Here is a 57,671-nt window from a genome sequence, read left to right as displayed (position 1 = left end):
TCAAAATAAGTCTGAGAGCATCGATTGGATAAAAGATTATTATGAATACAAAGGCTTGGACATTACGGTTGAACAAAAGGATGTAGTGGCCGATGCCTTCGCAATATACGAGATCAGGGAAAAATAAGACTGACAAGAGACTACGGAGACCTGTTATGAAAAAAGAGACACAGGGCTTTGATGTCATCGGGAAAAAGGTGTCCCTAAGAAAGATAACCTTGGATGACACGGAGCTTATTGTAAAGTGGAGAAATAACGAGAGAGTACGTAATAATTTCGTTTATAAGGTTGTATTTACCAAAGAGATTCATGAAAACTGGTTTAAGACCAAGATCATGACAGGCAAGGTTGAGCAGTTCATTATCTGCGAGAACGATAACGATCACAGGCCTGTCGGAAGTGTGTATTTCAGAGATATCGACAGAGAAGAAGGAACCGCCGAATATGGAATATTCATCGGCGAGGACGATGCTGTCGGAAGAGGCTACGGCAGTGAGACCGTGCTTCTTGCTCTTTCCTATGCAAAAGAGATCGGACTTAAAAGAGTCTATCTCAAGGCATTTGCCTATAACGAAATAGCCATAAGAAGCTATTCCAAGGCCGGATTTGTAAAGACCAAGGATCTTTTACAGGTAGAGTGCAGTGATGGTCAAAAAAGTGATATGATACTTATGGAAAAACTCTTATAAACGGCAGTTTGAACATATAATCGTAAAACCCGAACTAAGCGAAAGGTTTTGATAAGAATGCAGAAAAAATCAGTCAGTTTTATAATTCCATGCTACAGATCCGAGAATACTCTCGGAGCTGTTGTAGATGAGATCATAGAGACAATGAAGGATTCCGAAGAGTACATCTATGAGATCGTGCTTATAAATGACGGATCTCCCGACAATACTTGGGGCAAGATCTCAGAAATAGCGGATAAACACTCCGATATTGTCACAGGCATCAATTTTGCCAAGAACTTCGGACAGCATGCGGCTCTCATGGCCGGACTAAACACGGCGCAGGGCGATTATGTGGTGTGTCTTGACGATGACGGACAGACTCCCGCAAACGAAGTATATAAACTTCTGAATGCGCTCAGAGACGGAGCGGACGCCGTATATGCAAGATATGCTCATAAGCAGCACAACGGATTCAGAAACTTCGGAAGCGCCATGAATGAATGGATGGCCCATGTGATGCTCGGAAAACCCAAGGATCTTTTTGTTTCAAGCTACTTCGCAGTCAAGAGATTCGTGGTTGACGAGATGATCAAGTATGAGAGCTCTTATCCGTACGTTATCGGACTTGTTCTCAGAACAACAAGCAATGTTGTCAATGTTGATGTCAATCACAGAAAAAGAGAAGTCGGAGAAAGCGGTTATACCTTCAGCAAGCTCATGAAGCTGTGGATCAACGGCTTTACCGCTTTTAGTATTAAACCGCTTAGGATCGCTACTTTGGCAGGCGGATTATTGTCAGTGGCCGGCTTTTTGTTCGGTGTTTACACCGTTATCCTTAAATTTGTTTATCCGGATGCATCCCGGTTTAAGGGATATTATGCACTTATGTCCGCACTTGTATTTATCGGCGGGATGATACTTCTTATGCTTGGAATGGTGGGAGAATATGTAGGAAGACTCTACATCTCACAGAACAAGAATCCACAGTATGTTATTCGAGAGACGACAAGAGATGACAAAGAGTAGTTTGGGGCCGGAATCACAGAACAACAGCATAAAGCAAACAGTAGTAGCCTGGCTTTTGTCAGGCTTGTTTGGCGTTTTAACGGGGGCTTTTTTATTCATCGGATACAGCCTCGAGAAGTTTGATTCCATTAAATTAGACGGCAACATGCCAATGATCATGTTCTTTATCATGGTAATCCTCACCATCGATACGAGATATGTTTGGAGAAGCTACGAGATGTCGCTGGATGGCCGTAAGCTCTTTGGATTCATCGACCTTAACGCAGTACCTAAGCCCATGGAAGGAAAAGGCTTTTTCAAAAGAACCTTCATTTCTTTGATCATTCTAAATCTCCCGGTTCTTTTGGCGGAGTTTCCGGGATTTTTCGTATATGATGCGCAGGATGAATTAAACGAAGTCCTGACAAGAAGCTTTACAACGCACCATCCGCTTATGCACGTGCTTTTGCTGGGCGGAACAATTGCACTTGTTCACAAGCTCACGGGCTCATGGAATATTGCGATATTTACCTATATCGTTATCCAGATGCTGGTTATCACGCTGATAATGACTTACGTACTTGATTATCTCAGAAAAAGAGGAATCGGCAAGAATTCTGTTATTGCCTGGACAATCTACTACGGCGTATTTCCGACTATCGTAATGTATACGCTATGCTCGAGCAAAGACGGACTCTTTTCGGCATTTTTACTTCTTATGACAGTTCTTTTGACAGAGCTTGTGCGTGATACAGACGGCTTTATGGCAGATAAAAAGAAACAGCTGTTATTATTTGCGGCGACAGTACTCATGCCTCTCATGCGCCACAACGGCTTTTATGCATATCTTGTTTTTATCCCGTTTGCGCTTATTTATTTCAGGAAAAAGATATCCGGGAAACTCGTGGGGCTTTTGATAATTCCGGTTGTCCTGTACCTGATAGTGTCAACAGCGCTTTCTGCGGCTCTTACATCCGGAAGGAAAGACAATCAGGAGATGCTGACCGTACCCATCATGCAGATGGCTCGTGTCTATGCATATAACGGCGATGAGATGACAGGGGAAGAGAAAGCTATCCTTACCGCATACATTCCCGAAAAGAACCTTGTTAAATACACTCCGAGAGTCTCGGATCTTGTAAAGGTAGGCTTTAACAATGCTCTCTACGAGCAGGATAAAAAGAACTTTTGGAAGCTTTGGACGACTCTTTTTAAAAAGCATCCGATGACATATGTCAATGCGTGGTTCCTTACTTCCTACGGATACTGGTATCCGCCTGCGGATATTAACGTATACAAAGGAAATACGGTCTATACGTTTACTTACGACGAAAGCTCGTACTTTGGCTACGAGGTAGAGCTTCCGGGAGAGAGGATAAGCCTTATTCCGCCTATAGATAAGTTATACAGATATATTTCCATAGGCAGCTTTCACAAGGATGCGCCTGTTCTCGCATATCTTTTTTCACCGGGACTTCTTGCGCTTATCTATCTTTTTGTGTTCCTTTACAGGCTCCACAGAAGGAATTACAGCGGGATTATACCCTTTTTGCCCATGATACTTACATGGCTTACCGTGCTCCTTGGTCCGACATATCTTGTAAGGTACGTCGTGATACTCTGGCTGGCCTTCCCGCTCCTTATGATCACAGGCGACAGGCGGTTTGATTAAGCCTTGGGTGTATGTTAATATTTAATGATGGATTTTTGCGATAAAAAAGGCAAATAAATCGGAAAGTACAATGGAAATTATGAGAAGTATTGTTGATAAAAAAACTGCATTCAGAGCTGTGCTCCTTATTTTGGCGCTCATCGCAGTATTGAGCATCTTTCCTTGCCGTATTTGGACGAACGTTTTTGAGACCAATGATGGAGGAAACAGGCTTCCCGACGAGCAGATAATTAACTATGATTACAGTATTTCACAGAAGTTTGTGGCTCAGTATGACAGATTAAGTTCGGTTGATATATATGTGGATTCACTTGAGAAGGGACATTATGTTTTTGTCTCTATCAGTGAGAATTTCGAGACAAGCTATTTCAATGCATTTGTTGATATAAGCAATGCCAAACTGCCCGGATATGTACGTGTCCCTATGGAATTTGATGTTGAAGTCGGAAAAGAGTACAGCATGTACGTTAAAAGCTGCCGATCCAAATACAACGTTAAGTTCACGGATGTTCCGGATAATTCGCAGTATCTCGGAAGTCTTTACCTCAACGATGGCGAGATACCCGGTAAGCACCTTGATGCTAAGTTTAATTACAGACTTCCGATGTCCAAGAAGCTTTCACTTATAATTATTGCGGCTATTTTGGCGGTTACGGCTGCTTTGTACGCACTGATCGGCATTTTCTTTAATAAGTTCAAGGAAAAGAACTCTCTTTTGACCGTGGGTAAGGTGATAAAGGTTGTTGCCAATCCCATCGCCGCTGTGTTCTTCCTTACACTTATGATCATGGTCTTTCCTTTGAGAGTCTTTGATCTGAGAGTGCCCGATATCATTTTTTATGAGATAGGACTTATAATAAGTGCCGCTATCGTGTTCTATGCAATTAACCACAAGGCTGTAAAGCTCCCCAACGGAATATCTTTCTTTGAGGGAATTGAGCTTGCGGATAAAGTCAGATACGTAGCCATCATGTTTGCCATGGCCATGGTTGTATGGCATGCAAGTAACTACATGAACGGCGCTTATGATATCTTTAGATGGTTGTCGCAGCGTAGGATGGTGATCTGGTTCGCGGTCATGATACTTCTTACCTTTACTACTTCTGAGATCATAAATGTTCCGAATCTTATATGGCTTGTGGTTTCGGCAGTTGCGGGCTTTAGATATTACAGACTCAATATGGTCGCGGATACCGAGAAGGAATATGACCTTAAGAATATGCTTCTCAAATACGGCGTTATCATAGCTATACTCGGCGGAATAGTTGTGATAAACGTTATAAGGATACTGATCAGATATATCACGGATAAAACAAGCAGAAACGTTAAGATATCGGGATACGGAATCCTGACGATCGTCTTGTTTGCGCTGATGATCATATTCAGAAATGAAAAATTGTGGGGTATCGTTCTGGTGGCTATCTTCGGATGCCTATACATCAGACTTACCTACTGGAAAGGCAGAGAGCATTTTATCCGTATAGTTGCAGGCGGACTTATGATGAACTTTGCTATTTCGCTTGTATATTGTTTGCTTCACAGATATTTTACGGGTTACGTCAGCGGAAGATTCGGATTCCTCTTCCACACGGTTACCGTAGGAGCGGAATACCTGATCTTTATGGATGCAACCGCCACAGTTCTTCTGGCTGCCAAGATAGTTGCGTTCCCTAAGAATCTTGGGGTAAAAGAGCTGTTTAAATCAGCTTGGAAAGAGATGATCCTGTTTGGATGGATCTCCTCATATGCGATATTCACGGTATCACAGACAGCATATTTATCACTGTTTATGGTTGTTCTCATGGTGCTTATCATAGTATCGACACGCCATAAGAAGCAGTTTGTAAGAATACTTGCGACTATGATAGCGGCTGTTATTATATGCTTCCCCGCTGTGTTTACGCTTCAAAGGATCGTTCCTACAATTGTTGCAAGACCGGTATTCCACGAGTACGGCGACGACGCGGATCAGTTCGTCAGAGGTGGAGCTGCGTGGGGCAACAGCAACTTTATGTGTGTTGAGAGATTTGTGAATCTCTTTGAGAGTGAAGTCCTCAGCATGGATGTCGGGGAATATGACTATCCCAATGACATTCTCAATTACGACTTCGAAAACGGCAAATATATATATGATCTGTACGGTAATCCGAATGACGGTGAAGAGGATTGGGAAGAAGACGATGATGAGCAGGCTCTTTTACCTAATGAGAATCTCCTTGCGGCGACCGGCATTACAAGAGCGGAACTTGCGATGCTCCTTGATGTTTCCTCACAGTACATAGATGAAGATAATATTTGGGATATCCGTACAAACGGCAGAATAACGTTATTCAAGATCTATTTAAATGAGCTGAACATGACGGGACACGCAGAACCCGCCAAGTTCGCAGATGGAACGGATATTTACCATGCGCACAATTCGTATCTTCAGGTGGCTTATGACCATGGTATTTTGACGGGAATTGTGTTCACTATATTTATTATCGCGGGACTGGTGGTAGGAGCGCGTTTTTACAAGAAGAATGAGGAAAAAGAGCCTCTGTCGCTTCTTGCATTTGCGATTATTTTGGGCTTTGCCGTAGCAAGCTTGAGTGAGTGGGTGTTCGACCTCGGAAATCCCATGACTATGGCACTTTTACTTTCAATCGCACCTTTGTTATTTAAAAATACAGGCAGAGAATAAGAATATGAACGACAAGAAAAAAGAACCGTTTAATTATCAAAAACTGTATAGGCGAACCGGACTTATCATTTACGACATCTTAAGTATTATCATAGCCAATTATCTTGCGCTTATAATCAGGCATGATTTCAAGATTTCGAACATACCTGAGCACTTTATGATGCCTGCAACCGAGTTCTTACCTATAAATATACTTGTTACGCTTGCTATCTTCTTTATTTTCAAGCTTTATGACAGTTTATGGGCCTATGCGGGAGAACGAGAGCTCCAGAACCTTGTTATGGCGTGCGTTATTTCATCGATTCTTTATGCGGTGGGACTTCAGTTCTTTAAATATCCCGGAGAGCAGGCGGTTCCTCTGACCTGTTATTTCCTGTATCCGTTTTTGCTTATAGCATTTATCTTTACGAGCAGATTTTCGTACAGATTTTTCAGAAGCCAGAAACACAGGGCTGAGAACAGAAACAACAGCCAGGCGGTAATGATAATCGGTGCCGGCGAGGCTGCCAACATCATCATAAAAGAGATCATTACGAGCAATTACTCAACGATGTCCATCAAATGTATCATTGATGATGACTCCAATAAGTGGGGCAAGTACATTCAGGGCATCAGAGTTGTCGGCGGAAGAGACAGAATAGTTGAATGCGCCGATCTCTACGACATAGATGAGATCATAGTTGCGATTCCTTCGGTATCAAGGCAGGAGATGAAAAAGATCCTGGATATCTGTAAGAACACCAACTGTAAGCTTCGTTCACTTCCGGGCATGTATCAGCTCGTTAACGGAGAGGTCAACGTATCAAGACTTCGTGACGTAGAAGTAGAAGACCTTCTCGGAAGAGATCCCATCGCGGTCGATCTTGATTCCATCGCTGGTTATGTGAGCGGCAAGACCGTTATGGTAACCGGAGGCGGCGGCTCTATCGGTTCCGAGCTCTGCAGACAGATCGCCGGACACAAGCCCAAGAAGCTTATCATTGTGGATATCTATGAGAATAATGCATATGATATTCAGCAGGAACTTAAGACAAGATTCCCCGAGCTTAATCTTATTGTGCTTATAGCATCGGTTAGAAATACGCTCAGGATCAACAAAATATTTGAAAAATATAAACCCGACATCGTGTATCATGCGGCGGCTCACAAGCACGTTCCTCTCATGGAGGACAGCCCGAACGAAGCCATCAAGAACAACGTCTTCGGAACCTGGAAGACAGCTATGGCTGCAGCGATGAACGGCGCCGAGAAGTTTGTTATGATATCGACGGATAAGGCTGTTAACCCGACCAACGTCATGGGAGCAAGCAAAAGAATCTGTGAGATGATCGTACAGACCTTCAACAAGCACTATGACACGGAATTTGTTGCCGTTAGATTCGGTAACGTACTTGGCTCCAACGGTTCCGTTATCCCTCTTTTCAAAAAGCAGATAGCGGCAGGAGGCCCTGTTACCGTAACTGACCCTAATATCATACGTTATTTTATGACCATATCAGAGGCGGTCTCCCTTGTGCTTCAGGCAGGTGCTTTTGCCAAGGGCGGCGAGATATTTGTCCTTGATATGGGTGAACCCGTCAAGATCCTTGACCTTGCGGAGAACCTTATTAAACTCTCGGGCTATAAGGTTGGTGAGGATATCAGGATTGAATTTACAGGTCTTCGTCCCGGCGAGAAGCTCTATGAAGAGATGCTTATGGATGAAGAGGGACTGCAGGATACATCCAATAGGATGATCCACATCGGAAAGCCTATTGAGCTCGATGAGATGAAGTTCTTTGCCGAACTTGAAAAGCTCAATGTCGCTTCAAGAGAGGAATCGTCCGAGACTAGAGAACTTGTTCAGGAGATAGTTACAACCTATCATCCGACCGACAATAAGGCCGACAGGACCAAGGAGCATATGGAAGCTCTTAAGAGAGCAGCAGAGAAGATAAACGAGGATTGAGGATATGGAACTTAAGCCATTTGAGAAAAAAGTATATCTTTCATCACCTACAATGCACGGCGACGAGCTTAAATACATGCAGGAAGCCTATGAGACTAACTGGATGTCCACTGTAGGCGCCAATTTAAATGAGATAGAGAAAAAAGTCTGTGAAAAGATCGGATGCACCGATGCGGTTGCACTTTCATCCGGAACGGCGGCTCTCCATCTTGCCATTAAGCTCGCAGGAGAAAGACTCTACGGTCAGCCCAAGGTTGGTCACGGAGTACTCGAAGGTAAAAAAGTATTCTGCTCGGATATGACCTTTGATGCGACAGTCAATCCCGTTGCCTACGAAGGCGGCGAGGCTGTCTATATCGATACAGAGGCCGATACCTGGAATATGTGCCCCAAGGCGCTTGAGAAAGCTTTTGAGATATATCCCGATGTTAAACTTGTAGTGGTTGCGCATCTCTACGGAACTCCGGGTAAAGCAGACGAGATCAAAAAAGTTTGTGATAAACACGGTGCTCTTATCGTTGAAGATGCCGCAGAATCATTCGGTGCAACTTATAAGGGCAAACAGACAGGACTTTTTGGAGATTACAGCATAATATCTTTTAACGGAAATAAGATAATAACAGGCTCCGCGGGCGGAATGTTCTTAGCTCACAGCAAAGAAGACGCCGACAAGGTAAGAAAGTGGTCAACACAGGCCAGAGAAGACGCACCTTGGTACCAGCACGAAGAGCTTGGTTACAACTACCGCATGAGTAATGTGATTGCAGGAGTTGTAAGAGGTCAGCTTCCTCATCTTGAGGAGCATATCGCTCAGAAGAAAGCTATTTATGAGAGATACAAGGAAGGCTTCAAGAACCTTCCCGTTAAGATGAATCCATATGATGAAAAGAACTCAGAGCCCAACTTCTGGCTCTCATGCCTTATCATCGACAAAGAAGCAATGTGTAAGCAGGTTCGTGGCGAGCAGGACGTTCTCTATATCAGCGAACCCGGCAAGAGCTGCCCTACAGAGATCCTTGATGCTATCGCGGCTCTCAATGCAGAGGGACGCCCCATCTGGAAGCCCATGCACATGCAGCCAATTTACAGAACCAATGCCTTTGTGACGGTTCACGGAAGCGGACGAGCAAGAAGTAACGCTTACATCAAAGAGACAGGAATGGTCGATGTCGGAGCAGACATCTTCGAAAGAGGCCTCTGCCTTCCCAGCGACAACAAGATGACACCTAAGCAGCAGGATGTGATAATCGAGGCTGTTAAGAAGTGCTTTGAATAAAATATTTGAAACCAAGGGCAACGCAAATGCGTTGTCCTTTTTTTAAAGGCTCATTGACGAGATAATTTCAACAATGTTAAGATGTATGTTAATAAATTGTTGGGTGTTGAACGGATGAATAAACTAAAAGAGAACAGAACATTACTATTTATAATTTTTTATTATATCTATTCAGGAATATATTTTGTCATTCATATGATGGACGCAAAGAACCCTTTTATGACAAGCACTTTGGACGGTGCGCTTGTTATAATAGGGATATTTTTGTGTTTCGCCGGGCTATTCCGCATAAGCGAACCTCGTATATTCCTTATCAAGGGGCTTAAGTGCTTTGCTTTCTGCGATGTTTTTTCTTTGTTTCTTCAGTATTTGTACGGGAAAGACGTTTCACTTTTTTTCATATGGATGAATATCATCCTCAAAGTTTTTATTGCAATTGCATTGATCAGAAGAATATTGGATTATTTGGCGGAGATTTATTGGAAAAACGGCGCAAAGAACAAGAGTGTGAAATTTAAAATTAGAAAATTGCGGCTGGGAATAATTTTTCTGATAAGTCCTGTGATTATTAATTATTTATATGTCGCAGACTTAAGACATCGCAATTTTAATATTATATACGGATATATATTCATTTGTTATTTACTTGGATTAGTACAATATATCCTTTTGCTGCGAGAAAGCATGTCCGGATATGTCAACAGTTTAAGCACTGAAGAGGAGCCATATACTCGAAAATGGTTCTTTTATTGGGAGTGGGATCGATATAATCCCATTTCGATGATTGACAGAGTGCTGTCCGCATTTGCAGAGATCTTATTTGGAGATAAAAAAGGGGAGACTATTATTATTTCTGTATCTGCCACGTTGATGTTGCTGACTGTTATTTGCAACGGAATATATGTAGGTGGTAAATACAGAATCGATAATCCACTAACAGAAGAGCTTTCCAAGATTTCTTCGAGTCAAGCGATTAATGCTGATCCGTGTATAGACTGTCCCGAAGTAGAAAACGGAAGTTTGAAGGTGTATAGATACTCAAAGGATAATCTAACTCCCGTTAACAGTAAGATTCATAAAGTAAAGTATGGGATTGCTACAGATGATGGTGTGAACACAGGTGCTAAATATCCAGTCAAAATAAGCTTTGAAAAGGGTTTAACCGAGGATGGATTCGGACATATAATCGATTATCACGGAAATGTGGTGTTGACGTTGCCTAAGATTGCCCTAAGCCGCATTTCGGCAAAAACTAAGTTTTATAGAGAGGTTTTTGCAAAAGAAAGAAGACAAATTAGTTTTGATAAAATAGATGGAACAGATAGAGTCGTAGTCTTAGGAGAAAATGGTTCTAAAAGGTTGCTGGCAGATAATGGATCAGCGATTTTTTATTCCGAAGTGCTAGGAAGCTATGGAATGTGTGATAAGAATGGCAAAATCATTGTAAAGCCTGAACAGATTGATTACATAAGAGCTCGATTGGAAACAGAAAAAATCTGTATGTTTCGTAAGGATGACGGTGCATATATCTACAACTATGATGGTAAGGATATAACCGGAAAAATACTTGAGAGCTACTATAGCGGTTTAGAATTCATCAAAAATGATTATGAATTGGATTGCGTTATTTATTGCTATGACAATACCAAAACAGGAACCGAAGGTAAAAATGCTCATGATTATCTTAGAGTGGTCGATTATGAAGGAAATATAATAGCAGACAATATTATATATTGCCGGATGATTGACTCGAACAAGTACCTGCTTACTATGGAAGATAACAGGCAATACATATTGACAGGGTCAGATGGTAAGCCGGTTATAATTGAGGAAGAAGGGGGATTTTTATCTGATGATGAGACTATAAATGAAAAGCTAATGCAAGATGTGAGAATTCGCAGAGGAGAAAAAGTAGAATCCGCCGCATGGGTTGATGAAGACCATAGTTTATACCGCGTTTCGATAGAGCGTACAGAAGAGGTAGAAGGAGAATATGCTCATCTAAGGGACTATTTTTTCTTAAAGAATAATGAAAAAACAATTTCATTTATGGTGGATTATCCTTCAAAAAGCGATTACATGTATAGTGAGCGATACGTGTTTGACGCATGTGATTTTAATGCTGCATATGTTGATGTGAATTTTGATGGACACAAAGACGTCGTCATTTCCTTGGGACATCAAGGCGTTGCAGGAGAAGAAGTACATTGCGCATACATATATGACAATAGTGGGGAATTCGTATATACAAAATCATTTGAAATAGTCCCAAATTACTTTATTGATGAGGAAGAGAATGTTCTTAAGGGCTCATACGGATCAGGTCCCGGCGAACACGTAGAACTAACGTATAAATATGAAAATGGCGAATTTGCAAAGATATCTGAAGAGAAGAAGCCTAACTAGATTCAAGGAGTGTTGCGTAAAATGAACAAGATGCGTATAAAGCCAATAATTACACTGATACTTGTGCTGACACTGCTCGTTTGTGCCACGGCATGCACAAACGGTAAAAGAGCCGGCGAGGAGGCTAAATCTAGCGTAAGCGCTGATATAAGTGCAATTGAGAAGCTGTTTCCTTCATTGGAAGGTGCTACGGAGATCGAGTGGGAGCAGGTTACTTTGGGTAGCGGAGATAGCAGAGTTCCCGGACCAACCGATTATAGATTTCAAGGATATATAGTGTTGTCGGACGATGTGGCTCAGAAATACGCTTCATCCTACGACTTCACAGAGGCAGAACCTGATGTGACATTTGAAAACATTAAGGAGCGTGAAGGCAACTGGAAATACTCGGAGGATTTCTGCAAAGATATAATTCCCGAGTACTATCCGGGCTCGGTATGGATTGACGGAAATACTATTCTTTTTTCCGTGACAACAACATGATCAAGGTTATTTGAGTATTCACTGCAGCATTTTGATGTTGTCAGTTGTATACATATATATAAAACATCCAAGGAGGAGAGAGAATTATGTTTATAGTATGGGGTACCGAAACCAAAAGAAAGGATTATCCGTCAGTAGGACCGGTTATCTGTCCAAGCTGTGGAAGCTACGGAAGATACAATATTTTTAAAACGTACACGGTTTTGACGTTCTTTTTCTTTATTCCCACATTCAGATGGGGCACACAGTTTTATGCGCAGTCAACTTGCTGCGGAGCGTTATATGCGCTTGATAAGGAGATAGGAAAGTCTGTTGCAGCTAATGCGGCAGTGCAGATCTTACCTGAGCACCTTACTCTTATCAGAAGCGGAGTAAGGCAGAACGCTCAGAACACTCAGATTGTTAAAGATATCGAGATGAAAAAATGTGGACAGTGCGGAACAGAGACTTCATCAGAAAGCCTATTTTGTCCCAGCTGCGGAGCAAAGTTTTAAAAAGAATTGAAAAAGTATTGAAATTAACGGGAGCAATCAGCGATAATGCTGATTGCTCTTTTTGGCACAATAAAGTTGAAAAATGATTATAGTATTGTTAAAATATTAATCGAAATGTTACAAGTATAGTGCTTATAAAACAAGGAGCCTAGAATGCCTGAAAATAAAGTATTTATGGATACTAATATCTTTACAGATATTGTCAATGAAATTAAATACACTTCTTCCGATCTTGTTCTATCACAAGAGCCTCTTAGCTCTGTAAAAGTATGGGATCATACAGACGTTGGAAAAAAGATGGAGAAAATATTGAAAAAAGTCTACAAAGCATCAAGTGCTTATAGATCAGAATCAGCAGAAGCTTTACCGGAAGCATTTTTGAAGATGAGAGATAGCATGATAAGAGTTGATGATGTAGCAAGTAAGAGTCTTAAAGTTAACGAATGATAAATGTGGGGAATGAAAGATGAGTACTATTGATGAAATCAATGAAAAGATAAGGCATTTAAAGGAGAAGATTAAGGAATACTGGGATAAGATTTCCGAATTAGAAGAAGCATACGATTATATAAGCGAGAGGAAGACCGGTATCGAAAACGATTATTATTATCCAGCTAATTCCTTTGATATGACGTGGTCAGGAGAATGGCAGGGGAAATGTGAGAGTGATGCGGATAAGCTAAGAGCGGAAATGATTCATCAAGCCGGAGTGGGGCTATCTGATACAGCAAAACTTTTAGAAGATATTCTTGCTGCGATTGAAAATATCAAGGAACTGATTAAAGAGTGCGAAGCTAAAATCGAATCGCTTCGAGCGGAGAGAGATGCAATGATGTCACCACAAGAAGGATGATGGGGAGTATATTAAATGGGAAAGAGATACGATGCAAAGAAGATAGCTGATTTTATTGATGAACTTGAAGCTGTAATAGGGGATTATAACAGGAAGGCAGAGCAACAAGGGTTTGCATATAACAGATATGTAGAGAATCAGACATATGTTGGAAAGGCGGCAGAGGCTTCAAAGTATTTTATAAGCATCAAACAATCTGGATTCCAAAAAGATTTGCATGCTTTACAAAGAAGAATGGTAAAACTTTACTTTGAGGTTGACCAATTATTTAAAGCAGTGGTAGATATATCTGCCAAGGCTAAGATAGATACTGACATTCTAAGAGATATCAAAAAGATATTCAGAAAATACGAGATGTCTTTTAGACCTAAAAGTATTGAGATTGAGGAAAAGGCAGCTGATCTTCAGGATAAGTTTTGCGAATATGGGAGCTTTACACAGCCAAGTTATAAGGCAGCCAGACTATTAAGTGAAGAACTTTGCGGAGATGGCGAATTTATAGATACCGTAATTAAGAATTTTAGGGAATTCGATGAAGAATCCTGTGCATACATTGATAGTACAGGGTTTGAACAGTATGTAGTCGATTTTCTGACTGAAGTAAGTAAAACAGCCGGAGCGCTTGGTAAGATGAAGGTATATGATCCTAAGATGGAGGATATATACTTAAATCTCGTTACCACAGGTGCAGCGAAGACATTGCAGAATATAAATTTAAATTTCAATAATTATAAAGACAATATTCAGCTCTCTGCACTTGCAGGCTTTAAACGTTTTATGATGGGCTGTAATTTTAACTGTCAGTCTTTCTTTTCGGATCCTGTCAATGTTAATAATGGTAATTACATAAATGACAGGGAAGATCTTGTTATTCAGGGATTATATCCACTAACGATCAGAAGATTCTACAATGCACAAAGTGACAGATCCGGTCTCTTCGGAAAAGGCTGGACCAGTCTTTTTGATATGCACATTTCTAAAGATAAGAATGATGATAGTACTATAGTGCTTTTCTTTTCTGATGGACATGAAGGAAGATACCAAAAAGTCTCTGACGATACTAAAGATTCTGATATATCAGACGACGGATATGACATTGAAGATAATGAAAATATTGAGATTGTAAGATGCTATGATGGAAGATGCTTTACAAGAGAAGAATATGAAAGCAAAAAGATTGAATATGTAGAAGAGCACGGTGAACTGGGTGAACTATTCGAATATCCAGATCGTTATAAGCTTGTGAAAGATGATGGTTCCTATACGGAGTTTGATAAAGCTGGCAACGTTTTAGCTTTTGGTAATCAGGTAAATGAGCTTGCAAGGATTGATCGTTTAGACGACGGGCTTTGCAGAATTGTTTCCGGGAATAAATACATTGAGATAACTATAAATGAAAATGGCTATGTAACCGGCGCGAAAGATAATACAGGTAGAAGTGTAAAATATGAGTATGTAAGCAGAGATGCAGATACTCTTCTTAACGTGGTTGCTTATCCTGACGGGACTACACGAAAATACAACTACGATAAGAACGGAATTATCAATGAAGTAACCAATCCTCAAGGAGTAATATTCCTTAAAAATGAAATAGATGATGCAAAACGCGTGACAAAGCAAGAATTTCCCGATGGCGGAGTAGTCACGTTTAAATACGATGAAGCTAATAGGACAACGACAGTCACTGAGCAGAACGGACTGGTAACAGAATACCTTAATGATGAATTTGGCAGGCACATAGGTACAAGATATCCCGAGCAAGGCATATCAGAAACATTTACCTATAATGATAAGAATCAGAAGACTGCTGTAACTGATAAAAAGGGTAATATAACAAGATTTAGCTATGATAACAGGGGGCATCTTACCAAAGTTATTGATGCCAATGGAAATATCACAAATATAACCTACAACGCACAGGGAAAACCTATAGTTGTAAAAACTCCGGGCGGAGCAGTTTATAAATATACTTATGATGAGTGTGGTCAGCTTATAAGTTCAATAAATCCGCTCCTTGAAGAGAATAGGTTTTTGTACAACTCCTATGGTCAGATTGACAGGATAATTAATCCGGAGGGTGAAAGTACTTTCCTAAGATATGATAAAAATAGAGATATCTGTTATATAAAGGATGAAAAAGGATTAGAAACCTTTTATGAGAGGGATGATCTTGGAAGGATCATCTCTACAAGGAATGCCCTAGGTGCAAAAACCATTTATGAGTATGATTCTATGGATAGGATCATTAAGACAATAGATCCAATGGGCTTTGAGACAAGATATTCATACAATAAAAACGGAAAGCTCATAAGAGTTGAGAATCCTGATAATACTTCAAAAACATGGGATTATAACGATATAGGAAAGACATCAGAATATACAGATGAAGCAGGAAGGATCACAAAGATCAGCTATAACAAGGTTTGGGACGAAGAAGAGGTTACGCTTCCAAATGGCGGAAAGATAACCTATGAGTATGACCTTTTAAAGAGGCTTATAAAGGTAACTGATCCTGAACACAGAGAAGTTTCATACGACTATGATGCAAATGATAATGTTATAGCTCAGTACAATGGTGATATCAAGGTGCGGAGCCTTACATATGACGGCGTTGGTAATATTACATCAGAGACTGATGCTCTTGGAAATACAAAGACTTATGAGTACGACGAAAACAGGAATCTTATAGCAGTAACAGATGCTCTTGGAAACAGATATACAAGAGAAGTAGATTTTCTTGGAAGAGTGGTGAAAGAGATTGATCCTCTTGGAAATACCACAAGTTATGCATATACAAAGCTTGGAGATATAGAGAGTATAACTGATGCGGCGGGAAGAGTTCGCAGGTTTGAACATGAAAACGGAAGACTATCAGCTATATATTTCTGTGACAAACTTGAGCAAAGGCTTAGATATGATTTCGCAGGCAGGGTTATAAAAAGACGCTTTTCTGACGGATACACGATAAGCTATGAATATGACCTTGGTGATCACATCTTAAATGTCACAGCTTCCGATGGTAGAAATATATCTTATGAATATGATGCCATGGGCAGAGCTACGAAGGTTACGGATGGAACAAGTACAACACTTTACACATATACACCTTCAGGGCGCCTTAAGAGTGTAGTTGATGCTCTTGGAAATGAGACAGCCTATACTTATGATGCCCTTGATAATCTTAAGAGCATTCATAGAGCTGAAGGTCTTATAAGTGAAGAAGAACGAAAAGGTGATATATTCCCTACGGTTGGAAAAGATGGTCACGTCACTATCTATGACTATGACCTTTCAGGACAGCTTACTATGTTGACAGATGCGCTTGGGTACACTGAAGCTTTTGAGTATGACCATTACGGAAGACTAATTAAAAAGACAGATAAGGATAATTATAAGACAACATATACATATGATCTGGATAATCGTGTAAACTCTATTAACTACGCAGATGGAAGAAGCGTAGAGCTTTCTTACAATGCACTTGGAAAGCTTACTAAGTTTACAGATTGGTTGGGAATTACAGAGATTGCGAGAGATGTTATTGGAAGAGCAATTTCTGTAACTGATTATAATGGAAAGAAAGTATCTTATACTTACGGAAAAGTAAATGAGAGATCATCTATTACTTATCCCAGCGGTGAAAAAGTAGATTATATCTACGATAATAAGCGCAGATTAAGCGAACTTATTAGCGGTGATAAAAAGACTTCTTACTTCTATGATGAGTTTGATAGACTTATTGAAAAACGTCTTCCTAATTCAAATAGGGAAATCATGGATTACATTCCCGGAGGTCTGCTTAAGAGCCTTGAGATGCATGATGACAATGGGCTTTTGGATAAATACATTTACAATTATGATGCTCAAGGAAATAGAACTGGTATTGATAGATCTCGTAGGAACTTTAGTGAGATGTCCGGAACATATACCTATGGATATGATCTTGAAAAAAGACTTACTAGCGTAAGCCTTAATGGTTCACTTTTAAGGAGCTATAACTACGATGCTTTTGGAAATAGAAGCAGAATGACTGAAGATGGAAATATCACGACATATAGTTATGATGAACTTGACAGGCTTTATAAGGAAGTTTCCCCGTTTGAACATAAACTATATACATATGATAATCGTGGGAATATATCACAAAGTATTGTAAATGATGTCGTAGAAAAGACATTTATTTATGATGCAACAAATATGCTTGTGAAGGTTACTGATTCGATAAAAGGTGAGGCATTATATAGCTATAATGGAATAGGAAAGCGCGTTTCTGCCATTAATCCAACAGAAAACATTGAATATATGTTGGATCTAACAAGAGAATATCACAATCTGCTTGAACGTTCTGTTAATGATCAGGTAGAGATATATACATATGATGATAATGTAATTTCTATGTCAAAACATGACAACGATTATTATTATATGTTAGATGAGCTTGGAACGGGAATGTATCTCACTGGTACAGACGGTTCGGTATTGTCAGCTTTTGCTTATGATGAGTTTGGTAGAAGCCTTAATCCCAGTACAGGTAAGAGACATAGGGAAAGCTACTCAAAGCAAGGTAATATAATTCATCCATTTGCATTTACCGGTTATCAATACGATGAAATAGCTGATGGTTATTATGCTCAGGCAAGGTACTATGATGCGAATACAGGAAGATTTGCTTCCAGAGATAGTTATATGTTCACGGATATCAGTAATCCGGAATCATTGAATTTATATGAATATTGCTATAATAGCCCTATAGAACTCTATGACCCTACAGGAAATATCCCATGGTGGGTTCGAGTGTTCGGAAAAGGGATAGAAGCGCACACATTTCTGGAAGGTTATGCTGTAGCTAATATACCTAATGCAAAGGCTGAGTTTGTTATTCATGGCGAAGTTCCTCTTGAGGATAGAAATGGTATGCAGAGTATTTGGAGAAAAGCTGATATTTTAATAGCAAACCCTGATCAAAATTTAGCAGAAATCTATGAAATAAAGCCTTCTACTTACGATCCTAATAGCAAGTACTATGAAGAGCATCCTGAACTTAAGGCATTAGGAAAAATAAAGAATGCCATGGCAAAAGGGCAACTAGCTCAGTATGTTCTAATGTGGGATACTGATGATAGAAACAGTTTTAGTACTGGTTGCGAATATGCAAATCAAGGTATTAACTATGATGAAAAATTCAATGATGTTTATATTGAATCTGTTTTAAATCCAGGACAGTACATTCATTACTATACTGGTACAGGAAAGAATCAAGGACTAGTTTTTTATGAGTATACAAAAGATACAAATGGTCGAAGAATTGAGGTTCCATCATGTTCCAAAGAAAAAATTGAGGAAAGATATAAGGAACATATTTATTCTGGTGTAAAACAAGTGGGCAAGGCTGTTTTAGCTACTGCAGGTGTATTGGGATTATTATTAGCTGGAGGTGCTGTTGCGGCTGCCTTAGGGGAAGCTGCGATTGCTTTAGCCCCCATACTGATAGAGTATGCATCAAAGTTTGCAAATCAATTAGGCGCTCTTTCTCTTGGAACTAATTTGATGGGTGTACTTAATGTAAATGAGAATTGCGGAGGATAATATGGCCATACAATACAAAAAGATTATCAAAGAAATAATGGGGCCAGAGGCTAAAGAACATGGATTTGATATAGGAAAGATTGCTTCTGGTGGTTTTTATAAGAGAACACTCATAAATTATGAGAAAAAAATAGATGATTTATATGTTCAAGGCTTTGATATCGAATATGAATTTGTAGGTAAAAATGAACTTGTTCTGAGGGCGGCAGGATTAAATGAGACAATAGCTTTCGAGAAAGATAATCAAGATTCATTTCGAAGCGCCATTACTGAGTTTGCACTAATTATGCGTGAGAAGGGATACAAACTCTTTGAGGAGGATGAAAAAAAGCCTCGATTCCATTCTTTTGAACATGGCTATCTGCTAAATAATTATAAAGACTTGTCTAGAAAATTCTACAATGAGAATAATATTGATAATACAGCAGATATCATGGATAAACTTGGGATTGTAGTTGCGCATGTAGATGCAGAAAGAAATAAAGATTTTTCTGAGATAAAGGATGAGTTAATAAAAATAACCGCTTTTTATGCAACTACACTTTTAGAATGTGAAGGCACTAAAATGCTTTATGAAAATAGAGGAATTGATTATTTTGCGATAGTGCAGGGAAAAACAGGCGCAATCAATACTTTAAAAACAATTTTAAGACTGTGGTCAGATGGCGATGAGAAACAATTTATATATCATAGCTGCCTGGTTGCGCTATCAAAAGATCGGTTTGAATCATTAGGACTATCACTACATGCTTCTTCCACAAAAACAGAGGATAGATGTGTGTTTTAAGCATAGCGACTCGTTGCAGAGTATCAAAGGAAACGTAAGTATGAAGAAAAGTATAGAATTGATAGATGAAATACTTGAAATAATCGGACCTATTGATGATAAAGAAGAAAAGGATCGGATTGATGCTATTGCAAAGAATTTTTTTGCATATAGATCAATTATAAACATAATATTATTTTGCCATATTGCTGTTTTCTTTATTTTGAAGTTGATAATAAAAGAAGATGATTTTTTAATACTCATTTTTGGTATTTCGATGGCTTCTTTTTTATTATTATATTCAAAGCGTAAAAAGGCTTTTGGAAATGAACTGACTAGATATATTTTTGATGATTGCTGTGCTGATAAAGGCCTTTCACGAATCTACTATTATTTACCACTATTAAGAAATAAACGTATAACCCCTGCGGCGCTATATTTGGAGGCAGGCAGTGCTTTGGCGAATATGGGGAGGTTTGATGATACTGCAAAAATAATCAGACTTATCGACAGTAATTGTAATTCTGCTGTAAGCATTCTGTATCGACAATATCTGATTTCTCTCATTGCTGAATACTATAATGAGTTTGATATATTGAATGAGTGCGTCATTACTGCTAATAAGCTTTCTAAAAAGCTTTCCCGTTACAGTATAGCTGCGAAACTATACGATAGAATGTCTTTAAATGCTGACATTTCATTATTATTAAAACAAGAGAAGTTTCAGGAACTTTATAATATGCTTAGTTCCTATTTCAGCACGGCTCAATATCCGCTTCGTGAGGTTTCGATAGCGTACTATCTGTATCATTTATTAAATAAGATGGGAGATAGGGATAAGGCGCTTGAATACAAAAAATATGTATTGGAAAATGGCGGAGCTATGTGGTATAAGAAAGCGTTGGAAGATGCCTTTGAACCCGGAACATCGCCTGACGTGTTAGATAACTATTCTGTAAGGGGAGAAAATTGCTAAAGCACCTACGATAAACCGAATTGTAGTAGTGATGATTGTGGTCTTTTTAATCGTTGAAATACTTTTAAATATAATTAAGCTGTGAGTTTGGTATTGGGAGGTAAGATGAAATGAAGCTATTTAAGGGAGTTGTAGCGTTAATGCTGGTATGTGCGTTGTTGATGGGATGCGGATCAAACGGCATAGGCGCTAAGGAAACACAATACGAAGGTGATGGCTTTAAGACTGCAGAAGAAGCAGCGACATCTTTTGTCGAAGGATTAAGGGATTTGAACTTTGATAAGATGCTCAAGTCATATGCATGGGAGACACAGGCGGAACATTATAAGTATGATGGTATGCTCAGAAGATTTAGAGCTTTTAACCCGGCATTTGCGGTTAAGCTCCCTTCTGATAATGAGTTTTATGTTTCTTCAAATGTAGTCGGATTGCACAGCAAGGAAAGTGGCCTCCTTTATATGGCTATTAGCTACTATGTTATGGGTGATGATATTGAATTCGGAGTAAATATCCCGCTGAAGGATGATGACGATATTAATGAGTTTTTGGATATATATAATAATGAAAAATACAAGGATTTTACAAATATAAAGAATATTCGCTTTTCAACACCGGAAGAGATGATTGGAAGTATCTGTCCAACTGAAGAGTATAATAAGAGAGTTGAAATAGAAGGCGACTGTTATGGCGCTGATGAGGTTGTTTGTGTTGCGGTATTGGCAGATGTTGGAGACAAGACTTTTTATTATTTCCCGACAGTGGCTCGTTACGGTGAGAAATGGTATATTGTATCATCCTGGAGCGTTATCAGCGAATTTTTGGGAATGAGTGCACATCATCCCTTCGTGATTACTGATGAAGCTCCCCAAGATTGGGAAACAGTTATGAAAAATAATTAAAAGGAATCAGTTAATGGGAGCAATCAGCGATAAAGCTGATTGCTCTTTTTAGTGCGTTTGACTTGAGTATGGGATGAATGTATATTAATAGATATAAAAAGATATAAAAGAATATAAAGACTTTTTGTACATATAAAAAGATATAAAAGAACATAAAAGATATAAAAGAAACAGATGGAGGTAGATATGCAGAATCCGTTTTCAATATCCTTCGGAACACTTCCAACTCAATACATATCAAGACTGACTCAGACCAATCAGATCCTGGAAACCTTCAGGGCAGACAGACCTGCCAATCATGTATACATGCTGACGGGAATCAGGGGCTCCGGCAAGACCGTCATGATGACGGATATTTCCGAGAAACTCAGGAAGGAAAAGGACTGGATAGTTGTGGAGATAAGCCCGGAGCGGGATATGCTGGAAGGGCTTGCGGCTACATTATATGCAGTCCCGGAGCTTCATGCACTTTTTGTAAAGGCTAAGCTCGACTTCTCAGCTCTTGGGCTTGGAGTTTCATTTGAAAATGCCGCTCCCATAACCGATGTGGAAGTTGCCGTTAACAGAATGCTTGAGCACATAACAAAGGCCGGAAAGAGATTACTTGTCACAGTCGATGAAGTTACCAACAATGACAATGTAAAAGTATTTGCAGCGGCTATTCAGATATATCTAAGGCGTGGGTATAATGTCTTTTTGATCATGACGGGACTGTATGATAATCTCTATAATCTTCAGAATGAAAAGACACTTACCTTCCTTTACAGGGCACCCAAAATTATAATGGACCCGCTTAATTACACAGCAATTGTCTCACATTATAAAAAAACATTTGATATTGAAAGTGAGAAGGCGGAGCATATGGCGAAGCTCACAAAGGGTTATTCATTTGCCTTCCAGGTACTTGGGTATCTCATGTGGGAGAGTAAGAGCAAGGAAATAGATGATGTACTTCCGCAATATGATCAGTATCTTGATGAGTATATTTATGATAAAATATGGTCTGAAATGTCAGAAACTGACAAAAAAGTGGTAGGCTATATTGCTATAAGCAAAGAGACCAATGTTGGCAAGATAAGAAAGCAGCTTAACATGACAACGCCGCAGTTTTCCGTGTACAGAGACAGGCTCAAGAGGAAAGGCGTTATCAGCACAGCTCAGTACGGTTATATATCACTTCTTTTGCCTAGATTTGATGAGTATGTCAAATTACACGCAGACATGTGATCTTTATAATAAAAGTATTGTTGAACGGAGTTAAAATGGTTAATTCATTCTACGCCAAATATATCAAGAGATTTATCGATATAATCTTATCGCTTCTTGTGATAGTGTGCTTTTGCTGGCTCTATGCGATCGTGGCGATCCTTGTAAGAACCAAGCTCGGAAGCCCTGTGCTCTTTAAGCAGGCACGTCCCGGCAAGGACGAGAAGATATTCAACATGTACAAATTCAGGACCATGACAGATGCAAGGGATGCAAACGGCGAGCTTCTTCCCGATGAAGTGAGACTTACGAGCTTTGGTAGTTTCCTTAGAAAGACAAGCCTTGACGAGCTCCCTGAGTTTTTTAACATCCTAAAGGGCGACATGTCTTTTATCGGGCCGCGCCCCCTTCTTGTTAAATATCTTCCCTATTACAACGAGCGAGAGAGACTTCGTCACAGCATCAGACCCGGGCTCACCGGATGGGCGCAGGCTCACGGCAGGAACGCCATATCCTGGGAAAAGAAATTTGAATACGACGTATGGTATGTAGAACATTTATCCTTTTTGACTGATATTAAGGTTATAATAGATACCGTAAAGGCAGTTCTTCACAGCGAAGGAGTTGCATTAAACGCACTGGAGGATTTTGATGAATACAGGAAGCATCAAACCCACACCGATACACAAACTTGATGATAACGAGCTTTCTTCCCTTTATGTCAAAAGAGAGGACATGATTCCCTACTCTTTTGGCGGCAACAAGGCAAGAAAAGCTCTGTTGTTTTTTGAAGAAATAGACAGACTTGGCGCAGATGTGGTCGTAACGTACGGAAGCAGCCATTCCAATCATTGCAGAGTCGTAGCCAATATGGCAGCAGCAAGGAACATCCCCTGCGTTATCATAGGACCTGAGGAAGTGAGCGATACAACATACAACAGTGTCCTCATGGAACTTTTTGGGGCACAGATAATAACAGTTCCTGTTGAAAAAGTCCATGACACAATAGAGTCAGAGCTTGAGCGCCTTAGAAAAGAAGGTAAGAACCCATATTTCATAATGGGCGGAGGTCACGGCAATATCGGTACGGAAGCCTATGTCAGGTGCTATGATGAGATAGCTGATTACGAAAAAGAAACCGGAATACATTTTGACTATATCTTTTTTGCATCCGGCACAGGGACCACCCATGCAGGGCTTGTGTGCGGGCAGATACTGGAAATAAGAAAGGACGACGTTTCTAAGGACAGGAAGATCATCGGCATCAGCATAGCAAGGAAGAACCCCAGAGGCCGAGATGTAGTGCTTGATAGTATATACGAATATCTTGAGGCAAAAGAGATCTCTTTTGACAGGAAAGATGTAGAAGAAAAAACCATATTCATTGACGACTATACAGGTGATGGTTATGGCAAAGAAAACAAAGACATCGAGAATACTATTAAAGATGCCATGATAAAATACGGAATGCCGCTTGACGTAACATACACAGGCAAGGCATTTTGCGGAATGAAGGATTACATCAGGAAAAATAACCTGGCGGATAAGAATATTCTTTTTATCCATACCGGCGGAACGCCGCTTTTCTTTGATGAATTAAACAATTGGAGAGCATGATGAATATTTTGGTACTAAGCGCAGGAACAAGAGACAAGGTTGTCAGATACTTTAAGGAGACCCTAAAGGGCAAGGGAAACGTGATCGCGACTGATTGCAGCAACTTAGCGCCTGCGATATATGACGCCGACAAGGCTTACATTGTTCCCAGGATCGATGCGCCCGATTATATCGACAAGGTCATCGATATCTGTAAAAAAGAAAAAATAGACGGAGTCTTTTCACTTATAGATCCCGAGCTTTCGCTTATCGCCAAGGAGCGTGCGCGTTTTGAAGAAGTCGGAACTACGCCGATCGTATCAAGCTACGACCTCTGCGAGATGAGCCTTGATAAGTACGCGATGTACAAGTTTCTTACGGAAAAGGGTATCTCAACAGGCAAGTGCTACATCGACAAGGACAGCTTTTACAAGGCAAAGGCAGCAGGCGAGATTACTTATCCCGTATTCGTAAAGCCAAGACTTGGAAGCGCCAGTCTTAATATAAACATGGTAAATACAGACGAGGAGATAGACACACTCTTTGATATATACGATGATCTGATGATCCAGGAGTACATGAAAGGTCAGGAGTACGGCGCTGACATCTACATCGATATGGTGTCAGGTAAGTGCGTATCAATATTCCTTAAGAAAAAGATCAAGATGAGAGCGGGAGAGACCGACAAATCCGTTTCGGTAAAGGATCCCGAGCTTTTCGATAAGCTTGCGCAGTTTGCGGAAGATTGCGGATACAGAGGCATGATAGATGCAGATCTTTTCCTTGATGACGGAAAATGGTACCTTTCCGAGATCAACCCCAGATTTGGCGGAGGTTACCCTCATGCCTATGAGTGCGGAGTGAACTTCCCGAAGCTTGTTATAAATAACCTTGAGGGAAAAGAGAATGCTCCTGCCATAGGAGATTACAAAGAAGGCATATATATGATGAAATATAATGATCTTCTTATTCTTCCGGAGAGTGAGCTGGTATGAAAAAAGCACTGATACTTGCAAATTCATCAAGCGGACTCTACGACTTCAGAAACGAGCTGCTGCTTGGGCTCATGGATGAAGGCTTTGAAGTGGTGGTGAGCCTGCCGGATGACCTTAAGAATAAAGAATTAAATGATGAAGGCTGCAGAACAGTCCATACTGACATAAACAGAAGAGGAGTTAATCCCGTTCAGGATCTTGCGCTTCTTCGTTCCTATATGGGACTTATTCGCAAGGAAAAGCCGGATATAGTAATTACCTATACAATAAAGCCTAATATCTATGGAGGCTTTGCCTGCAGACTTTTAAGAGTTCCTTATGTATCAACGGTTACGGGACTTGGAACCACCTTTGAAAGAGGCGGAGTGCTGTTAAAGCTCATTGTCCTTATGTATAAGACAGCTCTTAAGAAGTGCAGATGCCTCTTTTTCCAGAACAGTCAGAACAAGAAAGTGTTCGAGGAACATGGCATCAAGGCTCTTAAGCATGTGGTCGTAAACGGGTCCGGAGTTAATCTTGATAAACACAGGAAAGAAGATTATCCGGGGCATACGGATGATGTTACGAGATTTCTGTATATCGGCAGGATCATGAAGGAAAAGGGGACGGACGAGTACCTCTATGCGGCAAAAGAGCTGCATAAGAAGTACGGTGACAGAGTTTCTTTTGCTGGAATCGGTTATTTCGACGACGAGTACGAGGATAAGGTAAAAGAAGCGCAGGAAGAGGGCTATTTCAAGATGATATCTTATCAGCCCGATATTCACCCTTATATAAAAGAAAGCGATGCGATCGTTCATCCTTCTTATCACGAAGGAATGTCAAACGTCCTTATGGAGGCTTCTGCGACCGGAAGGCCCGTCATTGCTTCTGATATCAGCGGATGCAGAGAGATCGTTGATAAAGACAAGTCGGGATTTCTGTTTGCTCCAAGGGATAAGGAAGCTCTTTTACAGGCTTTGGACAGATTCATGGCGCTTAATTTAAATGAGCGCAAAGCCATGGGAGAAGCGGCCCGGAGCTATGTTGAGCAGAAGTTTGACAGGAGTAGTATAATATTGACGTATATTAATGAGATAAAAGAGATTATTATCTAAAGATATTATTTTGTGGAGGAATCACAATGGGTTTGTATGAAAAGCTCCTTTCGGGAGAAGAGAAATTATCACTTGTAGGACTTGGATATGTCGGCATGCCTATCGCCGTAGCATATGCCAAGAAGATCAAGGTTGTAGGATATGACTTTAATGCGGCTAAGGTTGAACTTTATAAAAAAGGAATCGACCCCACAAGAGAAGTCGGAGATGATGCTATCAAGGAGACAAGCGTAGAGTTTACGGCAGATCCCGAGAAGCTTCGCGAGTGTAAGTTCCACGTAGTAGCAGTTCCTACACCGGTTAATGACGATCACACACCCGATCTTTCACCTGTAGAGGGAGCAAGCCATACACTTGGTAAGTACCTTACAAAGGGAAGCATCGTAGTATACGAGTCAACGGTTTATCCCGGAGTAACAGAGGATATCTGCGTGCCTATCCTTGAGGCTGAGTCAGGACTTAAGTGCGGCGTTGATTTCAAGGTCGGATATTCACCCGAGCGTATCAACCCCGGTGACAAGGTGCACAGACTTGATACAATTACCAAGATCGTTTCAGGTATGGACGAAGAGACTCTTGAGGAAGTGGCTAAGGTTTACAGCCTTGTTGCTCTTGCCGGAGTTTATAAAGCACAGTCTATCAAGGTTGCAGAGGCAGCAAAGGTTATCGAGAATTCACAGCGTGATATCAATATCGCTTTCATGAACGAGCTTTCAATGATCTTCCACAAGATGGACATTGATACAAAGAGCGTTCTCGAGGCAGCCGGAACAAAGTGGAACTTCCTTAAGTTCTTCCCCGGTCTTGTAGGCGGTCACTGCATCGGCGTTGACCCTTACTACCTCACATACAAGGCTGAGGAACTTGGATATCACTCACAGATTATTCTTTCGGGACGTAGAATTAACGACGATATGGGTAAGTACATCGCCGAGTCCCTTGTAAAGAACCTTATTTCAGCCGATATCGCGGTTAAGAATGCCAAGGTTGCAATCCTCGGATTCACATTCAAGGAGAACTGCCCCGATACACGTAACACCAAGGTTATCGATATCTACAACGAGCTCGGAGAGTACGGAATCACTCCCGTTGTTGTCGATCCCGAGGCTGATTCTGACGAGGCTAAAAGACTCTATGGCATCGACTTTGACAGCATTGATGCCGTTAAGGATATGGATGCGGTTATCGTTGCGGTTGCTCACAAGGAGTTTGAGAGCTACAAGCCCGCTGATATCGCGAAGTTCTTCAATGCTTCCCACAAGACCAAGGTATTCATGGATCTTAAGGGAATCTACGATATGAACGATTATAAAAAGCCTGAATTTGATTATTGGAGACTGTAATAATGGGATATAAAGATTTAGTTTTTGACAAAGACAGCGTTTTCCTCGTAACCGGAGGCGCGGGCTTCATCGGATCAAACATCTGCGAAGCACTTCTTGATATGGGTTACACAGTAAGATGCATGGACAACCTCTCAACAGGGCACATCGAGAACATCCAGCCCTTTATGAGCAACGAGAGATTTACTTTTATTCAGGACGACATCAGAGACCTTGATGCTTGCCTTAAGGCAACGGAAGGCGTTACCTACGTTCTCAACGAGGCGGCTTGGGGAAGCGTTCCCAGAAGTATCGAGATGCCTCTTTTGTACGAGGAGATCAACATCCGCGGAACACTCAACATGATGGAAGCTTCAAGACAGAACGGCGTTAAGAAGTTCGTTTACGCTTCAAGCTCATCTGTTTATGGCGATTCCACAATCCTTCCCAAGAAGGAAGGACAGGAAGGAAATGTTCTTTCTCCCTACGCTCTTACCAAGAAGGTTGACGAAGAGTACGGTAAGCTTTACAAGAAGCTCTACGGACTTGATACATACGGACTTCGTTATTTCAACGTATTCGGAAGAAGACAGGATCCCAACGGTGCATATGCGGCCGTAATCCCTAAGTTCCTTAAACAGCTTATGAACGGCGAGACACCTACCATTAACGGTGACGGTAAGCAGTCTCGTGACTTTACATATGTAGACAACGTTGTTGAGGGTAATCTCAGAGCTTGCCTTGCTTCATCAGAGGCAGCAGGTGAAGCTTACAACATCGGTGCGGGCGGAAGAGAGTTCCTTATCGATGTATATCATCACCTTACAGATGCACTCGGACTTGATGTAGAGCCCATCTACGGACCTCCTCGTGCCGGTGATATCAGAGATTCCAACGCCGACATCAGCAAGGCAAGAAAGAATCTCGGCTACGATCCTTCATATGATTTCAAGGCAGGAATCAAGCTTGCCATTGATTGGTACAAAGAGAATTTATGAAGATAACTGTTCGTTTGGATGACATAACACCTGATATGGATTGGGACAAATTCGAGAGATTCAAGAAAGTGCTCGATGCGCATGATATCAAGCCTCTCATAGGTGTTGTTCCCGATAATAAGGATGAGAAATTAAGCTGTGGACCTTTTCGTGAGGACTTTTGGAACTATATAAAAGAGCTCCGGGACAGCGGATGGGTCATTGCACTTCACGGCTTTAATCACATTTATACCACCAAGGAACCCGGTCTTTTCCCCGTTGGCGGAAAGTCTGAATTCGCAGGACAGCCATATTCCGTTCAGGACGACATGCTCAGGGAAGCAAGAAGGATATTTAAGAGCCACGATATCAACACCGATATCTTCATGGCGCCTTCCCATTCCTTTGACAAGAAGACAATCAAGTCTCTTAAGAAAAACGGAATATACAAGATAACCGACGGCTTCGGAAGAGCGCCCTATTCCAGATTCGGAATGACCTTCTATCCGATCTCGGTTAAAAAGAGCAGCAGTATCAAGGATAAAAGAGACGGCTTCACAACCTTTGTCTATCACGTAAACACCATGAACGACAAGGATTTTGAGAATTTCGAGAAGCTTTTTGAACAGGCCGACGTAGTTTCTTTTTCCGAATTTATGAATGTAGAACCTACAGAACGCAGCTTCTTTGGGAATCTGGCAGAGTTTATAACAGCTAAGACCAAATTTACGGTAATGAAGCTTCGGAGCAGAAAAGGAAACTGACCGAAGCGCAGCGAGGGGATAAAATGGAAGATAACTATGGTCAGATAAGAGTCTTACATGTTCTCGGAGGACTTGGAGTAGGCGGCGCTGAGTGCAGGATCATCGATCTATATCGCAATATGGACAGGGACAGGATTCAGTTTGATTTTCTTGTCCATTGTTCACCTGAAAAGACAGGAAAAAAGAGTCCGACTTCTGACGAACTTATGAAGGTTCGAGAGCCGGACTATTTTGATTCCAGCGTATATAAGCTGGGCGGAAGGATATTCTGCTTTCCGAAATTTGTAGGAACCAACTATGCCGAGTACAAAGCGGCCATAAAAAGATTTTTTGCCGAGCATAAAGATGAGTGGAAGGTTGTTCAGGGACACATGACGAGTACCGCAGCCATTTATCTTCCTATCGCCAAAAAGAACGGAGTTCCAATCTGCGTTGCTCACGCAAGAAGCGCGGGTGTAGACAAAGGCGTAAAAGGTCTTGCGACAAGATTTCTCAGGACACCCCTTCAAAAAGAGGGTATATGCGATTACAATTTCGCGTGCTCAAAAGAGGCCGGATATTCGGTATTCGGACAGACGCTTATGGATCAGGGAAGCGTTCGCATCATTCCAAATGCCGTAGACCTCAAGAATTTTGCTTATAACGAGGAAACAAGAAATAAGATAAGAGGCGAGCTTGGACTTTCCAACGCCGTTGTAATAGGACATGTCGGAAGCTTTAGATACGCCAAGAACCACGAGTTCTTGCTACAGGTATTTACGCAGCTTTGCAGGCTTCTTGATAATGACGACTTAAACGAATACAGCATGCTCCACGGCATGAGAGTAAGACTTCTAATGCTCGGCACGGGTCCTCTTATGGATGAGATGAGAAGGCTTGCCGACAGACTACATATATACGACAGATGCATTTTTGCAGGCAATAAGAGTAATGCCTCAGATTATTACCAGGCGATGGATTACTTCTGCTTCCCTTCAAGATACGAAGGGCTTCCCGGAAGTGTCATAGAGGCGCAGGCAGCGGGACTTCAGTGCCTGGTTTCAGATCAGGTTACTCCCGAAGTTAATGTAACTGAGCTTGTTTCAATGCGAAGCATTAACTCGGACCCCAGAGATTGGGCGAGGAAGATACTCGAAGATCTCATGCTTCAGGGAGATGCCGATAAGGATATTTTCAGTGAAGAGATCAAGCTTAATCAAACGTTTACGCAGATAGCCGGTGAGAGAAAAGAGAGCGTCTTTGAAAACGAGGATACGCCCGATTTTGACTTACTTGATGCCGGTACCGGATTTGATACGATAAACACGGCGCCCAAGCATTTGATAAGCCATATCGATTCTGGCTTTTCCATAGGAAACAGAAAAGAGTCGTCGGAGCACATACTTAACGAACTTCGCTCCGCAGGCTTTGATGTAAAGAGTCAGGCCAAGATGATGGCTTATTTCTACGAAAGAGGACATTTTTGATGAATAATAACAAAAAGAACCTGATGCTCATGGTTCCGATGCTCCACCAGGGCGGATTTGAGCGTGTGTGCATCAAGACTGCAAGACTCATGCAGGACTTTTACAACGTTTATATTCTTATTTTCAGTTCAAAAGATATCAACTTCGACATCGAGGGGCTGAATGTCATAGACATTGATGTACTCTCGAAAAAAGGCGTTGTAAATAAAATAATAAATGTTATTAAAAGAGTCAAAAAGACAAAAAAGATTAAGAAAGAGCTCGGAATAGATATTTCCTACAGCTTCGGAAGTTCGGCCAACTATGTCAACGTTCTATCCAGGGGAAAAGAAAAGGTTCTGACCGGACTTCGTTGTCAGACCGATATGGAGCGAAGCGACCAGATAAAGCTTTTTTGCAGCAGATCAGATCAGGTTCTTTCTTGTTCAAAAGAGATAGTAAGACAGCTCCTTAAAGACTATAACTACGATAAGAGCACATATATTTATAATCCTTTGGATACGGATGATATCTGCGAAAAGGGAAGCGAACCTGTCGAGGATTTCCCTTTTAAGGGAGAGGACCTCAAGGTCATTTCCACCATGGGAAGAAACGATTACATCAAAGGAATCTGGCATCTCGTCAAGGCTTTTTCACTGGTCCACGAGAAATGCCCGAATGCAAGGCTTGTAATAGCCGGTGCGGGAAATTGGAGTTCTTACAAGGAGCTTGCCAATGAGCTCAACATAGAAAACGAGGTTGCGTTTACCGGAATGAAGAAGAATCCGTTCCCTTACGTTGCGGCTTCCGACGTATATGTCTGCAGCTCCAACCACGAGGGCTTTCCCAATGCGGTCCTTGAAGCAATGGCACTTAAAAAGCCCGTTGTTTCCGCTGACTGTAAGACCGGTCCCAGAGAGATCCTATTAAGCTCTGAGCAGTACGAGGATCTTATTTCAAGAATCCCTAACGGAGACAGCACCAAGGAAGCTATCGAAGGAGAATACGGCATTCTCGTTCCGGACATGGGCGAAGAGGTCGACATGAACCCCGAGAACATCACGGACGGAGAAAAGATACTTGCGGACAAGATTCTGTCTCTTTTGACTGATGACAATAAGCTTTCTCATTATTCGGAAAAAGCGGGAGAGAGAGCTCTTTTCTACACTCCCGATAAGTATAAAGACAGTATTCATGAGATATTCAAGAGGTATGAGTGATGCATTACAAGGTAGTAGTCTTCGGAGTAAAAGACACATCGGAAAACATAATAGATTTCATAGAAAAGGAGCTCTGCAAGGTTGACCTTGTCATGACCATTGCGCCCAAGGTTCTTGAGCACAATCAGGTCTCCGGCTTTAAGGGACTTTCTTTTTTGACCGAGAAATACGGAATTCCCGTTTACGAGGCAGAGAGCTATTTCCTTAACGACGACAAGACGGTAGAGTTTATAAAGAACAATACTTTTGATCTCGGAATCGTAATGGGCTGGCAGAGACTTATCCCTCCGCATGTTCTTGATGCGTTTAAGGCCGGAATCTACGGCTTCCACGGAAACTGCGGATACTTGCCCTTCGGAAGAGGCAGATCGCCCCTTAACTGGTCAATGATCCTCGGAGACACCAGATTTAACCTCAATCTCTTCAGATACGACGAGAAGGCCGACAGCCCCAACGTCTTTGCTACGGAGATGTTCCAGATAAACGAGCACGACGACATAAGGACCGCGCAGTACAAGAATATGATCTGCTCCAAGAGCCTTATCAGGAAGCTCGTGACAACATATATGGAAAAGGGAGAAATTCCCATTCATACAGATTCAAAAGACTTTGATTCATGGTACAATAAACGTACGGCTGCGGACGGTAAAATAGATTTTCACGAAAGAACGAGAAACATCTACAACCTCATCAGAGGCGTTGCGGCGCCTTTCCCCGGAGCATTCTGCTATGTGGGTGAGGAGAGCGATGAGAACAAAGTTACCGTTTGGCAGGCTCATCCTTTTGATGAGATGATAGATTTCTCGGGATATGCGCCCGGAGAGATCGCCGATGTTTTTGACGGTAAGCCTATCGTAAGGACAGTGGACGGCTCACTCATCATTGATAAATACGATTCCGCCAAGGAATTAGTTACAGGAATGGTACTCAGATAATTATGAAAACAATAGCATTTCACCTCAACTGCCTTGTGCAGGGCGGCGCGGAGCGAGTTGTCTCAAACCTCGCCAATCAGTTCGCCAAGGAAGGCTACAAGGTATACGTGGCAACCGAATGGGTGGACGAGAACGAGTTCGCCCTTGACGAAAAGGTCACGAGAGTCCATGTAGGTCTGCGTGAGGGTGATGAAAAGAAGAACAGAATAGCCAAGTTCTTTTTAAGGATCAAATACCTTAGAGAATTCGTTAAGAACTATCATCCGGACGTTCTTATCGCCTTTGCACAGAGAGCCAATTACAGGGCACTCATGGCGGCAGGTAAGAGCGATGTTCCTGTGGTCATTTCCATAAGGACAGACCCGGTGGGACATTACGATGCTATTTCGGACAAGATACAGATAGCCTGGCTGTTTGACAGGGCTGCGGGCTGCGTCTTCCAGACGACGGGACAAAAAGAGTTCTTTAAACCCCATCTTCAGGATAATTCGCAGATCATACTCAATCCGATTAATCCCAAGTATTTTGGGTTAAAAAAGCCTGAGCAGCGCGAAAAGTCTGTTGTTCACCACGCAAGGCTGGTAGACTTCAAAAATCAGCCCATGCTGTGCGAAGCTTTTATAAAGGTTCACGAGAAGCACCCCGATTACGTGCTTAAGATCTACGGTCCCGACTCTTTTGACGGAACCAAAGAGATACTCGATAAGATAATCGCTGACAACCACGCGGAGGATTACATCCTTCTTATGGGCGGAAGCGACGAGCTGGAAAAAGAGATCCCGAAGGGCGCGGTATATGCCTTTTCATCCGACTGGGAAGGAATGCCCAATTCGCTTCTCGAAGCGATGGCGATGGGAATGCCCATTGTTGCGACGGATTGCCCCTGCGGCGGTCCGAGGACCGTTATGCAGGACGGCGTGAACGGACTTCTTGTTCCGATAAAGGATCCCGATGCGATGGCGGAGGGCATCTGCAAGCTTATCGAAGACAGAGAGCTTGCCGAGAGACTCGGAGACGAGGCAAGAAAGATAGAACAGATCGCCAATGCAGAGGCGGTATTTATACAGTGGAGAGATTATCTCGAAAAAGTAATAGGAGAAAAGAAGTAATGTTTTCATTTGATGATTACAGAGAAATACTTAGAATCGTAAAAGAGACAGGGCTTAATGCCACATATGAGGAGGCGCTTAACAGAGATTCTTTTATCATCTTAAGACACGATGTTGAGTATTCCGTAGAAAGAGCCTACGCCCTTTCAAAGGTTGAAGAGAGCATGGATATGAGATCCACATTCTTTTTCCAGTGGACCAACAACTCTTACAACATCTTATCAAGAAAGAACAGAGACATCCTTACAGACATGCACGAGAGAGGACAGCACATCGGTCTTCACTTTGCGCTTAACGGCATGACTGATATGGAGCTTATCAGAAAGAGGATCAAGCAGGAAATTGATATGCTCAGCGATATGCTAGGCTTTAATATCACATCTTTTTCCATCCACAGACCTTCACCTGACGTTCTTGCAGAGAATATCAAGCTTCCCGGTATCATCAATGCTTATCAGGACGAATTCTTCTCTTTTGATCCTCAGGCGAAGCCCGATTCCAAGCTTGATGTAAAGTATATGTCGGATGCCAACCACATCTGGAGATACGGCTATCCCGACGAGGAGACCATCAAGGCCAACAAGAGAGTGCAGATCCTTACACATCCTTTTGCATGGACCAAGAAGGGCTATGACAACCTTGATAATTACAAGACACTTGTAAACGAGAAGTACATTGAGCTCATTGATTCAATCGACAATGAGTGCAAGGACTTCGGACCACTTCGTGACAACTTCGAAAAACTTCCTGTGGAGCTTTAATACATACAATGTGCGGAATTTGCGGATATATTTCTAAAAAGAGAATAACGGAAGAACAGCTTCGCATCATGAACGATACCATGTATCACAGAGGCCCCGATGACAGCGGTGTTGAACTGTATCAGGGTGCGAATGACTATATCATAGGCTTTGCCCAGAGAAGACTTTCGATCCTTGATTTGTCGCCTTTGGGACATCAGCCCATGCACTCGGAAAACGGCAGGATCTCTGTCGTTTACAACGGCGAGATCTACAATTTCCTTGAGCTCAAAAAAGAGCTTTCGGATTATACTTTTAAATCAAACTGCGATACCGAGGTTATTATCGCTGCGTACCTTAAATGGGGCATCGACATGGTCGATCACATTCACGGTATGTTCGCGATCGCTCTTTACGACAGAGAGACCGATGACGTTTATCTTATCAGAGACAGGATCGGTAAGAAGCCTCTTTTCTATTGGGTAGACGGCAAGAATCTTGTGTTCGCATCAGAGCTTAAGCCTATCATGAAATGCCCCGGTTTTAAGCCTGAAATAAGAAAACAGGTGTTATCAAGATTCCTTCTTCAGCAGTACATCATGGCGCCCGATACGGTGTTCACGGATGTCTATAAGCTTGAAGCGGGTTCTTATCTTAAGTTCCATAACGGCGAGATCAGTAAAAAGAAATATTGGAACATCAAAGATGTTTATAAAAAGATGAGCGCAGATCCCGTTAGAAGCTATGAAGAGGCTAAAGAGGGACTTAAGGAGCGCTTAAAGAAGTCTGTTGCGAACAGGATGATCGCGGACGTTCCGCTCGGTACTTTCCTTTCCGGAGGATACGATTCATCGCTCGTAACCGCAATAGCGCAGGAATTGTCTGATCAGCCCGTTAAGACCTTCTGTATCGGATTTGACGTTCCCAGGTTCAACGAGGCCGAGTACGCCAAAGAGATCGCAAAGCATCTCGGCACGGACCACACCGAGGTTTACATCACGGAAAGAGAGATGTTTGATCTTGTCAGCAGCATCCCTCAGTACTACGACGAGCCTTTTGCGGACAACTCGCAGATACCTTCAATGCTCGTAAGTAAGGTTGCCAAGAAGGACGTTACCGTTGCTCTTTCGGGAGACGGCGGAGATGAGTTCTTCTGCGGCTATAACATATATGAAAACGTAAGACAGGCGCAGCTTCTTGATATTCCGGGTGCGATCGTGCACGGAATAGGACAGATTCCCGTGGGAAGCGGCAAACTTCTTGATAAGATGCCCTTTAGGGTCAAGGTCGTTGCCAATAACCGCAATCCCGAGACTAAGACACAGCTTGTTTCGGAGGGCTATATCAAGTCCTGTCACGCATTTATCTCAGGAAAAGAAGAGCCGGATGTTCCGATGAGCGCGCTTGATTATATCGCTACGGATTACAACCTTGGTATCAACAAGCAGCCGATTCTTTTCCCTGTTGAGAGCCTCTACGGAGTAAGGGACTTCCAGGTAAGGAGAATGCTCCTTGATATGGACACCTATCTTCCCGAGGATATTCTTGTTAAAATGGACAGAGCTTCCATGAAGTACTCACTTGAGTCGAGATGTCCTATAATGGATACGGAAGTTATGGAGTATTCGTTCAGGATACCGCATAAATACAAGTTCTATAAGGGTGATAAAAAGCATATTCTTAAAGATCTTGCTTATGACTATATTCCCAAAGAGCTTTTGGAAAGACCAAAGACAGGTTTCGGCGTTCCGATGGATCAGTGGCTTCGCGGTCCTTTGAAGGAACAGCTTCTTGATTACAGCAGCACGTCTTTCCTTAAGAAGCAGGATATATTTGATGTAGACTATGTATCCGAATTTATCAACAATTATGTGGTTAACGGCGACGGCGGCCCCGCAACTGGAGCCAACTACAGCAAGATCGCGTGGTCGTTCTACATTTTCCAACAATGGTACACGTACCATTGTTGATATTCGGGACGATATAAAAGTTTGCTTCGCAAAGATCGTCCCTCACACCTGAATCATGTTCTTACGGAATCCGCAGCGGGGTGCGGATTCCTGAGATTTACAAAAAGGAGTTTTTTAATGACAAGAGAAGAAGTTTTTGAGAAATTAAATGAAGTATTCAGAGATGTTTTCGAGGAGGACGATCTTACCGTTACCGACGCTACAACAGCGGCAGATGTTGACGGATGGGATTCACTTGAGCACATCAATCTTATCAATGCCATTGAGCAGGAGTTTGACATCAAGTTCAACATGGGACAGATTGTTTCCATGAAGAATGTAGGTGAGATGGCAGACATTATCATGAGCAAATTACAGGGCTAAACGCATGAAGATACATCACGTTGGATATCTTGCAAAGAGCATAGCAAAGTCCGAGAAGAAATTCTTGGAGCTCGGATACGAGATTGAGCGCCCGGTTAAATTCGACGAGATCAGGAACATCAACATTGAGTTCCTTGTAAACGGCGATTACAGGGTTGAGCTCATAGAGCCCATGGGTGAGGATTCTCCCATGTATCCTTTGCTTGCGCGCTATAAGAACACGCCTTATCATTTTTGCTATGAAGTTGAAGATATAGACAAGGCTGTGGAGGAGCTTTCCGCGCAGCGCTACACCGTGATACACGAGCCCAACATTGCGCCCTGTATCGACGGCAAGAAAGTCGCTTTTTTATACAATAACAGCATGGGGATAATCGAGCTTGTTGAATTCTGAGGTTAATAATAAAAAGCATATCGCTATGTATATAGGCTCCCTTCAAAAGGGCGGCGCAGAGAGGGTAATGGCTAATCTTGCGGATTATTTTTTTGAGCAGGGTTATAAAGTTACTCTTGTTACTACGTACCTTGCAGCCAACGAGTACGAGGTTAAACACGCAGCCTGGAAGAGTGTTCCCGCAGGTGCGCCCGGTGCGGAGCTTGTAGCGGACCTTGATGAGAATCCCGTTTGGGTTGATCCAAACGGCGGCGAGAAGGGCGGAATACAGCGCATTTTCTCTGCACTTCTTAAGGACGAGCAGGAAAAGAGCCGTATCAAAAATTTCAGAAAAAGATCCGAGAAGCTTGTAAAGATCTGGAAGGACCTTAGGCCCGACATGATCCTGAGCTTCATGGGAAAGAATAATATTATGGCGCTCTCAACGGCAACGAAAGAAGAGATCAAGGTTGTCGTATCCGTAAGGGCAGACCCTTCCATGGAGTATTCGAGCACATCAATGAAGGCTGCGATGCTTACAAACTTCGGAAAGGCAGCCGGAGTCGTTGTTCAGTCAAACGGCGCCAAAGCCAAGTTCCCTGCATACATCAGGAAGAAATGCATCATTCTTCCGAATGCGATCGATCCCTCTTTTATCAGACCCAGATATATCGGAGAGCGTGAGAAGAAGATCGTGATGGTCGCAAGACTTAACGAAAACAAGAACCAGGCTATGGTAATGGAAGCTTTCAAGGAAGCTACCAAAGATAAATATCAGGATTATAAGCTCGTATTATACGGAGACGGTCCTGACAGAGCCAAGCAGCAAAGACTTGCGGCAAGTCTCGGAATAGATTCACGAGTTGAATTTGCAGGTAACGTTAAGCACGTCGCCGAGCATATAGAGAAGGCATATATCTTTATACTTGCTTCCAACCACGAGGGCATGCCCAACTCACTTATAGAGGCGATGTCACTGGGACTTGCGTGCATATCGACGGATTGCCCCTGCGGAGGCCCCAAGGACCTTATAAATGACGGAGAGAACGGACTTCTGGTTCCCGTCGGAGACAAAGACGCAATGGCACAGGCAATCAGAAAGCTCCTTGAAGATAAAGAGCTTGCCGACAGGATCGGAACCGAAGCTGCCAAGATTCAGGAAAAGTGCAGCCCCGAAGTTACGAATGAAATGTGGAAGAAGTATTTTGACAAGATCATCGGAAATACGGATGACAGAAATTTTTAAAAGGACACTATATGAAAGAACTTGAATATCCTTTTGACAACAGCTACATAATGAAAAAGTCCAAGACCATCAAAAAGACTCTTCTTTCTGACGGCGCGGACAGGATCAAAAAGAAAATAGCGGTACTAGGAGGCTCCACGACCCATGACATCATAAGGATACTGGAGCTTTTTTTACTAAATTACGGAATAGAACCTTCATTTTACGAATCGGAATACGGCCAGTACTGGCAGGATGCCATGTTTCCTTCCGATGAGTTAAAAGAGTTTGCACCCGATGTTATCTACATCCATACATCAAACCGCAACATCACAAACTTCCCGGAGATGTCTGACAGTAAAGAAGACGTTGATGCCAAGTTTGAAGCTACTTTCAAGCACTTTGAGACAATGTGGGACAACCTTTCACAGCTCTATAAGTGTCCCATAATACAAAACAATTTCGAGGCGCCTTTCTACAGACTTCTCGGAAACAGAGATGCTTACGACATTCACGGAAGACTTAATTTCATAAACAGATTAAATACGGCCTTCGCGGACTATGCTGCCCAAAAAGCAGATGCCGGCGAAAGCTTTTTTATAAACGATATCAACTACGTATCAAGCTGTTACGGTCTTGATGAGTGGTCAGATCCTCTTGCATGGCACATGTACAAGTATGCGCTCTGCATTCAGGCTATTCCCACACTTAGCTTTAATATTGCCAATATCATCAAGTCAATCTACGGAAAGAACAAGAAGGGCCTTGTGCTCGATCTTGACAATACACTTTGGGGCGGCGTTGTAGGTGACGACGGCGTCGACGGAATCGAGATAGGTCAGGAGACCAACCTGGGGCAGGTTTATTCCGAGTTCCAGCAGTATGTAAAAATGCAAAAAGACCTTGGAATAGTCCTTACGGTTGATTCCAAGAACGATGAAGAAAATGCGATCGCGGGACTTAAGCATCCCGACGGAATACTTACTCCCGATGATTTTGTTATGATAAAGGCCAACTGGGAGCCAAAGAGTGAGAATATGAAGGCGATAGCTTCAGAGCTTAACGTCCTTCCCGAGTCACTTGTATTTGTGGATGACAATCCTGCGGAAAGAGCTATCATAGAGGGACAGATCCCGGGAGCAATGGCGCCCGCAATCGATTCGCCCGAGCACTATATCAGGATCCTCGATCATTCGGGATTCTTTGAGGCAACGGCAATCTCAGAGGATGATAAGAAGCGTAACGAGATGTATATGGCAAACAAAAAGCGTACTCAATTGGAGCAGAGCTTTGCCGACTACACCGAGTATCTTAAGTCACTTGAGATGGAGGCAGTGATCGCGCCTTTTGAAAAGCTCTACATGCCTCGTATCGCGCAGCTTACCAATAAGAGTAACCAGTTTAACTTAACTACCAAGCGCTATACTCAGGACGACATCGAAAAGACGGCGGCCGATGGCAATAACATCACGCTCTACGGCAGATTGACAGATAAATTCGGAGACAACGGAATCGTTTCGCTTGTGATCGGTAACGTCAAGGGCGATGAGCTTCACATAGACCTTTGGCTCATGAGCTGCCGCGTCCTTAAAAGAGATATGGAATTTGCCATGATGGATGAGCTCTGCAAGAAGGCTTCAGAGCGAGGAATCAAGACGATTTACGGATATTATTATCCGACTGCCAAGAATAAGATGGTAAAAGATTTTTATTCTTTGCACGGCTTTGATATGATAGAGGAAGACGGTGACGGCAACAGAACATACAAGCTGGAGCTTTCGGCGTACGAACCCAAGAACAAAGTTATCAAAGTGAACTGAGTATAGGCACCGGCATAGACGTGCGGTGCTTCGGAGACATATATGTGCGGAATTAACGGTCTTATCGGGTACAAAGGTGACAGACATGCGATCATAGCCAAGATGAACGAGCGTATGCTTCACAGAGGCCCCGATGATGAAGGAATTTACATAAGTGACGATATGAAAGTGGCGCTTGGACATAGGCGCCTTTCTATTGTGGACTTATCCAAGAACGGCGCTCAGCCCATGGTTTCACATTCGGGCAAGAGCGTTATTGTATATAACGGCGAGATTTACAACGCCGGCGAAGTAAAAGACAAGCTTATTAAAGACGGCAAGGCTACGACCTTTAGAGGAACATCGGATACCGAGATCCTTCTTGAAGCTATCGAGAGCTACGGAATGAAAGAAGCTCTCAGGCTCTGCAAGGGTATGTTTGGAATCGCGGTTTACGATAAGGAAGCCGGAACGGTCACTCTCGCAAGAGACAGAGTCGGCGAGAAGCCTTTGTACTACGGAACCGTAGCAGGCTCTTTTGCCTTTGCTTCCGACATCGGATGCTTGCGCGTTATTGACGGCTTTGACAACGAGATCAACAGAGAAGTTCTTGATATATATTTTACGGAAGGTTATATTCCTGCGCCGCACACGATATACAAGAATATTTACAAGCTTGAAGCGGGCACAATAATAACGGTTGATATTGATACATTAAAGACCAAAGAAGAGACCTACTGGTCGATGACAGAGGCTGCGATAAAGGGCCAGAACAATATCTTTACGGGCAGCAGAGAAGAGGCTTCACTTGAGCTTGAGAGGCTGTTAAAAGAGTCTGTGAAAGGCCAGATGATATCGGATGTTCCGCTCGGAGCTTTTCTTTCGGCGGGAATCGACAGCAGCACGGTCGTTGCACTGATGCAGTCCGTTTCGGATAATCAGGTACGCACCTTCACGATCGGAATGGAAGATGAGAAGTACAACGAGGCAGTTAAGGCAAAAGAGATTGCTAAGCACCTCGGCACGATACATACGGAAGAGTACATCACTGAGAAGGATGCCAAGGCGGTAATCCCGCAGCTTCCCTTTATGTTCGGCGAACCTTTTGCCGATTCATCGCAGATCCCGACTTATCTTGTCAGCAAGATGACGAGAAAGCATGTGACGGTTTCTCTTTCGGGAGACGGCGGAGATGAGCTCTTTGCGGGCTATAAGTCCTATGAATCCGTAGACAGAGTCTGGGGCAAGGTCGGAAAACTTCCGTATTTGCTAAGGAAGCCCATAAGCGCCGCTATCCTTGCGACTAACCCCAAGGATGAGGTAAGAAGAAGTAAGGCTATCTATCTTGGAGCCAAGGGTCCCGGCGAGATTCACAGATTTGAGCATGAGACGGATCCTTTGGTAAAAAAGATCGCGATCAAGAAAGACAAGCCTCTTTTATACAAATATGACGACATGGCGAAAGCTCTTTTGACAGAGCCCATTCATAACGCCATGCTTATGGATATGCTTGTGTATCATCCCGATGATATACTGGTTAAGGTCGACAGGACCGCTATGGCGGTTTCGCTTGAGACAAGAGTTCCGATGCTCGACAGAGACCTCTTGGAATTTGCGTGGTCGCTCCCTATCGAGTATCTTAGAGAAGGAAATGTCGGCAAGCAGGTTCTTCGTGACGTTCTCTACAGACATGTTCAGAAGGAGCTTATGGAAGGACCGAAGAAGGGCTTCTCGATTCCGATCGCCAAGTGGCTTATGGACGGCGAGATCAGGCAGTGGGCTGAAGACCTTCTTGATAAGGACAAGATGCGGCAGCAGGATATTCTTGATCCCGATGTCGTTGAGAAGATCTGGACCGACTTTACAGAACGCGGGATTTACAGAATCCAGATTTGGTATATACTTATGTTCCGACAGTGGTATGAAAAAGAATATAAGAAAGAAAATCTATGAGTATAACTTCGTTTAGTTTTTTGTGCTTCGTTGCACTTGTTTTAATAGCATATTATGCGGTGCCTCTTTTGTTTAAGAAAAGAGGTCAGTGGGTGGTGCTCCTTATTGCGAGCATCATCTTCTATTTGTTTTCCGTAAAGGGAGACTATGTTCAGATAGTATTCCCGCTAGTGGCTTCGTTTACGACGTGGGGACTTTTAAAGCTTTTGGCCGGGACAGGCGAAGAAGAGCTTGTAAAAAGAAGACTGATACTTGCGGCGGAGCTTGCGGTTCTTCTCGGAATACTTATCGTGTTTAAATTCTATAAGTTCATTACAGGAGGCGATGTTATCCCTCCCACGGGACTTTCTTTTTATACATTTATTTTGCTTGGGTATTTTATCGAGGTCTACAACGGCATTGGCGTCAGAAGAGACAGCTTCCTTCAGACAACTCTTGTCGGAATGTTCTTCCCGCTTATGGTTCAGGGACCTATCATAAAGACCCGTGAACACAGCGACCAGTTCTTTGAATATCATAAGCCTGACTACAAGAATCTGACCTTCGGAGCGCAGAGGATGCTCTGGGGTTTCTTTAAGTGGCTTGTTATTTCACAGAGACTCAAAATAATAGTTGATGAGATATATGGCAACAATGCGCAGTACCCGGGAGCATACATTTGGCTGGGCACTGTGTGTTTTGCGTTTCAGTTATATACCAATTTCTCGGGCGGAATCGACATCGTTATCGGCTTTGCCGAGATACTCGGAATTATTCTTCCAGAAAACTTTACGACTCCTTTCTTTGCAAAGAACATAAGCGAGTATTGGAGAAGATGGCACGCTACGCTCGGAATTTGGATGAAGGACAATGTCTTTTACCCGCTTCTTAGAACCAAGATGATAATGGGGCTTGGCAAGAAGCTTAAGAATGTATTTGGTAAAAAGAAAGGAAAGCAGATCACTACTTACGTTGCCATGTTTATCCTGTGGTTTTCCGTAGGTCTGTGGCACGGAGGAGCGGCAACGTTCGTTATCGGCTCGGGTCTTTTGCACTGGGCATACATCATGCTCGGAGAAGTGACACTTCCGTTCTTTACATGGCTTTTTGAGAAAAAGTTCCACATCAATATGCAGAGCAAGTTTGCAAACGGCTTCAGGGTTGTGAGAACGTTTTTCTTTGTTTGCATAGGTGACTTGTTCTTTAGGTCAAAAAACATTCCGCATGCGCTCAGTCTTTTGAAGGGAAGCGTCAGCTCTTTTAACCCTCAGATCTTTGTTGACGGCAGTTTGCTGAATCTGGGGCTTAGTATCTACGAGTGGGGAATACTGCTTGTTACAATGGCGGTGTTCATTACGGTTTCCGTTATTCAGTACAGAATGGAGCTATCGCGTGACGGTAAGATCACGGGCAGCAGATTTGAAGGCTATTCGAATATAAGAGAGTACATCGCTTCCAAGAAGCTTGTGATCAGATGGATCGTGTATCTGGCACTGTTTTTCATGGTGCTTTTACTTGCGGAGTACGGACCCGGATTTAATCCTGCGGATTCGATTTATGATGATTTTTGATGCCGAGTACCCGGCTTATTATGATGGTATAAGGATTTGAGATAAAAATGACTAAGAAACAGATAATTAAGATTGGTATTTTCATATTGATGATCATGTGGCTTATCCCTCATATCACCTACTGTATCAGGACCAACGGTGATGTGAAGGACAGGTTTGTCGGTTTTTATGCAGAAAAAAGAAACACGATAGACGCAGTCGTTATCGGATCAAGCCCTGTTCCTTACTGCATTGCGACACCAAGGATCTACGGCGATATGGGTATAACCATGTATCCTCTTTCAACGAATATGCAGCGTCCCGTTGCGGCCAAGTATCTTGTTGAGGAGACGCTTAAGACGCAGGATCCGGATCTTTTTATCTTTGAGATGAAGATGTGGCAGGCAGAGGATGAGGCTCTTATAAATGCCGATAAAGAAAAGCACATGGGCCATACGAGGGAAGTTACGGATAACATGAAGTATTCCCTTAATAGGATAAAGACCATAAATGCGATGGTTACGCCGGAAAATGCGGAGTATGACGAAAACGGCAAAATGCTCTCCGATTATAAGCCTTTTAACTTTTATTTTGATATATGCAAGTATCATTCCAACTGGAAGACGCTTATAATGTGGAGCCAGCTTCGCATGTTCTTTTACGCTTATCCCGATGATCTGAAGGGCTTTGTTGCTTCAGATGAGGTGAAACCCGCGGAAAAAGAGAATTTTCATAGTGTATCGGATGTTGAGAAGATGCCTGCAGAGCAGCAGGAGTACTTGGACGATCTGATTGCATGCCTTAAGAAGCACAATAAAGACGCGCTATTTATCATCACTCCTTTTACCGTAAACGAAGAGGAGCAGAGTAAGATCAATTACATCAGGGATTATGTGACGGAAAGAGGTTACAATTTCCTTGATATGAACCAGCATCTTGATGAGATTGGCTTTGATGAGACCGCCGATTACAAAGACGGCGGAACACATACGAATATTGTCGGCGCCGATAAGGTGACGGTGTGGTTTGAAGAATACCTGTCAGAGAACTATGTAAAGACCGGTAAGCTCGGTAAGCACGACAGAAGGCAAGGGCTTAAGTACAATTCCTGGAAGAAGTCCTACGACCTTTGGATGGAAGAGCTTTTCCGCGGTGAGGACAAGATCCGCGAAAGAATCGCAAACGGAGACTACAGTACTCTGCAAGGCGATGAAGAAGATTGACGGATTTTATGGTATAATTAACCATGTATGCGTTCACATAACGAGACGTTTATAGGTGGAGGGGATATGATAATAATTCAGCTTAAGGGCGGACTGGGAAACCAGATGTTCCAGTATGCGCTCTACAGAGCTCTTAAGAAAAAAGGTAAAGTTGTAAAGATAGATGATGTGACGGGCTTTATCAATGACAAGCTAAGGAAACCCGTTATTGCGGGATACGGGCTTGAGTATGAGAAAGCAAGTAAGGAAGAAGTCGTTGCACTGACCGATTCCAAGATGGATATTTTCAGCCGCATCAGAAGAAAGCTTACAGGCAGAAAGACCTTTAGAATAGATGAGGAGTCGGGACGCTTTGATCCAAAGATCCTGGAGCTCGACGATGCTTACCTTGTAGGCTATTGGCAGAGCGAGAAGTATTTTACCGACGAATCCGTACAGAATGAGATAAGAGAGGCTTTTGAGAGAAGACCTCAGGAGCTTATGAACGATACAGTCAGCTGGACGTTGCTCCAGCAGATAGAGTGCTGTGAATCTGTAAGTCTTCACGTTAGAAGAACGGACTATATAGACGAGGAGCACAAACACATTCACAATCTTTGCTCGGAGAAATATTACAAGAATGCCATCAATAAGATCAGGGAAGTTTATCCAAAGGCAATGTTCTTTATTTTCACCGATGACAAGGAATGGTGTAAGAACCACTTCAAGGGCCGCTGCTTCAGCGTAGTTGAGCTTGAAGAGGGACCTAAGACCGATATCGCCGAGATGATGCTTATGAGTAAGTGTAAGCACCACATCATCGCCAACAGCTCTTTTAGCTGGTGGGCCGCATGGCTCAACGATGCACCCGAGAAGATGGTCATCGCTCCCGCCAAGTGGATCAACAACAAGGATATGGACGATATCTATACAGATAGAATGTTGAAAGTGGAAGTTTAGTTATGAGTAATACCGATAGCAATAAGAAAGTCAGTCTTTTTACTAAGTTAAACTATATATTTGATAAAAAACAGAAGGGACAGTTAGGAATACTAGCTGTCCTTATACTCATTGGGGGCTTTTTTGAGACATTGGGAGTTTCGATGATAATCCCTGTAATGTCAGCTATTTTGAGCCCCGAAAAATTTGAGGCTATGGTCAAGGAACAGAAGGCCATAAGAGTGGTCCTCGATACGTTACATCTCGGATATGACGCGGCCAAGCTTGCGGTTCCGCTTATCCTGTGCATGATCGCGGTGTTTATTATCAAGAATGCATATCTTTTGTTCCTGATCTACAAGCAGAATACTTTTATCACAAGGGCAAGAAATGACATGATCAGTAGGGTCATGAGAGAATTCCTGAACAGACCCTATGAGGATTACCTCGGAGCTGATATTCCCACTGTTTTCAGAATTACCGACAGTGATATCCCAAGGACATTTACGCTGGTGCTGTCCATTCTTTCACTTGCGACGGAGCTTGTTGTTTCGATATGTCTTGGCATAGTGTTGATCGTCGTAAACTGGGAGATGACGGTTCTTGCTATCCTGGTTCTCCTTGTGATGACTCTTTTTATCACCAAGGTGCTTAAGCCAAGGCTCAACAAGATTGGAAAAGAGAATCAGGAGACCCAGAGTAGGATTGCAAAGTGGAGACTTCAGGCTATCTACGGACTTAAGGACGTTAAGGTTTTAAACAGGCAGGATTTCTTTATCCGAAACTATTATGAGTCCGGTAAAGTCGGAGCCGATCTTGCAAGGAACTATACGGTTCTTAACAATATCCCGAGACTTCTCATAGAGACAGTATTTATGGCGACCATTATGCTGTATGTGCTCTTTAATTTCGTTAGAGGAGGATCGTCAGAAGAGCTGACAACCCAGATCATGGCGTTCGGTGTTGCGGCGCTTCGTATCATGCCTTCCGTAAACCGCATAAATACTTATCTTACAGAGATTGCATATAATCAGTACAGCCTTGATTTTGTATATAACAATCTCACGGATTCAATGAAGATGGACAAGGCGATGAGAGCAGAGAGAGCTGCAATCGCAGGTCCTGAGCTTCACTTGGAAAAAGAAATTGAGATAAAAGATATTACATTTGCTTATCCGGATTCCGATGTAAAGATATTCGACGGTGCCAACATGGTCGTGCCTAAGGGTAAATCCGTAGGTATTATCGGACCTTCGGGTGCAGGTAAATCAACTGTTGTCGATATCATCCTTGGACTACTTCATGTACAGAAGGGTGAGATCCTGTGCGACGGCAGCAATATCTTTAGTAACTACGAATCTTGGCTTTCTCAGATCGGATACATCCCTCAGTCAATCTACATGGTTGATGAGTCGATCCGCGAGAATATCGCATTTGGTATAGACGCAGATGAGATAGATGATAAGAGAATCTGGGAAGTTATGGAGGAGGCTCAGCTCGCCGACTTTGTCCGAAGCCTTCCCGAAGGTCTTGATACCAAGATCGGTGACAGAGGAGTAAGACTTTCCGGCGGCCAGAGGCAGCGTATCGGTATCGCGAGAGCTCTTTATCACAACCCCGAGATCCTCGTATTTGACGAGGCTACGAGTGCTCTCGACAACGAGACAGAGGCTGCGGTTATGGAGGCTATCAACAGCTTCCACGGCAAGAAGACTATGATCATAATTGCGCACAGACTCAACACTATCGCGAACTGCGATGTCATCTATGAAGTTAAGGATGAGAAGATTCGCGCGACCACGCTTGAAGGCAGAACGGTAATTCAGTAAAAGTACGGCGGATATTGGTGAATATATGATTGGAACAGAGTTTATCCCGGGTTACGGCCTGGGCAATCAATTATTTTTTTATATAGTTACTCGTTGTATGGCGGCTGACAAAGGCGTTGACTTTGGGTTCATAAATCCCGGTCAGGTGGGAAATGTCTTTCACTCACAGAAGGGCATGTACTTCATGGACATCGACATGGGTACAGAGATTCCGGCGGAAGACAAGGATAAATATACAATCTTCAACGAGCAGGATGATCGCCTTTACATGGGTAATTCCAGGCATGATATGAGTAACGGCTGCTACATAAGCGGCGCGGACAAGAGGCTCTTTGATATCGAGGACAACACGCTTATCTACGGCAATCTTCAGGACGAGAGTTACTTCGAGAAATACAGAGACAAGATCAAGGACTGGCTCAAGGTTAAGCCTGAGGCAGAGTCCTATGAATATACGGCAGACGACCTCTGCATTATCAATATCAGAGGCGGCGAGTACACCAACCATCCCGAGCTCTACCTTGACAGGAAATACTTCTTAAATGCGATAAAGCATATGAAGAAGATCAATCCCGATATGAGATTCATGGTTGTGACCGAGGATGAAGAGGCGGCGAGGAAGGTCCTTCCCGAATACGAGTGCCACCACTTCGATATGGGCAAGGATTACGTGACGATCAAGAATGCGAGATACCTCATTCTTTCCAATTCGTCTTTCTCGATAATGCCGGTTCTTTCAAGCACGGAGCTTAAATATGCGATAGCTCCCAAGTACTGGGCAAGACACAATATCTCGGACGGCTTCTGGTCTTCCGAGCAGAATATATACAGCTTCTTACATTACCAGGACAAAAAAGGCAGAATTTTTGAAGCCGATGAATGTAGGAAAGAGCTTGAAGATTACAAAAGAAGATCAAGGCTCTATGCGCGCAGAAATAAAAAGCCCGGCAAGCTAAGGCTCTTTTGCCAGATAATCAGAAGGAAGAGCTTGTACGGAGTCTTTTACCTTAAGAAGATCGTCAGAAGCCTTGAAAAGAGAGTCGGAATTATCAAGAAATATCAGTATTAAGAGCATTGGCTGCAAGATAAAGCTTGCAACCTTTTAGGTGAATAAAATGGAGAAAAAGATAAAGCTCCCGCAGGTTACTTTATGTGCCCTTACGAGTGTCAACGTCTACGAGACGGTGCAGGCGCTTAAGTACAGCATGAGGGAGATCGAGTTCGGAGATGTCGTTCTGGTATCGGATAAAAAGCCTTTTTATCTTCCGAAGAACATCAGATTCAGCTATACAGATAGGCTCGACAGCATCGATAAATTCAATTACAAAATGGTCTACGAGCTAAAAGACCACATAAATACAGATTTTGTGCTGCTTGTTCATGCGGACGGATTTGTTATTCATCCCGAGAATTGGAACGATGAATTCCTTAATTACGATTACATCGGTTCACCTTGGCCGCTTCCCAAGAACGACTACGCGTACAGAGACAGTAAGGGCAATATCTGCAGAGTCGGAAACAGTGTTTCTATAAGGTCCAAGAGACTTCTTGAGTTCCCGGCTAAGCACAATCTTCCGTGGGTACGTGTTGACGACGGATTTTACAACGAAGACATTTTTATCTGCTGCCATTCCAAGAATGCAATGGAAGAAGAGGGGATAAAGTGGGCGCCGTTTGAGCTTGCGCTTACGTTTGGAAGGGAGCATCCGCTTCCCGAAAATAAAGGCGTTGAGCCTTTTATCTTCCACAAGTGGTGGGGTGAGAACGCAGATTATCCGAGGTTTTACAGCCCCAAGAAGAGATTTAAGATGGCGGTCAGACCTTTTCTTTTTTGGAGAAAGACCAAGAAGTGGAAAGAGGAGCATAACATCACATGATTTTTTCGATCATTGTTCCGGTGTGCAACGGGCAGGATTTCTTAAAAGAAGCCGTTGACTCCGCGCTTTCTCAAAAAGTTCATACAGGTGACTCGTTTGAGATTATCCTTGTCGAGAACGGCTCAACGGACGACACACCGAAAATCTGTGATGAGTACGCGGCTTCTCATGACAATGTAAGTGTTATTCATGAGGGCAGGATCGGCCTTTATCAGGCAAGGCAGGAAGGCATCAAAATCGCAAAAGGAGATTATATCCTCGCGCTCGATGCCGATGATAAGTTAAAAGAGAACCTGCTGGAAACGCTCGGTGAAGTTATAAGAGGGTTTGCCAAAAACGAAGGCTCGGAAGTACAATCCGAGGGCAATGAGACGAATGTAACAGGTTATGACTCAAGCCCGGATCTTATCTTTTACAACGCTGCTGATATGGACAAGCCCGGCGATAAGCTTCGCGACTTTCCTTTCAAAGAGGGAAAACTCTATTCCGGCGAAGATAAGAAAGCATTTAAAGAGCTGGTTGTAAAAGGCGATAAGCTAAACGCCATGTGGATCAAATGCATCTGCAGAGATATCGCTTTTATAGATACAAGGATTGAAGGACTTAACTACGGCGAAGACCTCTATCAGACCGCTGAATACGTCGATAGAGCTTTTGGAATAGCTTATATAGACAAGGTTTTGTATCTTTACAGAAAGAGCGGCGTAAGCCTTACGGCAAGCTATAACAAGGCTTTTCTTGATAATCAGAAGATTGTCTGGAACAAGGTCGATGAGCTTACAGGTAAATGGGGAATTGATGATTCTCCTCTTAACGAGAGAAAGGCTCTTACCTGTGCGATCGCGGCGGTTAGGATAGTTTATTCTGCGCTGTCTTTATCTGATAAGAAAGCTAAGATAAAAGAGCTTTTTGAGGATGCTTTTTACAAGAAATATGCGCGCTTCGATCTTCCGGAATGGGCGCCTATCGAGGATGTAATCATACACGAAAAGGCAAATACAAGTGCCATGGGAGCGACATTTAAGCTCCTTGCGGAAGCGGCCAAGCACGATTTAAAAAACGCGATCAAAAGGCGGATTTGAAGAGGTTATCATGGTATACGATCTCATACCTTTTTTTAACGAACTGGATATTTTAAAGCTTAGGCTCGGAGTGCTCGAACCCTACGTGGACCGCTTTATCATCGAGGAATCCACGATGACTTTTTCGGGTGAAAAAAAAGAGCTTTGCTTTGAGAAAAACAAAGAACTTTTCAAGGACTATCTTGATAAGATCACATATATTGTTGTCGACGATACGCCCGTGGAGGCCAAGTCTCACGAGAGAGATTATTTCCAAAAGAACCGTCTTATAGAGGGACTTAAAGAAGTCGGTGCAACAGAGGATGACGTGATCATCTTCGGTGACGTGGACGAGATTCCAAATCCCAAGGTTCTGACACAGATAATAGATAACTTTGATAAAAACAAGGTTTACCACCTTGCGCAGAGAAATTTCTATGTGTACATGAACAACGAGGAAAAGTCCGGAACGCTTAAGTCGATAACCGGAGAATTTCCCGATGTTCCGCAGTCTGAGAGAAAGTGGCTCGGAACCAAGATCACTTCGATAAAGAATATTCCGGAGGAAGGAATCGTAAGACTTCGCGATCTCATTTCGGTTACGGACGAGAGATCTGTCAGAGTAGCTGACGGTGGCTGGCACTTCGGATACATGGGAGGCTACAAGGAAAGCAATCCCGCCAAGAGAATCGGAGTTAAAGTTAAGGCCGCAGCTCATCAGGAGTACAACGACAGAGAAGTGCTCGCCGAGACAATGGACCACTTGGTTCTCGGTCAGGATATCTTTGGAAGAAACGCAAGATTCGAGCGAGGAGAAGTGGATGATACTTATCCCACATATCTTCTCGAACATCTTGAAGAATATAAGCACCTTGTAATGCCTAAGATCACAGCATTTTCCAAGTGCTATCATTATATTGATATCACTGCGGGAAGATTTATGAGAAAGGCTGTGCACAAACTTAAAAGGATGTTGGGAATAGATAAGCGCGGCTGATGCTACTCCGGCATTAGATATATGCCGATAATGACTTTTACGATAGGAACGGAAACTTAATGAATTTTCTGAAATTGGAAGATGAAAAGCGAATTAAGCTGACCAACTTAATATTTTATATAGCGCTTACAATAGAGCTTCTTCTCATGATCTATGAAAAGAGTGAGCTGCCTGATCCCGGGATTTACTTTAATGATCCGAGGGTCTACAGCTTATTGTTCAGAGGCACTTTTATCCTTGCTCTCGTGGCAGTACTTTTTATGAAGCACGGAAAGCGTGAGTGGATTATTCTTGTTGCTGCTTTCGCGTTCACTTTCTTTTGCTGGAGAATATCAGGTAAGAACGATCTTCTTAGGATATTTACTTTCATGGCGGCTGCCAGGGATGTGGATATTAAGAAGACTATGAAATATATCTTCTACGTTTCCCTTGTTGGATTTGCTCTCATAGCACTTTTATCCGTTATCGGAGTTATGGGTAATATCTATGAGGTACACGACTACGGAAGAGATAATGCGAGTGAGCTTCGCTACGTATTCGGATTCGGACATCCCAATACGCTTTACGGCTGCGTATATGCCCTAAGCGCAATGTGGATGTGGCTATACGGCAAGAAATCAGGAATTATCAAATGGCTTTTGGCATTTTCTTTTAACATAGCAATATGCTTTTTATCCAAGTCAAAAACCGCACTTGCGATAAGCGTGATGTTGTTTGCAACGGGACTTATCGTCAGATATTGGAATAAGATCGCAGAATGTAGGATAATATATATATTAACAGCACTTGTGACACCGATATTCTGCGTCGCATTTTCCGTATGGTCGGCATGTGTAAGCTACATACCGAGATACCATCAGGAAATGAAGTGCCACGATTTCATTTCGAAGATCGATGAGCTTCTGACGAACAGGATTCACGATCTCTACAGAGGAAATGAGAGGCACGCGGGAGCAATCGGTACCTGGAAACTCTTCTCCGACAGAATGAGTGAAGAGGCATTCGACATGGGCTGGGTAAGGCTGTTTTACTGGTATGGAATCATACCGGCTGTTATCATAAGCCTATTGGTATTGCTACTTATATACATCTGCTATAAGAAAAAAGACGCGATGACACTTGTCATCATCTTATCGCTTTCAATCTACACTATTGTTGAAGCGACGTTTGTATCTAGGTTTATCGGAAGATTGTTTATATTCCCGATAGCCGGAATTTATCTTTGGGAGTTCTTTTCCCAAGGTAAATTAAAAGAAGAGCGATCATAAGATCGTAAACCGAAAAGGAGCGCAAGATGCCTGACAAAAATAAAAAGAAAATCTTTTACGGACTGGTATTTTTGGCTTTTGTTTCCGTTACAATATTTAGTTTTTTAACTCCCGCGATGTGTGACGACATCATTTACGGGGATACGGTTGCCGAAGCCAACAACTTCTTTGACATCTTCGTGCAGGAGTATGAGCATTATATGGGCCATTCCGGCAGAAGCGTTGCGCATATCATGCTGAGAATCTTCTTGTACATAGGCTCTAAAGCATTCTTCAATATCGTTGCGGGAATTGTGTTCGCGATCCAGACGCTGCTTATATACGCTAATATCGACAACAGGAAGAAATACGATATCGGAATGTATTCTCTTGTCGTTTTATTCCTTTGGTTCTTTGATCCTACGATGAGTAACTCTGTGTTCTGGGAGACCGGCGCGTGCAATTATCTCTTTACATCAACGATAATGCTTGCGTTTATAACGATTTACAGAAAAAAGGCCAGGAGCGGAGCCGCAGAGAAGCCGATCACCGCTGTCCGGATGTTTGTTTTGGGACTTCTTTCGGGATGGTGTAATGAAAACACATCCGGCGGAGTTATACTTTTTCTTTTGATATTGCTTTATCTTAAATACAGAGAGAACAAGGATTTCAAGTTCATCAAGCCTTGGATGATCACAGGCCTCGTTGGATGCATAACGGGACTGGCATTCCTCGTACTCGCACCCGGAAATGGAAACAGGAAGCTTGCTGCGATTGACAATGAATCACATTCGGGACTTCTTGCATTCGGAGCGAGATTTCTTAAGGTTACACTCAATATTAAAGATAACTACATGGTCCTTACTATGATGTTTGCGGTGCTTTTGGTTGTGATCGCATATATGATGGCATCTAAGAGTAAGTTCTTTGAGATGACGGGATACATGAGACTTATGGGATTTATCGCGCTTGCAACTGCGTATGCGGTTGTTGCCGTTCCCGGATCTCCCCAGCTTAGAACCTTGTACGGAGCAGGTATTTTCCTGATGATCGCGGTCCTTAACGGAATCGCAGTTATAGCGAATACTGTAATGCTTGGTGGCTCAGATACTTTCCCTCAGGGACTTTTACAGATGTTTATCACATCATGTACCGTGATCCTCGCTATCTTGCTCGTTTTCACTTATATCGAGCAAGGAGCGAATCTTGCCAGGATAAAGGGCGAGTTCGATGAAAGAGATGCATACCTCAAGGAGTGCGCGGCTAATGGCGAAGACGATGTTGACGCACCCATGCTTAGGCCCGGCAGGGAGAATAGATTTACCATGGCGTATGAATCCGATATTTCGGATGATCCCGACTATTGGATCAATGATGCCTACAGATGGCACTACGGAATAGACAATATAACCGGAATTCCGAGAGATGAATGGAATGAGCTCTATGAATGATGAAAAGCTTGTAAGCATAATAATCCCTGTTTATCAGGCAAAAGACACACTGCGTGAGTGTGTCTTATCTTGTTTGAACCAAAAGGAAGTAAATGCGAGCGAGTTTGAAGTTATTCTTATAGATGACGGTTCCACGGACGGAAGCGGTAAAGTATGCGATGAGCTTGCAAGCGAATACGAGGGCAAGGTTTTTGCTTATCATATAAAAAACGGCGGTGTCTCCAATGCAAGGAATCTCGGCATGGAGAAGGCAACGGGAAGATATATCGCATTTGTCGATGCCGATGACAAGGTTTTGGATGAATATCTCGAAAACATGCTGCGTGTCCTGGACGATGCCACTGTTTTGGTGGATGAGATCGGAACCGACATCGGAACAGGCAAACTGAGCGGCTATCAGTATTTGGAGAACTATCTTATAACAGGTAATTCCCACGTCTGGGGAAAGCTCTTTTTACGAAAGGCAATAAGCGATGAGAACATCAGATTTAAGGATGGGCTCACGATCGGAGAGGATCTTCTTTTCCTCATGGATATAGCCCTTTCTCAGGGAAAAGAGCATACGATAAAATGCATAGATAAAGCGGATTACATTTACACCGACAACGAAAACGGCGCGATGAAGACCGCATTTAAAGAAAGCTTTTTAGACCAGCTCGCCTGCTGGAAGCTTGCGGAAGAAAGGCTGATAAGCGCAGGTAAATACGTTTCGAGATATGCTCATGTAAGCCTTGGCGTATCGATGGTTTTGACGGCACTTCTTGTTGTCGGAAAGGTTGCGATGCTTGATGAAAAAGAGCGCGACAACGACCTATCAAGACTTGCGATAGATGAATCCAAGAAACAGATACTTCACGCACTTAAGACAAGAGGTGTATTCGCGGGGCTTTCAATGGGACACAAGCTTAAGGTGATGATCTTTAGGATCAGCCCGAACCTGTATCTTAAGCTGTATGGAAATTATAAGCGAGGCTAAAGTGCGTACGAACCGGGGACAGACAATATTATAGATAAAGGGTATGGCAGAATATGGATATAAACGTAAACAGACCTATAGTTTTATACATGCATGCGGGAAGCGGAAACCACGGCTGCGAAGCGATCGCAAACACGACGGTTAAGATGATCGCGGAAAAGAGAAGGCAGGAAGGCATTTCAACTAAGCTCCCTGTTTTTATCGTGACCAATTCCGCAGAAGAAGACAGAAAGTATTCCCTTGGAAAGCTTGAGAAAAAGGGACTTTGCACGATCGTTGAAGAAAATCACATCGATAGACACTTTTTTGACCACCTCATATACTATATTTACAGAAAGCTTTCGGGCGATGAGGAGTCTTTTTTAAGATACAGGTTTAAAGATGCAGGTATCGCATTTAACGAGGCTTTGGAGAGATGTGAAGGCGAGTGGGACAATACTCACAGACCGCTTGCGATCTCTATCGGAGGCGACAACTACTGTTATCCCGAGATGCTTTCAGATCTTATCCTTGCTCACAACGTCTTCATTGACAGAGGCTTTAAGACGGTCCTTTGGGGCTGCTCTATAGAGCCGGATTCGCTTAAGGACAAGAATCTTTTGGATGACATGAAGGCATTCGATCTGATATACGCAAGAGAATCGATCACATACAATGCGCTTAAGGATGCGGGAATCGAGGAAGAGATCTTATTCCTTGAAGAAGATCCTGCCTTTAAGCTTGATACCAAGGAGCCCAAGGAAAAAGAGGGCTTTGTACCCGGAAAGACCATCGGTATTAACTTAAGCCCCATGGTGCAGGATAGGGAGAGCACACCCGGTATCACAATGAAGAATTACACGAATTTCATTGACCATGTGCTTAAAGAGACGGACCTTAACATTGCGCTTATTCCGCATGTTGTATGGCCTACAAACGACGACAGGAAGCCGCTTTCGGAGCTCTTTTCCCTGTATAAGGACACGGGCAGAGTTGTGATGATCGACGATTGTTCCGCAGAGGAGCTTAAGGGCTACATTTCAAAGTGCTGCTTCTTTATAGGAGCGAGAACGCACAGCACGATCGCGGCGTACAGCAGCAAGGTTCCCACGCTTGTAATCGGCTATTCCGTTAAGAGCAGGGGCATTGCGACAGATCTTTTCGGCACGTACGAGAACTACGTTCTTCCCGTGCAGGAGCTGAAAGAGGAAGATTCGCTTATTAAGGCTTATGAATTTTTGAAAGAGAGATTGGCATGATAATCATTCAGATTGCGGGCGGTCTGGGCAACCAGATGCAGCAGTATTCTTTATACAGAAAGCTTGTTGAGATGGGCAAGGAGGTTAAGCTTGACCTGTCTTGGTTCGCCGAGGACATTCAGAAGAACATGCTTGCAAAAAGAGAATTCGAGCTCTCTTTATTTGAAGGCCTCCCGTATGAGATCTGCACGGATGAAGAGAGGGAGCGCTTTTTAAAGCAAGGTCTTTTGTCCAAGGTTATAGGAAAGATATTCAAGAAGCTTGGGATTTGGCAGTCAAGTAATCCCAAGGTTTTCGAAGAGAGCAAAATGTACCATGATGAGATCTTTGATCTCGACGATAAGTACATCACGGGCTACTTCGCTTGCCAGAAGTACTACGGCGATATCATGCCGGGACTTAGGAAATTATTTGTTTTTCCTAAGAGTGAGAACGCTGAGCTTGAGAAGAAAAACAGCGAGCTTGCGAAAAAGATGGATAACGAAAACAGCGTGAGCGTTCATATAAGGCGCGGCGAT

The 57,671-nt window shown here is 42.7% G+C and carries 48 protein-coding genes (2 of these 48 cut by a window edge); all 48 read left to right on the top strand.

The features are described 5' to 3' along the window. A protein-coding gene (locus BM377_RS06615; RefSeq protein WP_092245603.1) for a hypothetical protein crosses the window boundary here: on the top strand, positions 1–127 show its 3' end. 1,643 nt of this gene lie to the left of the window's left edge; the window shows 127 of its 1,770 coding nt (coding positions 1,644–1,770); the start codon falls outside the window, past its left edge; its stop codon occupies positions 125–127. Between the two features lie 28 nt (positions 128–155). Continuing rightward, positions 156–689 carry a GNAT family N-acetyltransferase gene (locus BM377_RS06610; RefSeq protein ID WP_158588915.1) on the top strand — a complete coding sequence of 178 codons (534 nt, stop codon included), beginning with the start codon at positions 156–158 and terminating at the stop codon, positions 687–689. Positions 690–746: 57 nt separating this feature from the next. Next, positions 747–1,697, top strand: coding sequence for a glycosyltransferase family 2 protein (locus BM377_RS06605; RefSeq protein WP_092245597.1), 951 nt, complete (start codon positions 747–749; stop codon positions 1,695–1,697). Next, positions 1,684–3,348 carry a DUF6020 family protein gene (locus BM377_RS06600; RefSeq protein WP_092245594.1) on the top strand — a complete coding sequence of 555 codons (1,665 nt, stop codon included), beginning with the start codon at positions 1,684–1,686 and terminating at the stop codon, positions 3,346–3,348. The genes BM377_RS06605 and BM377_RS06600 overlap by 14 nt, the downstream gene beginning before the upstream one ends. 70 nt (positions 3,349–3,418) lie before the next feature. Further along, positions 3,419–6,031, top strand: a complete 2,613-nt coding sequence (locus BM377_RS06595) for an O-antigen ligase family protein (protein ID WP_092245591.1) — start codon at positions 3,419–3,421, stop codon at positions 6,029–6,031. Positions 6,032–6,035: 4 nt separating this feature from the next. Continuing rightward, positions 6,036–7,979: a polysaccharide biosynthesis protein gene (locus BM377_RS06590; protein WP_092245588.1), complete on the top strand. Its 1,944-nt coding sequence runs from the start codon at positions 6,036–6,038 to the stop codon at positions 7,977–7,979. Between the two features lie 4 nt (positions 7,980–7,983). Next, positions 7,984–9,255 (top strand): DegT/DnrJ/EryC1/StrS family aminotransferase, encoded by a 1,272-nt coding sequence (locus tag BM377_RS06585; RefSeq protein ID WP_092245585.1) that lies wholly within the window; start codon positions 7,984–7,986, stop codon positions 9,253–9,255. Positions 9,256–9,939: 684 nt separating this feature from the next. After that, positions 9,940–11,661, top strand: a complete 1,722-nt coding sequence (locus BM377_RS06580) for an XAC2610-related protein (RefSeq protein ID WP_143104477.1) — start codon at positions 9,940–9,942, stop codon at positions 11,659–11,661. A 21-nt stretch (positions 11,662–11,682) separates the two neighbouring features. Next, on the top strand, positions 11,683–12,144 hold the full coding sequence (locus BM377_RS06575) for a hypothetical protein (RefSeq protein ID WP_092245579.1): 462 nt from the start codon (positions 11,683–11,685) through the stop codon (positions 12,142–12,144). Between the two features lie 86 nt (positions 12,145–12,230). After that, positions 12,231–12,638 carry a zinc ribbon domain-containing protein gene (locus tag BM377_RS06570; RefSeq protein ID WP_092245575.1) on the top strand — a complete coding sequence of 136 codons (408 nt, stop codon included), beginning with the start codon at positions 12,231–12,233 and terminating at the stop codon, positions 12,636–12,638. A 153-nt stretch (positions 12,639–12,791) separates the two neighbouring features. Beyond that, positions 12,792–13,085 (top strand): hypothetical protein, encoded by a 294-nt coding sequence (locus BM377_RS06565; protein WP_092245572.1) that lies wholly within the window; start codon positions 12,792–12,794, stop codon positions 13,083–13,085. Positions 13,086–13,104: 19 nt separating this feature from the next. Next, positions 13,105–13,491: a hypothetical protein gene (locus BM377_RS06560; RefSeq protein WP_092245569.1), complete on the top strand. Its 387-nt coding sequence runs from the start codon at positions 13,105–13,107 to the stop codon at positions 13,489–13,491. Between the two features lie 15 nt (positions 13,492–13,506). Beyond that, the gene (locus BM377_RS06555; protein WP_092245566.1) at positions 13,507–19,077 is read left to right on the top strand and encodes a DUF6531 domain-containing protein; all 5,571 of its coding nucleotides are present in this window, start codon (positions 13,507–13,509) and stop codon (positions 19,075–19,077) included. A gap of 1 nt (position 19,078) precedes the next feature. Beyond that, positions 19,079–19,864 (top strand): hypothetical protein, encoded by a 786-nt coding sequence (locus BM377_RS06550; protein WP_092245563.1) that lies wholly within the window; start codon positions 19,079–19,081, stop codon positions 19,862–19,864. Between the two features lie 40 nt (positions 19,865–19,904). Further along, a complete protein-coding gene (locus tag BM377_RS06545) occupies positions 19,905–20,819 on the top strand; it encodes a hypothetical protein (RefSeq protein WP_143104476.1) in 915 nt (304 codons plus the stop codon). A 110-nt stretch (positions 20,820–20,929) separates the two neighbouring features. Beyond that, the gene (locus BM377_RS06540) at positions 20,930–21,718 is read left to right on the top strand and encodes a hypothetical protein (protein WP_092245556.1); all 789 of its coding nucleotides are present in this window, start codon (positions 20,930–20,932) and stop codon (positions 21,716–21,718) included. 186 nt (positions 21,719–21,904) lie between these two features. Continuing rightward, a complete protein-coding gene (locus BM377_RS06535) occupies positions 21,905–22,945 on the top strand; it encodes an ATP-binding protein (protein WP_092245553.1) in 1,041 nt (346 codons plus the stop codon). 35 nt (positions 22,946–22,980) lie between these two features. After that, positions 22,981–23,619, top strand: a complete 639-nt coding sequence (locus tag BM377_RS06530; protein WP_092245551.1) for a sugar transferase — start codon at positions 22,981–22,983, stop codon at positions 23,617–23,619. Beyond that, positions 23,576–24,541 carry a 1-aminocyclopropane-1-carboxylate deaminase/D-cysteine desulfhydrase gene (locus tag BM377_RS06525; RefSeq protein WP_092245549.1) on the top strand — a complete coding sequence of 322 codons (966 nt, stop codon included), beginning with the start codon at positions 23,576–23,578 and terminating at the stop codon, positions 24,539–24,541. The genes BM377_RS06530 and BM377_RS06525 overlap by 44 nt, the downstream gene beginning before the upstream one ends. Then, a complete protein-coding gene (locus BM377_RS06520) occupies positions 24,541–25,515 on the top strand; it encodes an ATP-grasp domain-containing protein (RefSeq protein ID WP_177223820.1) in 975 nt (324 codons plus the stop codon). Before BM377_RS06525 ends, BM377_RS06520 begins: the two co-directional genes overlap by 1 nt. Next, a complete protein-coding gene (locus BM377_RS06515; RefSeq protein ID WP_092245543.1) occupies positions 25,512–26,612 on the top strand; it encodes a glycosyltransferase family 4 protein in 1,101 nt (366 codons plus the stop codon). Before BM377_RS06520 ends, BM377_RS06515 begins: the two co-directional genes overlap by 4 nt. 26 nt (positions 26,613–26,638) lie before the next feature. Then, a complete protein-coding gene (locus tag BM377_RS06510) occupies positions 26,639–27,955 on the top strand; it encodes a nucleotide sugar dehydrogenase (protein WP_092245541.1) in 1,317 nt (438 codons plus the stop codon). Positions 27,956–27,957: 2 nt separating this feature from the next. Beyond that, positions 27,958–28,932: an SDR family oxidoreductase gene (locus tag BM377_RS06505; protein WP_092245538.1), complete on the top strand. Its 975-nt coding sequence runs from the start codon at positions 27,958–27,960 to the stop codon at positions 28,930–28,932. Beyond that, positions 28,929–29,675: a DUF2334 domain-containing protein gene (locus BM377_RS06500; RefSeq protein WP_092245537.1), complete on the top strand. Its 747-nt coding sequence runs from the start codon at positions 28,929–28,931 to the stop codon at positions 29,673–29,675. Before BM377_RS06505 ends, BM377_RS06500 begins: the two co-directional genes overlap by 4 nt. A gap of 23 nt (positions 29,676–29,698) precedes the next feature. Then, on the top strand, positions 29,699–31,141 hold the full coding sequence (locus BM377_RS06495; RefSeq protein WP_092245535.1) for a glycosyltransferase: 1,443 nt from the start codon (positions 29,699–29,701) through the stop codon (positions 31,139–31,141). Continuing rightward, the gene (locus tag BM377_RS06490) at positions 31,141–32,340 is read left to right on the top strand and encodes a glycosyltransferase (protein ID WP_092245532.1); all 1,200 of its coding nucleotides are present in this window, start codon (positions 31,141–31,143) and stop codon (positions 32,338–32,340) included. Before BM377_RS06495 ends, BM377_RS06490 begins: the two co-directional genes overlap by 1 nt. Next, positions 32,340–33,275: a methionyl-tRNA formyltransferase gene (locus BM377_RS06485; protein WP_092245529.1), complete on the top strand. Its 936-nt coding sequence runs from the start codon at positions 32,340–32,342 to the stop codon at positions 33,273–33,275. The genes BM377_RS06490 and BM377_RS06485 overlap by 1 nt, the downstream gene beginning before the upstream one ends. 2 nt (positions 33,276–33,277) lie before the next feature. Further along, positions 33,278–34,384, top strand: coding sequence for a glycosyltransferase (locus tag BM377_RS06480; protein ID WP_092245526.1), 1,107 nt, complete (start codon positions 33,278–33,280; stop codon positions 34,382–34,384). Then, positions 34,384–35,145, top strand: a complete 762-nt coding sequence (locus tag BM377_RS06475; protein WP_092245523.1) for a polysaccharide deacetylase family protein — start codon at positions 34,384–34,386, stop codon at positions 35,143–35,145. Before BM377_RS06480 ends, BM377_RS06475 begins: the two co-directional genes overlap by 1 nt. Positions 35,146–35,153: 8 nt before the next feature. Then, positions 35,154–37,094 (top strand): asparagine synthase (glutamine-hydrolyzing), encoded by a 1,941-nt coding sequence (gene asnB, locus BM377_RS06470; RefSeq protein WP_092245520.1) that lies wholly within the window; start codon positions 35,154–35,156, stop codon positions 37,092–37,094. 117 nt (positions 37,095–37,211) lie between these two features. Continuing rightward, on the top strand, positions 37,212–37,457 hold the full coding sequence (locus BM377_RS06465; RefSeq protein WP_092245517.1) for an acyl carrier protein: 246 nt from the start codon (positions 37,212–37,214) through the stop codon (positions 37,455–37,457). A 4-nt stretch (positions 37,458–37,461) separates the two neighbouring features. Further along, positions 37,462–37,851 carry a VOC family protein gene (locus tag BM377_RS06460; RefSeq protein WP_092245514.1) on the top strand — a complete coding sequence of 130 codons (390 nt, stop codon included), beginning with the start codon at positions 37,462–37,464 and terminating at the stop codon, positions 37,849–37,851. Continuing rightward, positions 37,838–39,076, top strand: coding sequence for a glycosyltransferase (locus BM377_RS06455; RefSeq protein WP_177223819.1), 1,239 nt, complete (start codon positions 37,838–37,840; stop codon positions 39,074–39,076). The genes BM377_RS06460 and BM377_RS06455 overlap by 14 nt, the downstream gene beginning before the upstream one ends. An 11-nt stretch (positions 39,077–39,087) precedes the next feature. Then, positions 39,088–40,875 (top strand): HAD-IIIC family phosphatase, encoded by a 1,788-nt coding sequence (locus BM377_RS06450; RefSeq protein ID WP_092245508.1) that lies wholly within the window; start codon positions 39,088–39,090, stop codon positions 40,873–40,875. A gap of 42 nt (positions 40,876–40,917) precedes the next feature. After that, positions 40,918–42,807 (top strand): asparagine synthase (glutamine-hydrolyzing), encoded by a 1,890-nt coding sequence (gene asnB, locus BM377_RS06445; RefSeq protein ID WP_092245505.1) that lies wholly within the window; start codon positions 40,918–40,920, stop codon positions 42,805–42,807. Beyond that, positions 42,804–44,357 carry an MBOAT family O-acyltransferase gene (locus BM377_RS06440; protein WP_092245501.1) on the top strand — a complete coding sequence of 518 codons (1,554 nt, stop codon included), beginning with the start codon at positions 42,804–42,806 and terminating at the stop codon, positions 44,355–44,357. Before asnB (BM377_RS06445) ends, BM377_RS06440 begins: the two co-directional genes overlap by 4 nt. A gap of 47 nt (positions 44,358–44,404) precedes the next feature. Continuing rightward, complete coding sequence (locus BM377_RS06435) at positions 44,405–45,559, top strand: hypothetical protein (RefSeq protein ID WP_092245498.1); 1,155 nt, start codon at positions 44,405–44,407, stop codon at positions 45,557–45,559. 66 nt (positions 45,560–45,625) lie between these two features. After that, a complete protein-coding gene (locus tag BM377_RS06430) occupies positions 45,626–46,498 on the top strand; it encodes an alpha-1,2-fucosyltransferase (protein WP_158588762.1) in 873 nt (290 codons plus the stop codon). Positions 46,499–46,500: 2 nt separating this feature from the next. Continuing rightward, the gene (locus BM377_RS06425) at positions 46,501–48,306 is read left to right on the top strand and encodes an ABC transporter ATP-binding protein (protein WP_092245492.1); all 1,806 of its coding nucleotides are present in this window, start codon (positions 46,501–46,503) and stop codon (positions 48,304–48,306) included. 25 nt (positions 48,307–48,331) lie between these two features. Then, positions 48,332–49,375 carry an O-fucosyltransferase family protein gene (locus tag BM377_RS06420; RefSeq protein ID WP_092245490.1) on the top strand — a complete coding sequence of 348 codons (1,044 nt, stop codon included), beginning with the start codon at positions 48,332–48,334 and terminating at the stop codon, positions 49,373–49,375. Positions 49,376–49,421: 46 nt separating this feature from the next. Continuing rightward, a complete protein-coding gene (locus BM377_RS06415) occupies positions 49,422–50,183 on the top strand; it encodes a DUF5672 family protein (RefSeq protein ID WP_092245487.1) in 762 nt (253 codons plus the stop codon). Continuing rightward, complete coding sequence (locus BM377_RS06410; protein WP_092245484.1) at positions 50,180–51,265, top strand: glycosyltransferase family 2 protein; 1,086 nt, start codon at positions 50,180–50,182, stop codon at positions 51,263–51,265. The genes BM377_RS06415 and BM377_RS06410 overlap by 4 nt, the downstream gene beginning before the upstream one ends. A gap of 10 nt (positions 51,266–51,275) precedes the next feature. Then, positions 51,276–52,241, top strand: coding sequence for a glycosyltransferase family 17 protein (locus BM377_RS06405; RefSeq protein WP_092245481.1), 966 nt, complete (start codon positions 51,276–51,278; stop codon positions 52,239–52,241). A gap of 59 nt (positions 52,242–52,300) precedes the next feature. Beyond that, a complete protein-coding gene (locus tag BM377_RS06400) occupies positions 52,301–53,509 on the top strand; it encodes a hypothetical protein (RefSeq protein ID WP_092245476.1) in 1,209 nt (402 codons plus the stop codon). Positions 53,510–53,535: 26 nt separating this feature from the next. After that, on the top strand, positions 53,536–54,939 hold the full coding sequence (locus BM377_RS06395) for a DUF3329 domain-containing protein (RefSeq protein ID WP_092245473.1): 1,404 nt from the start codon (positions 53,536–53,538) through the stop codon (positions 54,937–54,939). Continuing rightward, entirely contained in the window at positions 54,923–55,915 is a 993-nt protein-coding gene (locus BM377_RS06390; RefSeq protein WP_177223818.1) for a glycosyltransferase family 2 protein, read from the top strand. Before BM377_RS06395 ends, BM377_RS06390 begins: the two co-directional genes overlap by 17 nt. A gap of 53 nt (positions 55,916–55,968) precedes the next feature. Beyond that, entirely contained in the window at positions 55,969–57,153 is a 1,185-nt protein-coding gene (locus BM377_RS06385; protein ID WP_092245467.1) for a polysaccharide pyruvyl transferase family protein, read from the top strand. Beyond that, positions 57,150–57,671: the 5' portion of an alpha-1,2-fucosyltransferase gene (locus BM377_RS06380; RefSeq protein WP_092245464.1), read on the top strand. The gene runs 408 nt beyond the window's last position; only the first 522 of its 930 coding nucleotides appear in the window; its start codon is at positions 57,150–57,152; its stop codon lies off the right edge, out of view. Before BM377_RS06385 ends, BM377_RS06380 begins: the two co-directional genes overlap by 4 nt.

The sequence above is a fragment of the Butyrivibrio sp. INlla21 genome (assembly GCF_900116875.1).
Taxonomy (GTDB): domain Bacteria; phylum Bacillota; class Clostridia; order Lachnospirales; family Lachnospiraceae; genus Butyrivibrio.
This window is presented reverse-complemented; position numbering and strand designations above follow the sequence as displayed.

What these genes read in the sequence shown, in the direction of transcription:
- BM377_RS06610 (WP_158588915.1), top strand. Translation starts at nt 156, where the DNA reads ATGAAAAAAGAGACACAGGGCTTTGATGTCATCGGGAAAAAGGTGTCC.
- BM377_RS06605 (WP_092245597.1), top strand. Translation starts at nt 747, where the DNA reads ATGCAGAAAAAATCAGTCAGTTTTATAATTCCATGCTACAGATCCGAG.
- BM377_RS06600 (WP_092245594.1), top strand. Translation starts at nt 1,684, where the DNA reads ATGACAAAGAGTAGTTTGGGGCCGGAATCACAGAACAACAGCATAAAG.
- BM377_RS06595 (WP_092245591.1), top strand. Translation starts at nt 3,419, where the DNA reads ATGGAAATTATGAGAAGTATTGTTGATAAAAAAACTGCATTCAGAGCT.
- BM377_RS06590 (WP_092245588.1), top strand. Translation starts at nt 6,036, where the DNA reads ATGAACGACAAGAAAAAAGAACCGTTTAATTATCAAAAACTGTATAGG.
- BM377_RS06585 (WP_092245585.1), top strand. Translation starts at nt 7,984, where the DNA reads ATGGAACTTAAGCCATTTGAGAAAAAAGTATATCTTTCATCACCTACA.
- BM377_RS06580 (WP_143104477.1), top strand. Translation starts at nt 9,940, where the DNA reads ATGTCCGGATATGTCAACAGTTTAAGCACTGAAGAGGAGCCATATACT.
- BM377_RS06575 (WP_092245579.1), top strand. Translation starts at nt 11,683, where the DNA reads ATGAACAAGATGCGTATAAAGCCAATAATTACACTGATACTTGTGCTG.
- BM377_RS06570 (WP_092245575.1), top strand. Translation starts at nt 12,231, where the DNA reads ATGTTTATAGTATGGGGTACCGAAACCAAAAGAAAGGATTATCCGTCA.
- BM377_RS06565 (WP_092245572.1), top strand. Translation starts at nt 12,792, where the DNA reads ATGCCTGAAAATAAAGTATTTATGGATACTAATATCTTTACAGATATT.
- BM377_RS06560 (WP_092245569.1), top strand. Translation starts at nt 13,105, where the DNA reads ATGAGTACTATTGATGAAATCAATGAAAAGATAAGGCATTTAAAGGAG.
- BM377_RS06555 (WP_092245566.1), top strand. Translation starts at nt 13,507, where the DNA reads ATGGGAAAGAGATACGATGCAAAGAAGATAGCTGATTTTATTGATGAA.
- BM377_RS06550 (WP_092245563.1), top strand. Translation starts at nt 19,079, where the DNA reads ATGGCCATACAATACAAAAAGATTATCAAAGAAATAATGGGGCCAGAG.
- BM377_RS06545 (WP_143104476.1), top strand. Translation starts at nt 19,905, where the DNA reads ATGAAGAAAAGTATAGAATTGATAGATGAAATACTTGAAATAATCGGA.
- BM377_RS06540 (WP_092245556.1), top strand. Translation starts at nt 20,930, where the DNA reads ATGAAGCTATTTAAGGGAGTTGTAGCGTTAATGCTGGTATGTGCGTTG.
- BM377_RS06535 (WP_092245553.1), top strand. Translation starts at nt 21,905, where the DNA reads ATGCAGAATCCGTTTTCAATATCCTTCGGAACACTTCCAACTCAATAC.
- BM377_RS06530 (WP_092245551.1), top strand. Translation starts at nt 22,981, where the DNA reads ATGGTTAATTCATTCTACGCCAAATATATCAAGAGATTTATCGATATA.
- BM377_RS06525 (WP_092245549.1), top strand. Translation starts at nt 23,576, where the DNA reads ATGAATACAGGAAGCATCAAACCCACACCGATACACAAACTTGATGAT.
- BM377_RS06520 (WP_177223820.1), top strand. Translation starts at nt 24,541, where the DNA reads ATGAATATTTTGGTACTAAGCGCAGGAACAAGAGACAAGGTTGTCAGA.
- BM377_RS06515 (WP_092245543.1), top strand. Translation starts at nt 25,512, where the DNA reads ATGAAAAAAGCACTGATACTTGCAAATTCATCAAGCGGACTCTACGAC.
- BM377_RS06510 (WP_092245541.1), top strand. Translation starts at nt 26,639, where the DNA reads ATGGGTTTGTATGAAAAGCTCCTTTCGGGAGAAGAGAAATTATCACTT.
- BM377_RS06505 (WP_092245538.1), top strand. Translation starts at nt 27,958, where the DNA reads ATGGGATATAAAGATTTAGTTTTTGACAAAGACAGCGTTTTCCTCGTA.
- BM377_RS06500 (WP_092245537.1), top strand. Translation starts at nt 28,929, where the DNA reads ATGAAGATAACTGTTCGTTTGGATGACATAACACCTGATATGGATTGG.
- BM377_RS06495 (WP_092245535.1), top strand. Translation starts at nt 29,699, where the DNA reads ATGGAAGATAACTATGGTCAGATAAGAGTCTTACATGTTCTCGGAGGA.
- BM377_RS06490 (WP_092245532.1), top strand. Translation starts at nt 31,141, where the DNA reads ATGAATAATAACAAAAAGAACCTGATGCTCATGGTTCCGATGCTCCAC.
- BM377_RS06485 (WP_092245529.1), top strand. Translation starts at nt 32,340, where the DNA reads ATGCATTACAAGGTAGTAGTCTTCGGAGTAAAAGACACATCGGAAAAC.
- BM377_RS06480 (WP_092245526.1), top strand. Translation starts at nt 33,278, where the DNA reads ATGAAAACAATAGCATTTCACCTCAACTGCCTTGTGCAGGGCGGCGCG.
- BM377_RS06475 (WP_092245523.1), top strand. Translation starts at nt 34,384, where the DNA reads ATGTTTTCATTTGATGATTACAGAGAAATACTTAGAATCGTAAAAGAG.
- asnB (WP_092245520.1), top strand. Translation starts at nt 35,154, where the DNA reads ATGTGCGGAATTTGCGGATATATTTCTAAAAAGAGAATAACGGAAGAA.
- BM377_RS06465 (WP_092245517.1), top strand. Translation starts at nt 37,212, where the DNA reads ATGACAAGAGAAGAAGTTTTTGAGAAATTAAATGAAGTATTCAGAGAT.
- BM377_RS06460 (WP_092245514.1), top strand. Translation starts at nt 37,462, where the DNA reads ATGAAGATACATCACGTTGGATATCTTGCAAAGAGCATAGCAAAGTCC.
- BM377_RS06450 (WP_092245508.1), top strand. Translation starts at nt 39,088, where the DNA reads ATGAAAGAACTTGAATATCCTTTTGACAACAGCTACATAATGAAAAAG.
- asnB (WP_092245505.1), top strand. Translation starts at nt 40,918, where the DNA reads ATGTGCGGAATTAACGGTCTTATCGGGTACAAAGGTGACAGACATGCG.
- BM377_RS06440 (WP_092245501.1), top strand. Translation starts at nt 42,804, where the DNA reads ATGAGTATAACTTCGTTTAGTTTTTTGTGCTTCGTTGCACTTGTTTTA.
- BM377_RS06435 (WP_092245498.1), top strand. Translation starts at nt 44,405, where the DNA reads ATGACTAAGAAACAGATAATTAAGATTGGTATTTTCATATTGATGATC.
- BM377_RS06430 (WP_158588762.1), top strand. Translation starts at nt 45,626, where the DNA reads ATGATAATAATTCAGCTTAAGGGCGGACTGGGAAACCAGATGTTCCAG.
- BM377_RS06425 (WP_092245492.1), top strand. Translation starts at nt 46,501, where the DNA reads ATGAGTAATACCGATAGCAATAAGAAAGTCAGTCTTTTTACTAAGTTA.
- BM377_RS06420 (WP_092245490.1), top strand. Translation starts at nt 48,332, where the DNA reads ATGATTGGAACAGAGTTTATCCCGGGTTACGGCCTGGGCAATCAATTA.
- BM377_RS06415 (WP_092245487.1), top strand. Translation starts at nt 49,422, where the DNA reads ATGGAGAAAAAGATAAAGCTCCCGCAGGTTACTTTATGTGCCCTTACG.
- BM377_RS06410 (WP_092245484.1), top strand. Translation starts at nt 50,180, where the DNA reads ATGATTTTTTCGATCATTGTTCCGGTGTGCAACGGGCAGGATTTCTTA.
- BM377_RS06405 (WP_092245481.1), top strand. Translation starts at nt 51,276, where the DNA reads ATGGTATACGATCTCATACCTTTTTTTAACGAACTGGATATTTTAAAG.
- BM377_RS06400 (WP_092245476.1), top strand. Translation starts at nt 52,301, where the DNA reads ATGAATTTTCTGAAATTGGAAGATGAAAAGCGAATTAAGCTGACCAAC.
- BM377_RS06395 (WP_092245473.1), top strand. Translation starts at nt 53,536, where the DNA reads ATGCCTGACAAAAATAAAAAGAAAATCTTTTACGGACTGGTATTTTTG.
- BM377_RS06390 (WP_177223818.1), top strand. Translation starts at nt 54,923, where the DNA reads ATGAGCTCTATGAATGATGAAAAGCTTGTAAGCATAATAATCCCTGTT.
- BM377_RS06385 (WP_092245467.1), top strand. Translation starts at nt 55,969, where the DNA reads ATGGATATAAACGTAAACAGACCTATAGTTTTATACATGCATGCGGGA.